Source organism: Phenylobacterium sp. (genome assembly GCF_044358365.1).
Taxonomy (GTDB): domain Bacteria; phylum Pseudomonadota; class Alphaproteobacteria; order Caulobacterales; family Caulobacteraceae; genus Phenylobacterium.
Genome location: NZ_JBIKNZ010000006.1, coordinates 1 through 57671, shown reverse-complemented (window position 1 = coordinate 57671; position 57671 = coordinate 1). Strand labels below are relative to the sequence as shown.

The 57671-nt window shown below is 65.6% G+C and carries 49 protein-coding genes and 1 pseudogene (1 of these 50 running past the window's edge); 11 read left to right on the top strand and 39 right to left on the bottom strand.

All coding sequences use genetic code 11. From position 1 onward, the window contains the following. The 3 genes from ACIQ3B_RS03295 to ACIQ3B_RS03285 all read right to left on the bottom strand — a co-directional run. Nucleotides 1-924: the beginning of a TonB-dependent receptor gene (locus tag ACIQ3B_RS03295; RefSeq protein ID WP_397399893.1), read on the bottom strand. The gene continues 1743 nt to the left of window position 1, outside the view; the window shows 924 of its 2667 coding nt (coding positions 1-924); it begins with the start codon at nucleotides 922-924; the stop codon falls past the left edge of the window. Between the two features lie 281 nt (nucleotides 925-1205). After that, nucleotides 1206-1778 carry a PEPxxWA-CTERM sorting domain-containing protein gene (locus ACIQ3B_RS03290; RefSeq protein ID WP_397399892.1) on the bottom strand — a complete coding sequence of 191 codons (573 nt, stop codon included), beginning with the start codon at nucleotides 1776-1778 and terminating at the stop codon, nucleotides 1206-1208. A gap of 314 nt (nucleotides 1779-2092) precedes the next feature. Further along, a complete protein-coding gene (locus tag ACIQ3B_RS03285; RefSeq protein ID WP_397399891.1) occupies nucleotides 2093-2467 on the bottom strand; it encodes a hypothetical protein in 375 nt (124 codons plus the stop codon). Nucleotides 2468-2615: 148 nt separating this feature from the next. Here ACIQ3B_RS03285 and ACIQ3B_RS03280 point away from each other — a divergent pair, with 148 nt between their 5' ends. Both ACIQ3B_RS03280 and ACIQ3B_RS03275 read left to right on the top strand, forming a co-directional pair. Continuing rightward, nucleotides 2616-3470 (top strand): enoyl-CoA hydratase/isomerase family protein, encoded by an 855-nt coding sequence (locus tag ACIQ3B_RS03280; RefSeq protein ID WP_397399890.1) that lies wholly within the window; start codon nucleotides 2616-2618, stop codon nucleotides 3468-3470. A 145-nt stretch (nucleotides 3471-3615) separates the two neighbouring features. Continuing rightward, nucleotides 3616-4788 (top strand): amidohydrolase family protein, encoded by a 1173-nt coding sequence (locus tag ACIQ3B_RS03275; protein WP_397399889.1) that lies wholly within the window; start codon nucleotides 3616-3618, stop codon nucleotides 4786-4788. Nucleotides 4789-4871: 83 nt separating this feature from the next. Here ACIQ3B_RS03275 and ACIQ3B_RS03270 read toward each other — a convergent pair whose 3' ends face one another. From ACIQ3B_RS03270 to ettA, 11 genes are all read right to left on the bottom strand, one after another. Further along, a complete protein-coding gene (locus ACIQ3B_RS03270) occupies nucleotides 4872-5552 on the bottom strand; it encodes an NADAR family protein (protein ID WP_397399888.1) in 681 nt (226 codons plus the stop codon). Continuing rightward, nucleotides 5519-6526, bottom strand: coding sequence for a hypothetical protein (locus tag ACIQ3B_RS03265; RefSeq protein WP_397399887.1), 1008 nt, complete (start codon nucleotides 6524-6526; stop codon nucleotides 5519-5521). The genes ACIQ3B_RS03270 and ACIQ3B_RS03265 overlap by 34 nt, the downstream gene beginning before the upstream one ends. A 461-nt stretch (nucleotides 6527-6987) precedes the next feature. Further along, nucleotides 6988-7317: a hypothetical protein gene (locus ACIQ3B_RS03260; RefSeq protein ID WP_397399886.1), complete on the bottom strand. Its 330-nt coding sequence runs from the start codon at nucleotides 7315-7317 to the stop codon at nucleotides 6988-6990. 77 nt (nucleotides 7318-7394) lie between these two features. Then, complete coding sequence (metH, locus tag ACIQ3B_RS03255; protein WP_397399885.1) at nucleotides 7395-10106, bottom strand: methionine synthase; 2712 nt, start codon at nucleotides 10104-10106, stop codon at nucleotides 7395-7397. A 120-nt stretch (nucleotides 10107-10226) separates the two neighbouring features. Then, the gene (locus ACIQ3B_RS03250) at nucleotides 10227-10784 is read right to left on the bottom strand and encodes a pyridoxamine 5'-phosphate oxidase family protein (RefSeq protein WP_397399884.1); all 558 of its coding nucleotides are present in this window, start codon (nucleotides 10782-10784) and stop codon (nucleotides 10227-10229) included. After that, on the bottom strand, nucleotides 10784-11845 hold the full coding sequence (locus ACIQ3B_RS03245; RefSeq protein ID WP_397399883.1) for a homocysteine S-methyltransferase family protein: 1062 nt from the start codon (nucleotides 11843-11845) through the stop codon (nucleotides 10784-10786). Before ACIQ3B_RS03245 ends, ACIQ3B_RS03250 begins: the two co-directional genes overlap by 1 nt. After that, nucleotides 11842-12771: a methylenetetrahydrofolate reductase [NAD(P)H] gene (gene metF / locus ACIQ3B_RS03240; protein ID WP_397399882.1), complete on the bottom strand. Its 930-nt coding sequence runs from the start codon at nucleotides 12769-12771 to the stop codon at nucleotides 11842-11844. The genes ACIQ3B_RS03245 and metF overlap by 4 nt, the downstream gene beginning before the upstream one ends. Continuing rightward, nucleotides 12768-13739: an ArsR/SmtB family transcription factor gene (locus ACIQ3B_RS03235; protein WP_397399881.1), complete on the bottom strand. Its 972-nt coding sequence runs from the start codon at nucleotides 13737-13739 to the stop codon at nucleotides 12768-12770. Before ACIQ3B_RS03235 ends, metF begins: the two co-directional genes overlap by 4 nt. Nucleotides 13740-13872: 133 nt before the next feature. After that, a complete protein-coding gene (locus ACIQ3B_RS03230; RefSeq protein WP_397399880.1) occupies nucleotides 13873-15069 on the bottom strand; it encodes a calcium-binding protein in 1197 nt (398 codons plus the stop codon). Between the two features lie 74 nt (nucleotides 15070-15143). Continuing rightward, nucleotides 15144-16541 carry a calcium-binding protein gene (locus tag ACIQ3B_RS03225; protein WP_397399879.1) on the bottom strand — a complete coding sequence of 466 codons (1398 nt, stop codon included), beginning with the start codon at nucleotides 16539-16541 and terminating at the stop codon, nucleotides 15144-15146. Nucleotides 16542-16766: 225 nt separating this feature from the next. Next, nucleotides 16767-18434 carry an energy-dependent translational throttle protein EttA gene (ettA, locus tag ACIQ3B_RS03220; RefSeq protein ID WP_397399878.1) on the bottom strand — a complete coding sequence of 556 codons (1668 nt, stop codon included), beginning with the start codon at nucleotides 18432-18434 and terminating at the stop codon, nucleotides 16767-16769. Between the two features lie 187 nt (nucleotides 18435-18621). On the opposite strand from ettA, the gene ACIQ3B_RS03215 reads away from it, so the two are divergent. Beyond that, nucleotides 18622-19176 (top strand): YcbK family protein, encoded by a 555-nt coding sequence (locus tag ACIQ3B_RS03215; protein ID WP_397399877.1) that lies wholly within the window; start codon nucleotides 18622-18624, stop codon nucleotides 19174-19176. Nucleotides 19177-19184: 8 nt separating this feature from the next. On the opposite strand, the gene ACIQ3B_RS03210 is transcribed toward ACIQ3B_RS03215, so the two are convergent. From ACIQ3B_RS03210 to epmA, 4 genes are all read right to left on the bottom strand, one after another. Beyond that, nucleotides 19185-19460 (bottom strand): hypothetical protein, encoded by a 276-nt coding sequence (locus ACIQ3B_RS03210; protein WP_397399876.1) that lies wholly within the window; start codon nucleotides 19458-19460, stop codon nucleotides 19185-19187. 9 nt (nucleotides 19461-19469) lie between these two features. Next, nucleotides 19470-20960, bottom strand: a complete 1491-nt coding sequence (locus ACIQ3B_RS03205) for a murein L,D-transpeptidase (protein WP_397399875.1) — start codon at nucleotides 20958-20960, stop codon at nucleotides 19470-19472. Between the two features lie 202 nt (nucleotides 20961-21162). Further along, nucleotides 21163-22188: a lysine-2,3-aminomutase-like protein gene (locus ACIQ3B_RS03200; RefSeq protein WP_397399874.1), complete on the bottom strand. Its 1026-nt coding sequence runs from the start codon at nucleotides 22186-22188 to the stop codon at nucleotides 21163-21165. 61 nt (nucleotides 22189-22249) lie between these two features. Beyond that, a complete protein-coding gene (epmA, locus tag ACIQ3B_RS03195; protein ID WP_397399873.1) occupies nucleotides 22250-23266 on the bottom strand; it encodes an EF-P lysine aminoacylase EpmA in 1017 nt (338 codons plus the stop codon). 121 nt (nucleotides 23267-23387) lie between these two features. On the opposite strand from epmA, the gene efp reads away from it, so the two are divergent. The 4 genes from efp (at nucleotide 23388) to ACIQ3B_RS03175 (ending at nucleotide 27766) form a co-directional block, all read left to right on the top strand. Beyond that, on the top strand, nucleotides 23388-23957 hold the full coding sequence (gene efp / locus ACIQ3B_RS03190) for an elongation factor P (protein WP_397399872.1): 570 nt from the start codon (nucleotides 23388-23390) through the stop codon (nucleotides 23955-23957). 107 nt (nucleotides 23958-24064) lie between these two features. After that, nucleotides 24065-27244 (top strand): S41 family peptidase, encoded by a 3180-nt coding sequence (locus ACIQ3B_RS03185; protein WP_397399871.1) that lies wholly within the window; start codon nucleotides 24065-24067, stop codon nucleotides 27242-27244. A gap of 88 nt (nucleotides 27245-27332) precedes the next feature. Further along, complete coding sequence (locus tag ACIQ3B_RS03180) at nucleotides 27333-27512, top strand: antitoxin (RefSeq protein ID WP_397399870.1); 180 nt, start codon at nucleotides 27333-27335, stop codon at nucleotides 27510-27512. After that, nucleotides 27500-27766 carry a type II toxin-antitoxin system RelE/ParE family toxin gene (locus ACIQ3B_RS03175; RefSeq protein WP_397399869.1) on the top strand — a complete coding sequence of 89 codons (267 nt, stop codon included), beginning with the start codon at nucleotides 27500-27502 and terminating at the stop codon, nucleotides 27764-27766. Before ACIQ3B_RS03180 ends, ACIQ3B_RS03175 begins: the two co-directional genes overlap by 13 nt. Before the next feature lie 1106 nt (nucleotides 27767-28872). On the opposite strand, the gene ACIQ3B_RS03170 is transcribed toward ACIQ3B_RS03175, so the two are convergent. Further along, nucleotides 28873-29928, bottom strand: a complete 1056-nt coding sequence (locus ACIQ3B_RS03170; RefSeq protein WP_397399868.1) for an RHS repeat-associated core domain-containing protein — start codon at nucleotides 29926-29928, stop codon at nucleotides 28873-28875. A gap of 141 nt (nucleotides 29929-30069) precedes the next feature. On the opposite strand from ACIQ3B_RS03170, the gene ACIQ3B_RS03165 reads away from it, so the two are divergent. Further along, nucleotides 30070-31659 (top strand): amidase, encoded by a 1590-nt coding sequence (locus ACIQ3B_RS03165; RefSeq protein WP_397399867.1) that lies wholly within the window; start codon nucleotides 30070-30072, stop codon nucleotides 31657-31659. Here ACIQ3B_RS03165 and ACIQ3B_RS03160 read toward each other — a convergent pair. Then, nucleotides 31656-32882 (bottom strand): acyl-CoA dehydrogenase family protein, encoded by a 1227-nt coding sequence (locus tag ACIQ3B_RS03160; RefSeq protein ID WP_397399866.1) that lies wholly within the window; start codon nucleotides 32880-32882, stop codon nucleotides 31656-31658. The genes ACIQ3B_RS03165 and ACIQ3B_RS03160 overlap by 4 nt on opposite strands. An 11-nt stretch (nucleotides 32883-32893) precedes the next feature. Next, a complete protein-coding gene (locus ACIQ3B_RS03155; RefSeq protein ID WP_397399865.1) occupies nucleotides 32894-34006 on the bottom strand; it encodes an acyl-CoA dehydrogenase family protein in 1113 nt (370 codons plus the stop codon). Nucleotides 34007-34134: 128 nt separating this feature from the next. On the opposite strand from ACIQ3B_RS03155, the gene pepN reads away from it, so the two are divergent. Beyond that, nucleotides 34135-36750 carry an aminopeptidase N gene (gene pepN, locus ACIQ3B_RS03150; protein ID WP_397399864.1) on the top strand — a complete coding sequence of 872 codons (2616 nt, stop codon included), beginning with the start codon at nucleotides 34135-34137 and terminating at the stop codon, nucleotides 36748-36750. A gap of 290 nt (nucleotides 36751-37040) precedes the next feature. Continuing rightward, nucleotides 37041-38600: pseudogene (locus tag ACIQ3B_RS03145) on the top strand (PAS domain-containing sensor histidine kinase); the annotation flags it as partial. Nucleotides 38601-38710: 110 nt separating this feature from the next. Here ACIQ3B_RS03145 and ACIQ3B_RS03140 read toward each other — a convergent pair. The 18 genes from ACIQ3B_RS03140 to ACIQ3B_RS03055 form a co-directional block, all read right to left on the bottom strand. Next, on the bottom strand, nucleotides 38711-39190 hold the full coding sequence (locus ACIQ3B_RS03140; RefSeq protein ID WP_397399863.1) for a periplasmic heavy metal sensor: 480 nt from the start codon (nucleotides 39188-39190) through the stop codon (nucleotides 38711-38713). Beyond that, nucleotides 39190-39606 carry a hypothetical protein gene (locus ACIQ3B_RS03135; protein ID WP_397399862.1) on the bottom strand — a complete coding sequence of 139 codons (417 nt, stop codon included), beginning with the start codon at nucleotides 39604-39606 and terminating at the stop codon, nucleotides 39190-39192. Before ACIQ3B_RS03135 ends, ACIQ3B_RS03140 begins: the two co-directional genes overlap by 1 nt. Nucleotides 39607-39610: 4 nt before the next feature. Continuing rightward, nucleotides 39611-40150: an RNA polymerase sigma factor gene (locus ACIQ3B_RS03130; protein ID WP_397399861.1), complete on the bottom strand. Its 540-nt coding sequence runs from the start codon at nucleotides 40148-40150 to the stop codon at nucleotides 39611-39613. A gap of 23 nt (nucleotides 40151-40173) precedes the next feature. After that, a complete protein-coding gene (locus ACIQ3B_RS03125; RefSeq protein WP_397399860.1) occupies nucleotides 40174-40608 on the bottom strand; it encodes an EF-hand domain-containing protein in 435 nt (144 codons plus the stop codon). Between the two features lie 183 nt (nucleotides 40609-40791). Continuing rightward, nucleotides 40792-43671, bottom strand: a complete 2880-nt coding sequence (locus tag ACIQ3B_RS03120) for a bifunctional [glutamine synthetase] adenylyltransferase/[glutamine synthetase]-adenylyl-L-tyrosine phosphorylase (RefSeq protein WP_397399859.1) — start codon at nucleotides 43669-43671, stop codon at nucleotides 40792-40794. Between the two features lie 11 nt (nucleotides 43672-43682). Beyond that, complete coding sequence (locus tag ACIQ3B_RS03115) at nucleotides 43683-45083, bottom strand: sensor histidine kinase (protein ID WP_397399858.1); 1401 nt, start codon at nucleotides 45081-45083, stop codon at nucleotides 43683-43685. Between the two features lie 33 nt (nucleotides 45084-45116). Continuing rightward, nucleotides 45117-45788, bottom strand: a complete 672-nt coding sequence (locus ACIQ3B_RS03110; RefSeq protein ID WP_397399857.1) for a response regulator transcription factor — start codon at nucleotides 45786-45788, stop codon at nucleotides 45117-45119. Nucleotides 45789-45817: 29 nt separating this feature from the next. Further along, a complete protein-coding gene (locus ACIQ3B_RS03105) occupies nucleotides 45818-47377 on the bottom strand; it encodes a Do family serine endopeptidase (protein ID WP_397399856.1) in 1560 nt (519 codons plus the stop codon). 141 nt (nucleotides 47378-47518) lie between these two features. Then, nucleotides 47519-47971 (bottom strand): cytochrome c-type biogenesis protein CcmH, encoded by a 453-nt coding sequence (locus ACIQ3B_RS03100; RefSeq protein ID WP_397399855.1) that lies wholly within the window; start codon nucleotides 47969-47971, stop codon nucleotides 47519-47521. After that, nucleotides 47968-49941 (bottom strand): heme lyase CcmF/NrfE family subunit, encoded by a 1974-nt coding sequence (locus ACIQ3B_RS03095; protein WP_397399854.1) that lies wholly within the window; start codon nucleotides 49939-49941, stop codon nucleotides 47968-47970. The genes ACIQ3B_RS03100 and ACIQ3B_RS03095 overlap by 4 nt, the downstream gene beginning before the upstream one ends. Then, nucleotides 49938-50456 (bottom strand): cytochrome c maturation protein CcmE, encoded by a 519-nt coding sequence (ccmE, locus tag ACIQ3B_RS03090; protein WP_397399853.1) that lies wholly within the window; start codon nucleotides 50454-50456, stop codon nucleotides 49938-49940. The genes ACIQ3B_RS03095 and ccmE overlap by 4 nt, the downstream gene beginning before the upstream one ends. Next, nucleotides 50453-51532, bottom strand: a complete 1080-nt coding sequence (ccmI, locus tag ACIQ3B_RS03085; RefSeq protein WP_397399852.1) for a c-type cytochrome biogenesis protein CcmI — start codon at nucleotides 51530-51532, stop codon at nucleotides 50453-50455. The genes ccmE and ccmI overlap by 4 nt, the downstream gene beginning before the upstream one ends. 41 nt (nucleotides 51533-51573) lie before the next feature. Continuing rightward, entirely contained in the window at nucleotides 51574-52950 is a 1377-nt protein-coding gene (locus ACIQ3B_RS03080) for a hypothetical protein (RefSeq protein WP_397399851.1), read from the bottom strand. 76 nt (nucleotides 52951-53026) lie between these two features. Next, nucleotides 53027-54409, bottom strand: coding sequence for an ATP-binding protein (locus tag ACIQ3B_RS03075; protein WP_397399926.1), 1383 nt, complete (start codon nucleotides 54407-54409; stop codon nucleotides 53027-53029). Between the two features lie 2 nt (nucleotides 54410-54411). Next, entirely contained in the window at nucleotides 54412-55104 is a 693-nt protein-coding gene (locus tag ACIQ3B_RS03070) for a response regulator transcription factor (RefSeq protein WP_397399850.1), read from the bottom strand. A gap of 33 nt (nucleotides 55105-55137) precedes the next feature. Then, nucleotides 55138-55470 (bottom strand): PepSY domain-containing protein, encoded by a 333-nt coding sequence (locus ACIQ3B_RS03065; RefSeq protein WP_397399849.1) that lies wholly within the window; start codon nucleotides 55468-55470, stop codon nucleotides 55138-55140. 71 nt (nucleotides 55471-55541) lie between these two features. Beyond that, entirely contained in the window at nucleotides 55542-56468 is a 927-nt protein-coding gene (locus ACIQ3B_RS03060) for a DnaJ C-terminal domain-containing protein (protein ID WP_397399848.1), read from the bottom strand. A 102-nt stretch (nucleotides 56469-56570) separates the two neighbouring features. Next, nucleotides 56571-57032 (bottom strand): YcgN family cysteine cluster protein, encoded by a 462-nt coding sequence (locus tag ACIQ3B_RS03055; RefSeq protein ID WP_397399847.1) that lies wholly within the window; start codon nucleotides 57030-57032, stop codon nucleotides 56571-56573. Between the two features lie 80 nt (nucleotides 57033-57112). On the opposite strand from ACIQ3B_RS03055, the gene ACIQ3B_RS03050 reads away from it, so the two are divergent. Next, nucleotides 57113-57671, top strand: a 559-nt coding sequence (locus ACIQ3B_RS03050; RefSeq protein ID WP_397399846.1) for an ATP-binding cassette domain-containing protein, incomplete at its 3' end; no start/stop codon positions are given.

The following is a 57671-nucleotide window of genomic DNA, read 5'->3' as shown; positions in this document are numbered from 1 at the left end:
GCTGATCCCCGGAAGCCCCAGCAGGCTTTCACTCCGGGTTGCCTCAACCGTCGCATTCAATGTCGCCACAACGCCGCCGACGACAGGGCGGCTATAGACAACATTGGCGGTCACCTGATCGGTAGCGGGCAACAGTGTGCGGAAACGGCCGGTATTGGTGACATTGGGCGTTCCTGCCGTCGCCACAAAGTCCGTCAGGGTCGGGGAACGCAAAGCGGCTGTGGCGGGAACCCCCGCCAGCGTCACCGTGCGCCCGGCCAGTCGGCTAAGTGCGGGGTCAATCTCTCCGCCGGCGCCTGATACATTGCCTGTCAGGTCAAAGGCCCGACCCGTGATCAACGGCGCCAGATTGCGTTCATCCTCTGTCAGCGCAGTGCTACTCTCGACCTTCAGGTCGACATTGAAGCGCCGGTCATTCTTGATATTGAAGAAGCCAAGTTCGGCTTGACCGGAAACCCGTCCGCCCGCCGTCGGCGCGCCGCCGGACAACTCTGCCGTCGTGGCGCGGAACTCCGGCTTGAGCACAAAGTTCACGACGCGTTGGCTGGCCGCAAAGCCGTATTTGAGCGCCGCCTCTTCAGGCAGAATATCCACGCGAAGGATCGCTTCAGTGGGCAGGTCGCGGATCTCGGCAAAGCCTGAGATTCGACGGCCATTCAACAGGATCACCGGGGCGCCGCCGCGCCCCCGCTCGCTGCGCGTCTGGGCCGAAAGCTGGCCCAGCAACTCGGCCATGGTGCTGACGCCATAGGCCTGGATGTCCGCCGGATCGAGCTGAAGCTCCGGGACGACGTCGCCTATCACCGCCCCGGACTGAGCGGCGGCGGCGGTGATCACCAGTTCGGCCACTGTGGTGTCGGTGTCAGGCGCAACGCGCGTGGTCAATGCCGGTTGCGCCAGGGCCGCCGGGGCGGTCGACGCCATCAGGCATGAGATCAACAGGGCGCATCGCCACGTCGCCGCTGGATTGGTCTTTCGGAAAATCGTCAGCTCCCGTTGCAAACCCGCCGCCGTCCGTATCGAGCCGGAGCGCCGCGCACCCTTTGTGGCTAGGGGCGGCCCGCGTCCGAAAGAGGGCAGGGTTTTGTCGGATCGGTCACGAAACCATGTCGGCATGTCCGTACAGACGCAACCCCGCGCGTCCGAACCTTGCGAGACCGACGCTTGATAAGGGTTTCAACGCCGGGCGGCGGGAATTCCGTCGATCAGCCCGCCCCCTTAGCCGGCGAGTCCATCCGCTGTACGAGTTCGTCGCCCCGCCAGAGTTCCAGGCGAACGCCCTCGGCCACGCTGAGCGCGCGCTCTATGGCGCACTTGTCGTCCGGGGCGTGGAAATCCTCGGTTTGGATATCGCCATTGGCGGAATGTTCGACCAGGCGATAGAGCTGACCGCGACGCAGCATCGCGCCGGCCATGCCAAATCCCGCCAACATCATGGCCCAGGTCGCTGGCGACGGCAGCGATGACATCTCGGCCCGGCCCGCGTAAGCGGGAATTTCAGCCTGTCCGGCGGTGTAAGAGGTGAGCGACAGCAGCCCTTGCTCCTCGCCGGCCACGTGGACAAAGGGCTCGAACGTCGGCAACTCGGAGGGAGTCACAAATGTGGAGGGCGAAGCGCCGAAATCCGGGAGCGCCAGGACAAAGCTCTCGGCCTGGGCGGCCGAGGCGAAAAACAGGGCGCCGACCGTAGCGAGGACCAACGGCAGGGTCTTGGCGGCTGAAAACATCAAAAGGATCCGGTTGGGCAGTCGGGCAAGGCGTCGATTTGGCAATAGCATAGCAGGCTCCCCGCAGTTCGCGACCGAATTCCCCCGTAAGGCGAGGTAAATTGCACGTCAGGGTTCAGCGGAAGCGCTGCGGGCCGCACGCGACAGCGCCGCAATCCTGGCAAACAAGATCCTGAAATGCATCGTCATCGTACCTTTGGAGCCATGAATTCCCCGCTCACATGGCGATACCCGTCGCTGACGAAGTTTCAGCCATAGGTAAGTTTGGTCGCAACGAAATTCTCCCATTGGTAGAGCTTGACCGTGACGAAAAGGGCGTCCGCACGCCGTCAGGTGGTGTTCCGGAGGCCGCCCGCTCGGGAATTCTACAGCATTGAGGCCAGGTAGATCGCGAACAGGACCACCAAGGCGCCATCGATGATCAGAGGAACGATGGCTTTCCGACGGTAGGCTGCATTTCCAAGAACCAGGCTGATGAACGCCAGCTTGCTCGCTCCCGCCACGAGCAGGATCAATGGCCGCGCCTCGGGATGGAAGGCCCCCCAGATCAGCATAGCGCCCGTAAGCGCCACCAGGACCCCCCAATTGCGGGTCAGCATGAGGCCCAGCTGCCCGTGGGGTTCTTCACCGAGCAGTCCACGCAAGGCGGCGCGCGGCGCAAAGGCGGCCTGCAGCATTGTGAGAGTGATCAGCCCTACCGCCAGCATGATCCATTTGAACTGCGCGACGACGAATTCCATGGCCATTCTTCCCCTGCACTGCGCCACTGTTCCGCATCGGGTGGCCCGGCGCCAGTCATGGTTGCCTCAAGAGCCCGCAATTCCCGTTTCCAACACCGGCCAGTCGGCATTAGCCTGCGAACAACGCGCAAAAACACGAGGAACCGCCATGACAGCCCCAGCAGACAGCGGCGCCGCCGCGCCGATCACCGCCGTCGCCGCCGTCGCCGCCGATGCCAGCCCGGAAGTGCTCTATGAAGTCTCCGATCACATCGCGATACTGACGCTGAACCGGCCCGAGCGGCTCAACACCATTTCCGGGCCGATGTTGGTGTTGCTTGGCGAGCTATTGCTGAAAGCTGACCGCGACAAGGATGTCCGCTGCATCATCCTGACGGCCAAGGGCAAGGCCTTCTGCGCGGGCCTTGATCTGCGCGGCGCATCCAGCGGCTCCACCGGCCTGCAGGGCGCTTCCACGTCGACAGACATCGACCTGCGCTCGACCCCGCCCACGGTGCTGTTCAATCTTGGCACGCCCACCATTTGCGCCCTTAACGGCTCGGCGGCGGGCTATGGCATGGACACGGCGCTCGGTTGCGACATCCGCATCATGTCGGACACCGCGAAGATGGCGGCGGCCTTCACCAAGCGCGGGATCGTGCCGGAGAGCGGCGGCACCTGGATCCTGCCGCGTCTGCTGGGTTGGTCAAAAGCCGCCGAAATAATCTTCACCGGTCGCACCCTGAGCGCGAAGGAATGCGTCGATATGGGCCTGGCGTCACGCGCCGTCCCAGAGGCTGAGGTGGCCAAGGTGGCGAGGGACCTTGCGCTGGAGATCGCTGGCAACGCGCCGCTGGCGGTGCAGGCCTCAAAGCGCCTGATGCGCATGGGCCTGTCGGAAGGCTTCGATGAGCATGTCCACCACGTGTTCCTGCAACTGCTGCCGCTGCTGCGGACCGAGGACGCCCTGGAGGGTATGAAGGCGTTCATGGAGAAGCGACCAGCGAACTATCAGGGGAAGTAGGCGCACGCATTTCGGGGCTGCGACTTTCGGCCTGAACCTCACAAACCCATGTGACTCGCTTAATCCGACGTCGCATAGTCAGCCAAACGCCACGGGCGGTCCGGACGGTCTCCGGTCCAACGCGCGGGCCATTCGGGAGAACGTCATGACCTACGCACCGGCCAACCGGGCCTATTACGACGCCGACAGTCACATCATGGAGTTGCCCAACTTCCTGAAAGACTTCGCCGACCCGGCCCTGCGCGACGAGATCCCGGAAGTCAGCTATTCCGCCTCTATCGTCACCGACGAAGAGGTGGCGGTGATCATGAACCAGGGCGGGCGCCACAGCCCCGAACATGTGGCCGCCCAGATCGCCATGGGTCCGCAACTGATCGAGAAATCCAAGGAAATCCAGGCGCTGGGCGCCTTCAACAGCGCTGATCGCACGACCGCGCTGGACCTGCTGGGCTTCAAGAAACAGCTGGTGTTCGCCACCCACAGCCTGCGCATGCCGTTCTCGCCCAGCTCGAAGCTGGAGCATCGCCTGCGTTACGGCGCAGCCCGCGCCCACAACCGGCACATGGCCGAGTTCTGCAAGAGCGACAAACGCCTGATGGGCGTGGCCGCCATCCCCCTGGACGACCCTGAGCTGGCGCTGGCCGAGCTGGAGTTTTCCCTGGCCAACGGCCTGAAGGCGGCCTGGATCCCGCACCGCCCTTGTGGCGAGCGCGCGCCGGGCCACGTGGACCTCGATCCGTTCTGGGCCCGGCTGGCCGAGACCGGCACGCCGTTTGTGCTGCACGTCGGCGGCGCGCCGCTACAGCTGGCCAAGGCCTGGATGAACAATGGCCGCCCTCCCACGAAAGACTGGCTGGGCGGCGGCGAGAACCTGCGGACCAAGGACGTGGCCCTGCTGCACGAGGGCCCGGAGCAGTTCCTGACCATGATGGTGCTGGACGGCGTACTGGAACGTCACAAGGGCCTGCGCGGCGCTGCCGTCGAACTGGGCGCTGGGTGGGTGCCGGAAATGCTACGGCGCCTGGACTGGGTGGTGAAGCACTGGAGCCGCAATGACGCCAACCTGCAGGGCCTGAGCCGCACGCCGTCGGAACAGATCACCCAGCAACTGGCCTTCACGCCCTTCGTCTTCGAGGAGGTCGGCAGCTTCATCGACCAGTCGAACCCGGACCTCTACCTGTTCTCCAGCGACTACCCGCATATCGAGGGCGGCCGAAACCCGATCGGCCGGTTCGAAGCGTCGCTGGGCGAGCGGCCGGTGGCCGTGCGCGACAAGTTCTACGCCGACAACTTCAAGCGGATCTTCGCCGACGCCTGAGGGGCGTGAGATGCCTGGAGCCTCAGGGCAGCGCGTGTAATCATAAGACTGAAGTGTAAGATACGCGAAAGGATGTTGAGCAGCTATATTAAACCGGCTTGATATGCTGGCTTACGATAATCAGTGCGATGATGCACTTGTTCGACTGACTCGCGCATCTCGATTGTGCCGATTGGTTGCGAGAGGACTACGAAATCGATGATCGGCAAAGGCCTGACTGAATGAAGGGAGGCTGGATCCACTTTGAGCTTTTCGCGCAACTCCATAAGCAATCGACCAAGAACGTTGCGGCCTTCTAGCCAGCCCTCCGCTGTCGACTTGGCACCCCAGAAATCGTCTTTGCGCGAATCTTCCACAATAGGGCGATCACCTGACTCAAGGAGAAGCTCGGAAAAGTTCCTCCAGTTGGCCGCCAACTTGGCGCGAAGGCACCATTTCATGACCGGTACGCGAACCTCGTTCCAATCGGGACGCGACTTGTCCCGATACGGCTTCGAACGCATCTTCGCCGTCATCGGACTGGTCTCATTCAGGATCATGCGCTGGACCTGAGGGAGGTGCGGGAACCGACAGGATTGATAGAGCGCTTCAGCCGTTCGAATGCGCTGGCCAAGCATGAAGATAGGAAAGCCAGGAGCCATATTCGACAGCCCGCCGAAGGCGTCACCTGTCTTTCGAAAAGCAATCACCTCGTCGCGCCGGTACCGCCGAATCTCTGCCTCGCTCATTTTCAATTCGTCCTGCGAGGAAACAATGGATACCACGGATCTCCAGCCCAAAGAACGAGCGGAGTGTTGTTCGCACAGTTCCGATACGTGACGAACATAGATCCGAAGCCAGTGGTCTTCATTAGAGTCGAACCGAGTGGGCGCATCTGCGCGGGCAAATTCTTGCAGCGCTCCCTCACCTGAACACCCGCCTTGAGGAACTCCTGTTCAACCAACGTACGAGATTCGGCTGATGAAAACAAACCAAGGGAGCCCTTGTTGCTGCCCGTGCGGAGGACCGGCTCGGCGCCCAAGGAAGCAACATAAGCTTGGGCCTCAACCGGAATCGATTCCGGGCGCAGCACATCTGACGTCGACATGTAGTACTTTCGATCTTCGATCGTCATCGAACGCCGCCATTCGACGGCGATCACTTTGTCCTTGGCTGCAGCCGCTCTTTTTATGTCGCCACCAGCAAAGTACTCGCCAAGCGAATGGATCGCCATCACGACAACTGCGACTTTCGCTTGATTAGGTGCCTCGGTCTCGATCCACCGTTGGATGTCCGACTTGACCCGGCCGCCCGAAAACACCGCATCATCAACATACACGAAGGAATGTGGGTCCGCGCCGCAATCATCAATCGATAAGTCGTAGGTTTCTTTCAAAGCAACGTCTAGAAGCGATAACATTTCGCGTTGACTATTTCCTACCTGTTGCAACTTTAAGAACTGCACTCCACGCCAAAACGACGTGGGATCGTTGCCAACGAAATCTTGGTGGGAAATGACACCTTTCAGGAATCGCTTGACCGTGCTCTTCCTGATATAGGTCTTTTCAAGGATATGGGCGACTTCAGCCAGCAGCGGTTCTCGGACCGCGCTAGGAAACTGATCAATCCAGCGCTGGACATGCGCGGCATCCGGTGCCGGTACTTCGCCTTCGCGGTAGTTCGCGATGAGGCTCGCGATGCGTTCGCTGGTTTCCTTCATAACCATAGCTTCCAGATTTGCCCGCCTGTCGAACGCCATATGGGCCTGCTGACACCACTTGTCGATATTTGACGACCGTCGAACAGAGGACAGGATTGCCCTGTACGCGGTCCGGCTGGACAGATCCTGATCTGTCCATGGCTGAGCTGAAGTTTTCCCTCTCCAACGGGCTGAAGGCCACCTGGGTTCCGCATCGCCTCTGTGGCGAGCGGGCGCCGGGCCGCGTGGACCTGGATCTGTTCTGGGCATAGAAATCCGGCTCAAGGGTGAAGTGATAGGCGCGGTCGTCAGGGCTTTGTCGACCGCATCGAGGATCCAGCAGCGCCCGGCGAAAGGGCCGCAGGGCCTCAAACGCCGCCCTTGGATCGGTGATGCCGCGATAGTTGATCTTGACCATGAGTTGCGCCGACAGGGGGTCGGAACAAAAAAAGAACATTCAGGATCTGGCGAGTCCTTCACGGTTGTGGCGCACAGAAATCTTCGGAGGTCAGCCCGGTGCGTCAGCCGCCGGTCTCGTCCACCATGATCGGCACGGTCTTGCCGCGGGAAAGGGGCTCCCATCCCGCCGAAATGGCCGACGTGATCGCCCGGGCCACCAGTTCGGGCGCGATTTGCGCGGGCTGCAGGTGCGGCGCGCCGAACTTGGGTTGTCGGCCCGGCGGAAACTCCACCACAGCCTCACGCTGGCCTTCGACATGCCGCACGGCGATCGCCATGCCGCGCCAGGTGGCCGCGTCGCTGGACCACTGGGGCTGGCGCTGGATCCGCCAGACATAGGGTTCGCCGTCGACCGTGATCGCAAACTCCGGGTTCTGTTTGTGCTTGGTCATGGGAGTGGGTTAGCGCGGCTGGCTCAGCAGGGCCAGCCGCAGCGTCGGGCGCGCGTCTGCTCGACAGTGCAATCCCTCTACACCCCGTAGCTGAGGATCGGCGCCAGCCAGCGTTCAGCCTCGGCCACCGTCCAGCCCTTCCGCCGCGCATAGTCCTCAACCTGGTCCTTCTCGATCCGGCCCACGCCGAAGTAGTGGCTGTCGGGATGGGAGAAGTAGATCCCGGAGACCGCTGCGGGCGGGGTCATGGCGAAGCTTTCGGTGAGCGCCATACCAGCGGCGACCGGGGCGTCCAGCAGGTCGAACAGCGTGGCCTTTTCCGTGTGGTCGGGCTGGGCGGGATAGCCGGGGGCAGGGCGGATGCCGCGGTATTTTTCCTCGAGCAGCCGGGTAAGGTCGAAAGGCTCGTCGGAGGCATAGCCCCACAGCTCGGTGCGCACCTTGCGGTGCAGCGCCTCGGCGAAGGCTTCGGCCAGCCGGTCGGCCAGGGCCGTGGCCAGGATGGCGGAATAGTCGTCGCCAGCGTCCTTGAAGTGTTTGGCCAGCTCCAGCTCGCCGTGACCTGCTGTGACGGCGAAGCCGCCCACATAGTCGGCAGGGCCGCCGATGATCGGGGCCACGAAGTCGGACAGCGCCACATTGGCCTGGCCCTCGCCGGTCTTGACCATCTGCTGGCGCAGGGTGTGCAGGCGCGCGCGCTCAGTCGTGCGGGTCTCGTCAGCGTAGAGCACGATGTCGTCGCCGTCGGCCTGGGCCGGCCAGAAGCCGACCACGCCGCGGGCCTCGATCAGACCCTCCTGCAGGATGCGGTCCAGCATACGCTGGGCATCGGCGAACAGGTCGGTGGCGGCGGCGCCCACCACCTCGTCCTCCAGGATTTGCGGATATCTGCCGATCAGCTCCCAGCTGGCGAAGAACGGCGTCCAGTCGATGTGGCGGCGCAGTTCCGGCAGGTCGTAAGGCGCGAAGGTGCGTGTGCCCAGGAAGCTGGGCTTCGGAGGGGTATAACCGGTCCAGTCAGGTTTGAAGGCGTTGGCGCGGGCTTCAGCCAGGGTGGCGCGCGCGCGGGTCCCTTGCCCGCGTTCGAACTGGGCGCGGACCTTCTCGTAGTCATCGGCCGTGGCCGCCAGAAATTTCGTCTTTTCGGTGGGCGACAGCAGGTTGGAGACCACGCCTACCGCGCGGCTGGCGTCCAGCACATAGGTGGTGGAGCCGGAGGGGTACTTAGGCGCGATCTTCACAGCTGTGTGGGTTTTCGAGGTCGTCGCCCCGCCGATCAGCAGCGGGATGGTCATGCCGCGCCGTTCCATCTCGGCGGCCACATAGGTCATCTCATCCAGCGACGGGGTGATCAGGCCTGACAGCCCCACAATGTCTACGTTATGCGCCTTGGCCTCGTCCAGGATGCGGTCCAACGGCACCATGACGCCGAGGTCAATGACCTCGTAGTTGTTGCACTGCAGGACCACGCCCACGATGTTCTTGCCGATGTCGTGGACGTCGCCCTTGACGGTGGCCATCAGGATGCGGCCCGCCTGTTCGCGGGGCTTGCCGGCCTTCTCGGCCTCCATAAATGGCTCCAGCCAGGCCACGGCCTGCTTCATGACCCGCGCCGACTTCACCACCTGGGGCAGGAACATCTTGCCCGCGCCGAACAGGTCGCCGACCACGTTCATGCCCGTCATCAGCGGGCCTTCGATCACGTGCAGCGGGCGTTCCGACGCCAGCCGCGATTCCTCGGTGTCGACCTCGATGAACTCGGTGATGCCATGGACCAGGGCATGCGTGATCCGTTGTCCGACGTCGCCTTCACGCCAGGCCAGATCCGGACCCTTGGCCTCGGATTTGCCGCCCTTGTACTTCGGGGCCAGTTCTACCAGCCGCTCGGTGTTGGAGAGTTTGGGGTCACGCTGCGGGCGGTTGAGGATCACATCCTCGACAGCGACCTTCAGCTCCTCGGGGATATTGTCATAGACCGGCAGGTCGCCGGCGTTGACGATGCCCATGTCCATGCCGGCGGCGATGGCGTGGTACAGGAATACGCCGTGGATCGCGCGCCGCACCGGCTCGTTACCCCGGAAACTGAAGCTGACATTGGAAACACCGCCGGAGATGCGGGCGTGCGGGCAGGACGCCTTGATCCGGCGCGTCGCTTCAATGAAATCCACGGCATAGTTGTTGTGCTCGTCGATCCCCGTGGCGACGGCGAAGATGTTGGGATCGAAAATGATGTCTTCCGGCGGGAAGCCCACCTGCCCGGTCAGAATCCTGTAGGCCCGCTCACAGATCTCGACCTTGCGATCGGCGGTATCAGCCTGTCCGACCTCGTCAAACGCCATCACCACCACGGCGGCGCCGTAGCGCAGGCAGGCCCGCGCCTGTTCAATGAACTTCGCCTCGCCCTCCTTCATGGAGATCGAGTTGACGATGGTCTTGCCCTGGACGCACTTCAGACCCGCCTCGATCACCTCCCATTTGGATGAGTCGATCATCACCGGCACCCGGGCGATATCCGGCTCGGCGGCGATCAGGTTGAGGAACGTCTTCATGGCGTGGACGGAGTCCAGCAGACCCTCGTCCATGTTCACGTCGATGATCTGGGCCCCGGCGTCGACCTGCTGACGCGCCACGCTGAGCGCCTCGGGATAGTCCCCGTCGGCGATCAGTTTCCGGAATTTGGCCGAACCGGTGACATTGGTCCGTTCGCCGACGTTTACGAAGGTGGGGCGCATTCTTTGAAGACCTGTCATCCCGGTCAAGGCGCACAGCGCCGTAGAACCGGGACCCATTTGCTCAGAGGTGAAGGGAGAGGTGAACTCGTTCGGGCGGTGCGTTTCCGGTGACGTCGGCGTTTATGGGTCCCGGTCTTCGCGTTCCGCGAAACCGGGATGACATGATGAAATACAAGGTCAATCAGCTCCCGGCCGCACGAGGGCCGGCAGACCATCGATCGAGACGGCATTGGCCTCGTACCGACGTTCGGCCCATTCGTCGAAGGGCCGATGGTCGACATGGCGGCGTAGCTGTTCGCGCTCACCCTTGTAGTCGTAGATGGGGACGCCCCAGCCGCAGCTGTCGGAAATGCGGGTGACAGTGATCACGACAATGGCCCGCGCCCGGTCGAACGTCGGGAACAGGGCCTTGAGCTCGGCAAATCCGGGGTCTCCGAACGCAACTGCCCGGCCCTGTCCGTAAAGACGAAGGATGTTTGCCGGGCCCTCAAAGGCGCAGAACATCAGGGTGATGCGCCCGTTCTCGCGTACATGCGCGAGCGTCTCCGCCCCGGACCCACCGAGATCCAGCCAGGCCACGGTTTGCTCATCGATCACCACGAGGCTGTCATAGCCCTTGGGCGAGACGTTGACCGAGCCTTCGCCAGAGAGGGGCGCTGTCGCGACGAAGAACATTTTCTGCGCGCGAATGAAGGCGACAAGCTTTTCGTCTAGGCGATCGTAGGTATTGCTCATCAGGCCAGCTCGAAAGGTTCCAGACCCGCCAGCCGCATGGCCGTCGGACGCTCCGGGACAGGCCTCGGCTTCATGCCCCGGACCTCGTCGGCCACGTGGCGGATATGGTCCGGCGTGGTGCCGCAGCAGCCGCCAAGGATATTGACGATCCCGTCCTTCGCCCAGTCGTGCAGCTGATGGCCGGTCTGGTCAGGGCTTTCGTCGTACTCGCCCATGGCGTTGGGCAGGCCCGCGTTGGGATAGGCCGAGACCAGGGTGTCGGCGATCCGCGACAGCTCGGCGATGTGCGGCCGCATCAGGTCAGCGCCCAGGGCGCAGTTCAGGCCAATGGCGAACGGTTTGGCATGACGCACCGAGTTCCAGAACGCCTCGACCGTTTGGCCCGACAGCGTACGGCCCGAGCGGTCGGTGATGGTGCCGGAAATCCAGATCGGCAGAGGCTCATAGCCCTCGTCCTCCAGATCCAGGATCGCCTTCAGCGCGGCCTTGCAGTTCAGCGTATCGGTGATGGTCTCTACCAGATAGAGGTCCACTCCCCCATCGTGCAGCGCCAGCACCTGCTCGCGATAGGCCGCATAGACCTGGTCGAAGGTCACCTTGCGCGCGCCGGGGTCGTTCACGTCGGAGCTCATCGACAGCATCACCGGCAGCGGGCCGATGGAGCCGGCGACGAAGCGCGGCTTGTCCGGTTCCTTTGCCGTCCAGCGGTCGGCGACCTCGCGCGCGATCCGGGCGGCGGCCAGGTTGATGTCGCGGACGGCTGCCTCCTGAGCGTACTCGCCCTGGCCGATCGAGGTGGAGGAAAACGTATTGGTCTCGGAGATGTCAGCGCCGGCCGCGTAGTACTGGTCGTGCAGGTCCGCCACGATATCCGGACGAGTCAGGCAGAGGATGTCGTTGTTGCCCTTCATCTGGCCCGGATGGTCCAGGAAACGGTCGCCGCGATAGTCGGCCTCGGTCAGACCGCGTTTCTGGAACATCACGCCCCAGGAGCCGTCGAGGATCAGCACGCGCTCTTTCGCGGCGGCCTTCAGAGCCTTGATACGGTCCTGGCGGTTCATGCTGCGGCTTCCTTGGGTTCGAGGGGGGTCTCGCGCACGCCCAGCACCCGGCAGATCGCATAGGTCAGGTCGGCGCGGTTCAGGGTGTAAAAATGGAAGTCCGAGAAGCCTTCCTCGGCCAGTCGCGCACACATTTCGGCGGCGACGGAAGCGGCGACCAGTTTGCGGGTCTCGGGATCCTCGTCCAGACCCTCGAACAGATTGGCCAGCCAGTCCGGCAGGCTCACCCCGATCCTTTGCGACATGTTGGCCAGACCTGAGTAACTGGAGACCGGCATGATTCCCGGCAGGATCGGGATCGTGACCCCGGCCTTGCGGATGCGCTCAATGAATCGAAGGTAGCCGTCGATATCGAAGAAGAAGTTGGAAATCGCCCGGGTCGCACCGGCATCAACCTTGGCTTTCAGCACCTCGACGTCGTGATCCACCGAAGGACTCTCCGGGTGGATCTGTGGATAGACCCCGACACTGACTTCGAAGGGCGCGATCTCGCGGATGCCGGCGGTCAGTTCCGTGGCGTTCTGATAGCCGTCTGCGCGCGGGACATAGGCGCCGCCAAGCGATCCCGGCGGGTCACCACGCAAGGCCACGATATGGCGGATGCCCGCCGCCCAGTAGTCACGCACCACCTCGTCGACCTCGGCGCGCGAGGCCTCGACACAGGTCAGGTGGGCGGCCGGACGCAGGGTGGTTTCCTTCAGCATCCGAACCACCGTGCGATGGGTGCGTTCCCGCGTCGAACCGCCAGCGCCATAGGTCACGGAGACAAACGAGGGATTGAGCGGTTCAAGCCGCCGGATCGCCTCCCAGAGCGCCTCCTCCGACTTCGGGCCCTTGGGCGGCGAGAATTCGAACGAGATGTTCGGGCGTGGTCCCCCGCCGGCCCCTGCGCGCGCGACAGGTCCCAGAGCCGTGGGAGGGGTCATGCGGCGATCCTTTGTTCCAGGGGCAAACGGGCTGCGGCCCAGATTTTGACGGTGAGGCCATCCGGCTTGTCCGGCGGCAGATCGGCAAGCGCGCGGTGTGGCAAGCCGGCCTCTGTCAGCCAACGGGCCATTTCCTCATCGGAGAACCCAAGCCTGCGGTGCTGATGCTGTTCCCGCAGGAACTCGTGAGCGTGCGGTGCAAAGTCGACGATGATCAGCCGGCCATCCGGCGCCACAAGCCGCCCGGCTTCCCGGACTGCAGCCGCAGGATCGCCCAGATAGTGCAGGACCTGATGCACGACGACCAGATCCGCGGTCGCATCCGGCAGGCGGGTATCCAGGACGTCGCCGTGGCGCAGTTCCACATTGGCCAGCCCCGCTTCCGAGGTATTGCGACGGGCGATGTTCAGCATCTGCTGCGAAAGGTCGAGGCCCAGGGACTGGGCGGCGCGAGGCCCCAGCAGCGTCAGCATCCGGCCCGTGCCGGAACCCAGATCAACCAACCGCCGGATTCGTCGTTCACCCGACGCGCAAAGAATGACATCTTCGACAGCGGAGTCAGACACGTAGAGGGATCTGATTTCATCCCAGTGCGTCGCGTGCTCGGCGAAATAGCTTTGCGCGGCGGCCGCGCGCTCGCCCTGGACAACGTCGAGCCGGCCCTGGTCTCTCGCCAGCACCGCGTCCTGCGGGTCCAGATGCAACAGAACCTGATCGATCATCGCCCGCGGGCGTCCCGAGCCCGCCAACCGATAGAACACCCACGCGCCATCCGGGAACCGCTCAACCAGCCCCGCCTCGGCCAGAAGCTTCAGGTGACGCGAGACGCGCGGCTGGCTCTGGTCCAGGACACGACAAAGCTCGAGCACCGCAAGCTCTTCCCGCGCCAGCAGCGCAAGGATGCGCAATCGGGAGGATTCACCCGCCGCCCGCAGCACCTCCACGATCTGTCCAGATGCCAGCTTCATCGTGACATAAAGATATCTTTATATGAATATTTCGTCAAGGGTTGGGCGCACGCGCCTGATCCCGTTCGACGCCCAAACCTAACGCCGACTGGCTAAGAAGCGTTGAATCCTGCGTCTGCCTGGAGCGCGCCGGTCAGCCGACGGTGATCCAGCCGTTGGGCAAGCTCGCCAATTGCACGTTCTGCAGGATCATCTGATTTCCCGCACCCATGTCGATCACGGTGTCGGCGCCAACCTGGCCGAGCGTGTAAATGGTGCCGGGATCAAGCCGCACCCGATCGCCCTCCGAGACGTTGAAGTCCGTCACCCGATCAGTCCCCGTCTCGGCAAACGAGATGAAGGTGTCGGCGCCCAGCCCGCCGCTCAGCGTGTCCGAGCCGCGATCGCCGGCGATGATGTCATTGCCGTCATCGCCGCGCACGACGTCGTCGCCCTGTCCGCCGCGCACCAGATCATTGCCGGTGCCGCCGCCGAGCGTGTCATTGCCGAGGTTACCGTAGACGATGTCGTCGCCAGCCTCGCCGAACACCGTGTCATCGTCCTTGCCGCCGACGGCCCAGTCCGTACCCGCACCGCCGAAGATGAAGTCGTTGCCCGTATTGCCGTTGATGTCGTCGAAACCGGACCCGCCGTTGATGGTGTCGGCGCCATCATCGCCGCGCAGATAGTTGCGCCCGTCGCCGCCGCTGATCGCATCATTGGCGGCGCCGCCGAAGATCTGGTCGTCGCCCTCGACCCCGGCCAGGGTATCGTTGCCTGACCCACCATTGACGGTATCATCGCCGCCGCCTGCGGAATAACTGTCCGCCCCATCGGCCAGTGTCCGCAGATCGTTCCCCGGTGACCCTAACTCCTGCAGGCCCGAGGGCGCCGACCCCAGCGTGCCCGTGGTGATGTTGAAGGACTGGATGTCGGCCCGGTTTGTATTCACCAAACGCACAGCCTGGCCGGTGCGAGGCGCGAAGACGATCACATCTGTGTTCAGTTGCACGACCACGTACTCGGCGCCCACCGAGAGATATAGGTCCTGAGCGATCGTGTAGGCCTGATCATAGTCGTCGGCTCTGGTGCTGCGAAAATTGCCGAACGCCAGGGCGTTGGCCCCGCTGAACAGTAGTCGGTCAGCCGGGCTCCAGCCCGAGATCGCATCCAGCAGTTCCGGCTTGTTGCCTAGTGCGCTCGCCGCCGAACTGTCGCTCGACCCGATCACATAGAGATCAAAACCGGCCCCGCCGGTCATGGAATCAGCTCCTAGCCCGCCCGTTATGGTGTCGGGCTCGGCCCCGCCCGTCAGCGTGTCAGCTGCACTCGTTCCATTGATGACAGGCATCGAAGCTCCTCAGCATTCAGGCAGGAGGCTGACGGCAGAGGCGCGCTGGGTCAATCCAGAGCGAAAATCCCGGCTCAGGCTCCAAAGATCCACGAACCCGTCAACGTCGTCATGGTTACGCCCACGAGGATCATCTGGCCGCCGCCCGTCATGTTGATGACCGTGTCGGCGCCCACCTGGCTGACCACGTACTGTGTGCCCGGGTCCACCTGCACGCGGTCGCCCTCCGCCAGGCTGAAGTCAGTCACCCGGTCGATGCCCGCGTCGCCAAAGGTATGGAAGATATCGGCTCCGGCTCCGCCGCTCATGGTGTCGGAGCCCTTGTCGCCCGAAACGAAATCCGCGCCCCGACCGCCGCTCACGACGTCATTGTCCTGACCGCCACGCAGAATATCGTCTCCGTCGCCGCCGTCGCAGGTGTCATTGCCGAGGTTGCCATAGACGAGATCCGCGTCGCCCAGGCCGGAGAGGCTGTCGTTGTCCTTGCCGCCAAGCACATAGTCCGCGCCATCCCCGCCGACGCAGGTGTCGTTGCCCATGTTGCCGTTGATGTCGTCGAATCCCGCCGCGCCAGTGATGGAGTCGTTACCGTCTTCGCCGCGCAGATAGGTCTGGCCTGTGCCGCCGGATGCGGTGTTGCCGGGCGCACCCAGCGCGAAGATGACATCGTCACCTGCCCCGCCGTTGATCGTGTCCCGGCCGCCAAGGCCCTGGATCGTATCGGTGTTCACCCCACCGACCAGGGCGTCGGACCCGGTGGTCCCTTGGATGTCCCGCGGCGATGTGGACGGCAGTAGCCCCGCTGGCGCGGCGATGAAGGTCAGGTGGTCGACGTCCGCCAGGCTTACGTTTTCCAGCGTGAACCGCGCACCGAGCCGGTTGTCGTTCAGGCTGTCAACAAACACAGCGATGGCGGTGTCAGAGATCTTCACCAGCACGAAATTGGCCGCGCCCGAAGTGATCCGGCTGGTCGCCAGATTGGTGGCGGTGCCGATGTCGAAGATCGTCTCCTCGATGTAGTCCAGCAGCGTCGGCGCCACACCGGCGATCGCGATCTTCTCGCCCGCCTTGAAGTCCACAATGGCGGCGCCCGTAACACCGTGGGGGATGACGAACAGATCGACGCCGTCGCCACCCGCCAACCGGTCTCCAGCGCCCGCGATCAGGGTATCATTGCCGGCGCCGGCGTAGAACGCCTCGGACCGCGAGGACGCCCCGTTGAAGGTCTCCGACGCCGCCGTGCCCGTGACGTAGGTGGAGCCGTTGACGATCGGGACCTGCCGAACCTGAGCGGTAAACCCGGCCCCCAGCGTCACCTCGCGCCCCAGGAACCCGAAGGTCAGGTTGGCGCCGCTCTGAACCACCGAGATATTGGTGAAGGTTGCGAACTGGCTGGTGAATGCAAAGGTGTCCGCGCCGGAAAAGGCCGTCGCCTGCTCAGGCGTGATCATTTCAAACGTGAAGTCCGGCATGGGCCCCTCAAGCGACAGTAACAACGGGCCGAAGGCCGACGCCATCCTGCGTCAGCCGCTCATCCTCGCCAGCCGGGCACAGCGCACACGACGCAAACCGCCCCGTACGCCGCATCGGCTTTCACGAGCAGTAGATCCGAAAACTCGGAAAACATGCTGAACGCACATGCTTAGCGAAAGCCTGACAGGTTCGGTGAGGCGCGGCCGAACCTGCCCCTTCAACCCTTACCGCGTAAACTTGTGGAACTTGATCCGGTGCGGGATCAAACTATCCGCCCCCAGCCTGCGCTTCTTGTCTTCCTCATAGGCTTCGAAGTTGCCTTCGAACCATTCCACGTGGCTGTCACCTTCGAAGGCCAGGATGTGGGTGGCCAGTCGGTCGAGGAACCAGCGGTCGTGGCTGATCACCACCGCGCAGCCTGCGAACTCCTCCAGGGCCTCCTCGAGATTCTGCAGGGTCTCGATGTCCAGATCGTTGGTGGGCTCATCGAGGAGGATGACGTTACCGCCGGTGGTCAGGGTCTTGGCCAGGTGGACGCGGTTTCGCTCACCGCCCGACAGCAGCCCAACCTTCTTCTGCTGGTCGCCGCCCCGGAAATTGAACGAACCCACGTAGGAGCGGGTGTTGATCTCGCGCTTGCCCACCGCCAGTACGTCGAGGCCCTGGGAAACCTCCTGCCAGACCGTCTTCGATGGATCCAGCGCGTCGCGGCTCTGATCGACATAGGCCAACTTCACCGTCTCGCCCACGCGGAAGGTGCCACCGTCAGGCTGTTCCTGGCCGGTGATGATCTTGAACAGGGTCGACTTGCCGGCGCCGTTCGGGCCGATCACGCCGACGATACCGTTGGGCGGCAGGGTGAAGCTCAGATCCTCGAACAGCACCTTGTCGCCATAGGACTTTGACAGCCCCTTGGCCTCCAGCACCAGGTTGCCCAGGCGCGGGCCCGGCGGGATCTGGATGGTGGCGGTGGTCTGGGCCTCGCGGCTGTTTTCCTGTTCGCGGACCATCTCGTCATAGGCCGCCAGACGCGCCTTGGACTTGGCCTGGCGCGCCTTGGCGCCCGAGCGTACCCACTCCAGTTCGCGGGTCATGGCGCGCTGGCGGGCGACGCTTTCGGACTGCTCCTGCACGACACGCTTGGTCTTCTGTTCCAGCCAGCCGGAGTAGTTGCCCTCGTAGGGGATGCCCTTTCCCCGATCGAGTTCGAGCGTCCACTTGGTCACCTGATCCAGGAAGTAGCGGTCGTGGGTGACCAGGATCACGCAGCCCGGGAAGGCTTCCAGATGGTGCTGCAGCCAGGCCACGCTTTCCGCGTCAAGGTGGTTGGTGGGCTCGTCCAGCAGCAGCATGTCGGGCTTTGACAGCAACAGGCGGGCGAGCGCGATCCGGCGCTTTTCCCCGCCGGACAGCTTGTCGACCTTCCACTCGTTGGGCGGGCACCGCAGCGCGTCGGTGGCCATCTCGATCTTGGAATCGATATCCCAGAGGTCGCCCGCGTCGATTTTCTCCTGGAGGGCAGTCATCTCCTCCATGAGTTCGTCGGTGTAATTCTCGCCCAGCTCGGCGGCGATGGCGTTGTAGCGGTCGAAGATCTTCTTCTCTTCGCACCAGCTGATGACGTTGCCCCAGACATCCAGGCTCTCGTCCAGGTGCGGCTCCTGCTCCAGGTAGCCCATCTTGACGCCGTCAGCGGCCTTGGCCTCGCCGTTAAACTCCTTGTCGATCCCGGCCATGATCTTGAGCAGGGTCGACTTGCCCGAGCCGTTAACGCCGACCACGCCGATCTTGGCGTCGGAGTAGAACGACAGCCAGATGTTCTCGAACACCTTCTTGCCGCCGGGATAGGCCTTGGTCAGGCCCTGCATCTGGAAAATGTATTGCTGCGCCATGGGGCGTCCGGCTCGCTCTCGAATGTGCTTGAGTTCGGCCGAGCAGATAGCGGCGCGAGGCCGCCGGCGCAACGCAAGGCGCGAAAAGAAGCAACAGCGGCGTGTTGCCGCACTCATGGTCTTGTGGGGTTGACGTTAAGGATTGCGACGCCATTTTGCGGGCTCCCGAAGACGGCCCGGAGGCTCAATGCCCAACCTCGTCCGCCGAAGAGACGTTCTGACCTTCGGGGCCGCGCTCGGCCTCACCGCCATCGCCGCGCCCGCCTGGGCCCGGCAACTGGACATCTGGGAACCGCGCCGCGCGATCCTGGACAACCTGCACACCGGCGAAGCCTTCAACGAAGTCTACTACGCCAACGGCAGCTATCTGCTCGACGCCCTGGCAGAGGCGACCCGGGTCATGCGCGACTGGCGTACCGGAGACGAGCGCTTCATCGACCCCACGCTGTTCGATGCCCTGCACGCCATCCGGGACAGGCTGGAAAGCCCCCGTCCCTTCCAGGTGATCTCCGGCTATCGCTCGCCAAAGACCAACGCCATGCTGAACCGCCGCAGCAACGGCGTGGCCGAAAACAGCCAGCATGTGCTGGGCAAGGCGATCGACCTGCGGATTGAAGGCGTGGAGCTGTCAAACCTGCGCAATGCCGCACTCGATCTAGCCGCCGGCGGCGTCGGCTACTATCCTCGCTCAAACTTCGTCCACGTGGACACAGGCCGGGTCCGCCAGTGGAGAGGATCTTAGCTCACTGATCAGTTTGAGGGCGGCGAAGGCTCCGGCTCTACCGTCGTCATGCCCGTGGCGGCGGCGTCTTCCTCGATCTGGACCTCTTCCGGCGTCCTGACCGGCGCAGCCTCAACCGGCGGCGGGGGTGGAGGTGCAACCACCGGCGGTGCGGCCGGTTCTTCGATGATCTGGGGCGCGGGCCTGGGCTCAGCGGGCGCATCGAACTGCAACCAGCGACTTACCGCCAGCGCCAGCAACACCGCCGCGCAGGCCGATGCGATCCAGAGTACGGTTTTCAGCATCTCGGCCTCCTACGCCTTGGCCGGGGGCGGCTTTGCCGGCGCGGACAGCACGCCTACACGCTGCAACAGGTCACGGTCCCAATTGTAGGGATCGGTCCGGAAGTGCATCTGGCCGTCGGCCCCCGCAAAGGTGGTCCAATAGAAGATAAACACCGGCACCTGCGCCGTCAGACGCGCGCGCACCGTCTTGTCGCCCAGCAACTGGGTGTCGATGGCGTCCGGCGTCCAGGTCGAGTTTCCCTCAAGCAGGGCCTCGGCCAGCGCACGGGGCTTTTCAAGCCGCACGCAACCGTGGCTGGCCTGACGCGCGAACAGGTCAAAGCCGCCCTTGGCCGGTGTGTCGTGCAGATAGACAGCGAAGGGGTTGTCGAAGTCGAACTTGAACCGTCCCAGCGCGCTCTCGTCGCCGGACGCCTGCTGCAGACGCGGCTTGCCGCCGGGAACGTCGATGATCCGGTAGCCGTTGCGCGCCAGATAGCCGGGACTGGCCTTTTCCTTGGGCCAGAGCTCCCGATCCGCGATGCTGTAGGGCACGTTCCACGGCGGATTGATCACCACGCTGTGGATCGACGAGGCCAGCATTGGCGTCTCGTCACCCGGGCGGCCCGAAACCGCCTTCATGGACATTACCGGCCTGTCGTCGCGGAACAGGGTGACCACCGCGGCGCCCGCGTTCACCTGCACCCGGGTGGCGGGCATGGTCGATGGCATCCAGCGCCAGCGTTCCATATTGGCGATGATCTGCAGCACCCGTTGGCCGACCGGCTGGTTCAGGTGAGACAGCAGGTCGCGCCCGACGACGCCATCGGGCTTCAGGCCAAACCGGCGCTGCGCCCGTTGCACAGCGTCCTGCAGGGGTTTGTCGAAGACGGCGGCGCCCACGGCCGGTGCTTGCGGGTCCTCGGTCGCCAGCCGCACCCGCAACGCGGCAACACGGGGGTCGGTGGATCCGAGCCCCATCGGCTTGCCGGCCGGCAAGGTCTGCCAGCCCCCGGAGACAGCGATGTCGCGATAGCGCGCCAGGCCACGTTTCAGCGCTGCATAGCCCGAGTAGCGCGGCGGCAGGCTGTCGAACCAGGCCTGCAGGCGATCCTCGCCCAGCGCCTGGGCCAGGTCGGCGGTGGGATCGTAGGCGGCCGGGCGGACGGCCCAGACATCCGGGAAATCTTCCGGCGCCATACGCCCGATCCGGACGTCCCGCGCATAGTCCAGCAACCCCTCGGTCAGCGCGCTTTGCTGGGCTGGCGAGAGTGCGCCGGAGACGCCGTCCGGCAAATAGGCCTTGGGCTGAAGCCCGTGGAGATCAGCCGCCTGCAGCACACGGATCGCGGTCTGCGCCTGGGCAGGCGTCAGGTCGGGAATGACAACGGGCGGCGGCGGCGGCGGCGGGACGACCGCCTGTGCAGCTGGAGCCGCTGCGGGCGGCGTTACGGGCTGCGCGACCGCAGGGCTGAGAACCACCAGATGCGCCAGTGCGGCCAGGGCAAGACCGCGCGCCACGCGTTCGCCTGCCAACCCACGCCCACCCATGATGTTTCCCGGCCCTCCTCGACAAAACCCGGCGACGCAACGCCTCGCAATATGGCTCTACGCACGCCGACGACTCGCGGATCCATATCTATCTGAGCTTACCCGCTGACAGTGTCGATATGGTCACACACCATAGACCCGGGAGCGTAGCATTCCCGCCACAGCACGCCCGTCAGGCAGGCGGATACCTGTGGGTCCGCCCCTTAGGATCTGTCACCCCTTCGGGGCCCAGGTAGCAGGGGCCGACCGGCGCCTTTCCGTGGCCTCCGGGAATGTCCAGGATATAGGTCGGCTGGCACAGGCCCGAGACCCGCCCGTTCAGATCTCGCATCAACGCCTGACCCGCCTCGAAGGTGGTCCGGAAGTGCCCGGTGCCTGGCGCGAGGTCGGGATGATGCAGGTAGTAGGGCTTGATCCTCAGCTCGACAAACCGCCGCATCAGGGCCTCGAGCGTCGCCGGATTGTCGTTCACGCCCTTGAGCAACACGGTCTGGCTGACCATGGGAATTCCCGCGTCGACAATGCGCGCGCAGGCGGCCGCCGCCGCCGGGGTCAGCTCATCCGGATGATTGGCGTGAAGCCCGACCCAGGTGGTCTTGCCCGACGACTTCAGCGCGGCGACCAGTTCGCCTGTGATGTTCTCTGGATCGACCGCCGGCACGCGGGTGTGAAACCGCACGATCCTGACGTGCGCGATCGCGGCCAACCGCTGCCCAAGGTCGCGCAGCCGCCGGGGTGAGAGGATAAGCGGGTCTCCGCCTGTGATGATCACCTCCCAGATTTCCGGGCGTCCCGCGATGTAGGCCATGGCCGCGTCCAGTTGTGCGGCGGACAAGGGTCGGATCCCGTCCGGCCCGACCATCTCCCTGCGGAAGCAGAACCGGCAATAGACCGCGCAGGCGTGGTTGGCCTTCAGCAGCACCCGGTCGGGATAGCGGTGCACGATCCCCTCGACCGGGCTGTGCGCGTCATCGCCGATGGGGTCTGCACGCTCTTCCCGCGTCTGGATGACTTCCGCCGCCGTGGGCACGAACTGGCGACGCATGGGACCGTCGTCCGGCTCGATCAGGCTGGCCATCGCCGGCGTAATCGCCACGGCGTAGCGCGCCGCGACCTGCGTCAGTTCGGGCAGGTTCGAATCGCTCACTATGCCGTGTGCGGCCAGATCCTCGACGGTCCTGAGAGTGCGCGTGGTCATGCGGCGCGCAGATATGCCGGATGGCGCACCGCGTCCATCACCCTGTGCCTGCAGCGCCGCCTCAAGCCACAGGAGTCCACAGCACCTGCTCAATCCGCTGCGCGCCGGCGGCCAGCATCACCAGCCGGTCAAAACCCATCGCCCCGCCGCTGGCCGGCGGCATGATCGCCAGCGCGGCCAGGAAGTCCTCATCGATGGGATAGCGCTCGCCGTAGAGCCGGGCCTTCTCGGCCATCTCGATCTCGAACCGGGCGCGCTGCTCGACAGCGTCCGTCAGCTCCCCGAAGCAGTTGGCCAGCTCCACCCCGCAGGCATAGAGCTCGAACCGCTCCGCCACCCGTGGGTCGCCGGGCTTGGGCCGGGCCAGCGCCGCCTCGGACAGCGGATACTCGCAAAGGATCGTCGCCCGGCCCTGGCCAAGATTCGGTTCGACCTTTTCCACCATGATCCGGCTGAACACGTCGGCCCAGGTGTCGTCCGTCGCCACCCGGATGCCCCGGATGCGCGCCTGCGCGGCCAGATCCTCACCGAACAAATTCACCCCGGCATGCCGTTCAAACGCCTGCGCCACGGTCAGCCGCTCCGGTTCGGCGAAAGGATCCGCCTCACGTTCGCGCCACCTCAACCGCCCTGTCCCCGCCGCCTCGGCCGCCACAGCCAGCAGCGTGGCGCAATCCTCCATCAGCACCTCATAGGCCGCGCCCGACCGGTACCACTCCAGCATCGTGAATTCGGGGTGATGCAGCGGCCCGCGCTCGCGGTTGCGCCACACCTTCGCCAGGGTGAAGATTTCGCGCTCACCCGAGGCCAACAGCTTCTTGCAGGCAAACTCCGGCGAGGTGTGTAGAAACATCGCCCGCCTCTCTCCCGCCGTGGTCAGCGCCTCGGTGGCGAATGCATGCAGATGGGCTTCGTTGCCCGGCGAGATCTGGAGCGCTGCGGTCTCCACCTCGGCAAAGCCCCGCCCGTCGAACCAGCCCCGCACCGCCCGGGTGATCCGGCCCCGTGCTTCCAGGAACGGCAGGCGGTCCGCGCGACGCTCCGGCGACCACCAGGGACTTTCAGCGATGTCGGACAAGGTTGCGGCTCGGCTGGGGGCTGGCGATTTCGGCTCCAGTCGCTATAGGGGCGCCACAAGAATTTCATCAGCGGAATCGCGCGGCCTTGTCCGCCGGCCCCGCCCCAGACTCTGAGGACCCATGGTCAAAGTCATCGCAAGCTCGCTGCGCAAGGGCTCCGTCGTCGACATGGAGGGCAAGCTCTACGTCGTTCTGACCGCCGAAAACATCCACCCGGGCAAGGGCACGCCCGTCACCCAGCTCAGCATGCGGCGCATCTCTGACGGCGTGAAGGTGTCGGAGCGGTGGCGGACGACCGAGCAGGTCGAGCGCGCCTTCGTCGACGACCGCAACTACAACTTTCTCTACAATGATGGCGAAGGCTATCACTTCATGAACCCGGAAAACTACGATCAGGTCGTGGTTCCGCCGGATGTGGTGGGAGACGCGGCGCCCTGGCTTCAGGACGGCATGACCGTGGTGCTCTCCACCCATGAAGGCACACCCATCGCCCTGGAACTGCCACGCCTGGTGACGGTGGAAATCGTCGAGACCGAGCCGGCGGTAAAGAACCAGACCGCCTCGTCCTCCTACAAGCCCGCGATCCTGGCCAACGGCGCCCGCATCATGGTGCCGCCCTATATCGCGGCGGGCACGCGGGTGGTGATCCTCACGGAAGACGGCTCCTACCAGGAACGCGCCAAGGACTAAGGCCGCCGCTGCTCTGGCGCTTGGCCAAGCCTGGCCCTAGTCTGGTCGGCGTGACGTCAAAGACCGCTACCAGCTTCCTTCGCTGTGGACTCCTCGTCCTGGCTGCCGTGACCCTGCTCGCCGCGCCGGCGTTCGCCGCCCCGCGCCCGACGCTGGCCGAGCCCTCGCTCTCGCCGGATGGCGCGGAGATTGCCTTCGTCTCCGGCGGCGACATCTGGACTGTGCCGGCAACTGGCGGCACGGCGGGCCTGCTGATCACCGATCCGGCCACCGAGGGCCGCCCGTTGTTCTCGCCGGACGGGCGCGGGTTGGCCTTCACGTCCAACCGCAACGGCGCGACCAACATCTATGTGATGGCCCTGGCCACGGGTCAGATCCGGCGGCTGACCACCTCTGACGCCAGTGAACGGCTCGACGCCTGGTCGCGGGACGGCAAGTGGATCTACTTCACCTCGGCCGCCAACGACATCGCCGCCCAGAGCGACATCTTCCGGGTCGCGGCCACGGGAGGCACGCCGCTGGAGATCAGCCGCGAGCGCTATCTCAACGAATTCAACGCTGCCCCCTCGCCGGATGGCGCAACCCTGGCCCTGATGGCCAAGGGCCGTTCCGGCGGCGAATGGTGGCGCAATGGTCACGCCCACATCGATGAGGCCGAGCTCTGGCTGAAGCCCGTCAGCGAGACCGGCGCCTATCGCAGGCTGCTGGGCGCATCATCCAAACGGCTCTGGCCGATGTGGAGCGCCGACGGCCAGACGCTGTTCTTCATGAGCGACGAAGGTGGCGTCGAAAATCTCTGGCGCCTCGGGCTCGAACCCGGCGCCCGCCCCCGGGCCATCACCACCTTCACGGACGGCCGCGTGCTGTTTCCGTCGATCAGCCTGGAAGGACGCGCCATCGTCTTCGAGCGCGAGTTCGAGATCTGGCGGCTGGATATGGCCACAGGCGCCGTCGCAAAAGTCCCGGTGGCGCTCCGCGGCGCCCCCGCCGCCGCCGGCGAGCGGCGCCTGAACGAGACCAGCTTCCAGGCCCTGGCCCTCTCGCCGGACGGCCGGAAAGTGGCCCTGATCACCCGCGGTGAGGTGTTTGCCGCCTCCACTCGGGACGGCGGCGCGGCCCAGCGGGTCACCGACACCCCCGGACCCGAGTCCAGCCCGGTCTGGTCGCCTGATAGCCGGCGGCTGGCCTATGTCTCGGAACGCGGCCTGGGCAGCCGGATCGTCGAGTATGACTTCGCCACTGGCACGGAGCGGTTCCTGACCGACGCCGCCGGCTATGACTGGGCGCCCGTCTATGCGCCGGATGGCAAGTCGCTGGCCTATGTGCGCGGCCGTGATGAGTTGCGCGTGATCAGCCTTGGCGGCGGCGACCCGCCACGGGCCGGGACACTGGTTTTCAAGGGCGCCCTGGGTCGACGGCAGGGATCGCGTCCCACCTGGTCTCCGGACTCAAAATGGCTGGCCTTCGCGGTGACCGACCGCAGGGCCTTCCGCAACATCTGGGTGGCGCCCGCCGGCGGCGGTGAGGCCCGACCCATCAGCTTCCTGGCCAACGGGACCACCAGCGACACCATCGCCTGGTCGCCGGACGGCCGCTTCATCCTGTTCGACACGGGCCAGCGCAATGAGGACAGCGGCATCGTCCGCATAGATCTGCTGCCCAACACGCCCAGATACCGGGAAGACACCTTCCGCGACCTGTTCAAGGGCCTTCCCACAGCGCCTGCGCCGCCGCCGACCGCCATGGTCGCCTCTCGCACCATCCTTGTCAGCCAGCCCACGCCGAAAACAGAGGGCGAAAAATCCAGAGTCGAGCCGATCCGGATCGCCTTCGAGGGTCTGAGAGAACGCGCGGGCTTCCTTCCGCTGGGCGCATCGGTCGATACGCCCGTGATCAGTCCGGATGGGAAGACCCTGGTCTACCGGTCCAACCGTAACCTGTTCGCCTACAGCCTGGACGAGCTAGCCCGCGATCCACCGGCGCCGGAGCAACTCACCGGCGGGCGGCGGTCCAAGGACGGCTACGTTTTCGATCCCGGCTCGAAGCAGATCTACTACCTCGACGGCGGGCGCCTCAGCGTCACCACGGTCGATAGCCCCAAGCCCCGGACCATCGACGTCAATGCGGAGATGACGGTCCGTTTCGACGCCGAGAAACAGGTGATCTTCGACCAGGCCTGGTCGACGCTCAACCGCGACTTCTACGACCCCGGCTTCCATGGCCGGGACTGGGCGGCGCTAAGGTCACGGTTTGAACCCTTCGCCCAGGGCGCGCGGACCCCCGACGAACTGCGGCGGGTGATCAACCTGATGGTCGGCGAACTGGACTCGTCCCATGTGGGGGTAAGCCGGCCAACCGAAGGCTTCGGTGCCGCACCAGCTTCCCGCGTGGGCGACCTCGGCCTGCGGTTCGACAGGCAGGCCCATGAAACTGGCCAGGGCCTGACGGTCCGCGAGATCGTGGCCCTGGGCCCTGCCGACATCGAGGGGTCGATCCGGGTCGGAGACCGGCTGCTGGCCGTGGATGGGCGCCCCCTCAGCGACGGCGCCAATCTGAACAGCTACCTGCTGGACCGGATCGGCAAACGCACGGCCCTGACCCTCTTGTCTGCCTCCGGAGCGCGGCGCGAAGCGGTTCTGCGCCCGGTGACCCTCGGCACGGCGTCCGGCCTCCTCTATCGCCAGTGGACGCGTGATCGCCGCGCCTATGTCGAGGCCGCCAGCGGCGGCCGGCTGGGCTATGTCCACATTGCCGGCATGAGCGCCGCCAGCGTGACCCAGCTAAACATCGACCTCGACGCGCAGAACCAGGGCCGCGAGGGTGTGGTCATCGACCTTCGCAACAATCAGGGCGGCTTTCTGAATGGCCAGATCCTGGACGTCTTCACGCGCCGGAATTTCCTGACCATGACCCCGCGCGGCCTGTTCGGCCTGCCCAGCCGCCAGAACCTGGGCCAACGCGCCCTGGACCGGCCCACGGTCGTCGTCACCAACGAATACACCCTGTCAGACGCCGAGAATTTCGTGGAGGGCTATCGCGGGCTGGGTCTCGGAAAGGTCGTCGGAACCCCCACCGCCGGCTGGCTGATCTACACCAGCGAGGTCAACCTGATCGACGGCTCGGTCTTCCGCGTCCCCTTCATCCGCGTCGACGACGCCGGCGGCAGGAACATGGAACGCAATCCCCGCCCGGTCGACATCCCCGTCGAGCGCGCCCTTGGAGACCCCCGCGACGCCCAGCTCGACGCTGCGGTAGCCGAGTTGCTGAAGGGGTTGGGACCGAGATGATGCGCCGGGTTTGCGCTCCACCAGTGGTGCTTGTCCGATCCATCAGGCCCGGTTCCGCGCTGGGCCGGGACATGATAAAAGCACCGTTGTGAAGCCCGAACCCAACCTCTTCGAAGACGTCGACCATGAGGCCGAGGCGGCAGCCGACGCCGAGGGCCTGGCCGACATCGAAGCCGGACGCGTGGTCCCCCACGATGAGGTCGCGCGCTGGCTCGACACCTGGGGTACGCCCGACGAAGCGCCGCCGCCCGCGTCGTGGTTCAGGTAGTCTGGTCCTTCCGCGCGCTGGCCGATCTGGCCGCGATCCAGGGGCACATCCACCAGTTTCGTCCGCTGGCGGCGCAACGCATGGCCCAACGGCTGAAACTCGCGGGCGATAGCCTCGCCGAGCATCCTGAGCGAGGTCGACCTGTAGGCGAGTTGCGAGAACTGGCGACAGTGTCGCCCTATCTGATCCGGTATCGGGTCAGGTTAGATGTCGTGCAAATCGTGCGGATTCGACATGGGGCGAGGCTGCGGTAGCGGATCGAACGGCGCGTCGCCCGGCAGGGCGCATGTAGGGGCAAGGTGTCGACGCAATCCCCTTTGGCCGCCTGCCTTGCCGCCACCAGATGAACGCATCACCCGTCCACCCCCAAAGCGCGTCATCCACCGGCCGCGCAGCGGACCGGGGGATGCCTGCCGACGCCGACCTGTGACGTGGCCCGCGCCCCTGTCAAACCGCAGAAAACGCAGAGCGGCGCAGAGGGCAGCGGTGAGGCGGCGCGGTGGGCGCGTTCCGGGCGGCCCTCTGCATGCCGCCAGGCGCCCTGCGGTTGTCTTCACCCGACCTCTGCCCATCCGGCCGTCGCCCGGGATGCCGTGCGGCGTCGGCGCAGCACGGGTTTGTCCACGAACCGACACGAACAGCACGAACAGGCGAGCGCGACGCCCCCGCCCCCTGCGGTCACCCCCGCGAACGCGGGGGCCCAGGTGTTTTTCCGGCGGTGGGAGCGGTCTAGAATGCGCTGATATGCCGCTCCTCCGCTTGCTTCGTGTCCCGCTTTCCTATGTCATCGATTTTCCTGCAAAACGTACCTGGATTTATTGTCTTCAGCCATTCCGTCTTCGCTAGAATATGAGCAACGACATCCGTCAATACCCGAGATTGATATACCTCCATTGCTGCACGTGGTATTGGAGACATAAATCTGACTAAAAATTATAGTCTTTCGCTTATAAAGTCTATTGTTGTCTATTGCTGATCTGATTTTTGACAACTTTACATGAAATTCTTCGCTGCACTTCATAGAATTAAATTTCATCACTGAAGATATTGTCTTGTCGTACCGATATTCTTTGTAAACAATCATATCAGTATTTGCATCCAGTTCTCTGCAATTACTTTGATTTGCGACCACAATGTCGTAGTAATTGGCAAATACGAACCAACGCATTCGATGACTCCAGCCGTCGCTTGCGCTGACACACTTTGTCCAAGCTGGCCTTTCCGGGAAATTCATTGAAAATGCCGCATCCAACGGCACGTCCGACTGGCGCGAATACACCAGTAGAATTGAAGTCGATGCTAGGATAACAATCCCTGCTCCGAAACCGATCCTGCGCGTCCTCTGATTCCCCACTTTAGATCAATCTACGAATTCAACACTGGACCCGCACTTGGCTGAGCTGGCCCCATAGTTTGGGCATGCCGCAGAAGATGTTTTGGGATCTTTGTGTTGTCTATAGCGCCCCGATAGTGGGCTCCCGGTCCATTGAGCATCTCTCCCGACTTGAGCGTTTGGACCCGGATCAATACCTTTTACAATGCGGGCACCGGCACCCAGCATCCCCTCCCGCGCGGCATCCACGCAACTGGCACCGATTAAACAATACGAACGACCATGCCAGGCATCAATGGCGGCAGCGCCGCCTGCCATGTCGTCTGCTTCTGGATGGTAAGAAGCAATGACATCGGCACGAGATTTTTCGGTGTCAGGATTAAGCTTCACGGACGCCCGAATAATCGATGACATGCTTTGAGGCGTGAGAATGCCCCTTCCATCAAATTTCGCCGTCACCGGGAGCCGGACCGCGTAAACATTGTTGGCCTTCTCCCGATCTCCTTGGCTAGATCCGTAGTCGGCATAAGTCGCGAAACCAGTTTTCTGATCCACGAAGACAACCGCTGCATGGCCAGCACCGTACGCTCCATCCGTGAAGGAAAGCCAGATTGCATCGGTTCCAGCTGGATCGATTCCATTCACTGGATCCCCCCGCACATAGGCATAGAGGTTCGGATCATCCGCCTGCCCGATCGGATCGGTCTGCAGGAACCGGCCCATGGCCGGGTCGTAGACGCGGGCCTTGTAGTGGTAGGCTTGGGCTTCGGGGAAGGCGGCCTGGCCGGTGTAGCGGAAGCGCGGGCCGGTCCAGTCGCTGGGCTCGCCCCAGGGGCCGTAGGCGTAGGGCGTGACCGCGCCCGCCCCGTTCGAGACCCCGATGATCGAGCCCTGACGATCTGCGTGCAGCCAGCGCCGGTCGGCCACGCCCGAGCCCTCGTACCAGACCAGCGGCTCATCCACCCCGGGGCCGTGGACATAGCGGCGAAGGGCCGGGGCATTCCTGCGGCGTCTCGCGCCGGTTCGCCCGCACGAATACGGCTTCATCTCCGGCTGAGGCGCGGCCCTGCCCATGAGCTGCATTGTAACTCCAGGCGGCACATTGCCAACCGGCAATCTGTGGTGGGCAACAAAGGATCGAAGCGAGCTCTCAAGCCGCCACCCGACCCACTGGCGCCCGGCCGCCTACGCGCTACAACGGCGCATCGTCCCACGGAGCGCGCCATGTTCAGACCTATCGCCCTCACCCTGGGGCTCACGCTGCTGTGCACTGGAGCCGACGCCCAGATGATCAGTCACTACGCCTCGGCGGGCGAACAGCAGGCGGCCATGACCGACGGCCAGGTCACGTCCGAGCAGCTGGCCCGCGCCTATCTGGAGCGGATCGAGCGGATCGATCGCGCGGGGCCAAAGCTGAATTCCGTGCTGGCGCTGAACAGCCGCGCTCTGGCCGACGCGCGCCGCCTCGACGCCGAACGCCGGGCGGGCAACCTTCGCGGTCCCCTTCACGGCGTCACCATCCTGCTGAAGGACAACATCGAAACCAACGACGGCACCGCCACCACTGCCGGCTCACTGGCGCTGGCGGGCAATATCACCGGCCGCGACGCGCCCATCGCCAAACGCCTCACCGAGGCGGGCGCTGTGGTGCTGGGCAAGGCCAATCTGTCGCAATGGGCCAATTTCCGCTCGACGCGGTCGATCAGCGGCTGGAGTTCGGTGGGCGGCCTGGTGCGCAACCCATACTCGCTGGACCGCACCGCCTGTGGCTCATCGGCGGGATCGGGCGCGGCGGTAGCGGCGGGGCTGGCGGCCTTCGCCATCGGTACCGAGACCGACGGCTCGGTCATCTGTCCGGCGGCGATGAACGGCATCGTCGGCCTCAAGCCCACCGTGGGCCTCGTCTCCCGCACCCACATCATCCCCATCTCCCCCGAGCAGGACACCGCCGGGCCGATGACCCGCACCGTGGCCGACGCCGCCGCCCTGCTGAACGTCATTGCCGGCAGCGACCCGGCTGACGCGGCCACGAAAGAAGCGGACGCCAGAAAGGTCGACTATCTGGCCGCCCTGAGGGGCGCCACGCTCAAGGGTGCCCGGATCGGTGTCTGGACACCCAACAAGGGCCGCTCGCCCGGGACCGACGCGGTGTTCGACGCTGCCGTGAAGGCGCTGGAAGCCCAGGGCGCCGTGCTGGTGGAGGTGAAGACCGACGCCGCCGTCATGGGCCAGATCGGCGCTCTCGAGGGCGAATGCCTGCGCACCGAGTTCAAGGCCGCGCTCGAAGCCTATCTGGCCACGACACCGCCCGCCGTCACCGCACGGACCCTGGAGGCCCTGATCGCCTTCAACAAGGCCGAGCCGCGCGAGATGCCGCTGTTCGCCCAGGAGATCTTCGAACAATCGGTCGCCAAGCCGCCGATCACCGATCCGGGCTATCTGGAAAAGCGCGCCCAGGCCCGCAGCCTCGCCCGCGGCATGCTGGACAGGATGCTGGCCGACAACAGGCTGGACGCCATCGTCTCGCCCAGCAACGGCCCGGCTTCCATCGTCGACCCGGTGAACGGCGGCGTCTCGTTCGGCTCACCCACCATGCTGCCGGCGGTGTCGGGCTATCCGCACCTTACCGTCCCGGCGGGCCAGATCACCGGCCTGCCGCTCGGGCTGTCCTTCATCGGCCCGGCCTGGTCCGAGGCCCGGCTGCTGAGCCTCGGCTTCGCCTTCGAGCAGGCCACCAGAGCCCGCCGCGAGCCCGCGTTCCTGCCAAACGTAGGCGCGAGGGCCGAGATCGGCCGGGCCTACGACCCGCGTTAGCGCCCCGTCGGCAGGTCCTTGAACGCCACGTCCTTGTCGACGCGGATGTCGCCGGGCAGGCCCAGCACGCGCTCGGCGATGATGTTGCGCAGGATCTCGTCCGTGCCGCCCGCGATCCGCAGGCCGGGCGACGACATCACCGAGGCGTGGAACGCGCCCCTGAGCGGCGCCAGCTCCGGATCGCTGATGATCCCGTACTGATCCAGCATCTCCAGCGCCTCATTGCCCAGATCCTGCATCTGGGTGGCGGCCACCACCTTGCCGATCGAGCTCTCGGGCCCGGGCGTCTGGCCCCGGCTGAGCGCGGTCATGGTGCGGTTGCGGGTGTGCTTGAGGCCCTCAGCCTGCACGTACCAGTCGGCCAGCTTTTCACGCAGCGCCTGATCCTTCAGCGCCGGTCGGCCATCCACGCCGGTGATCCCGCGCGCCGCCTCCATGAACTGCGACCAGCCCGCGCCGGACGCGCCGCCCACGGCCAGACGCTCGTTCATCAGGGTCACGAGACTGACCTTCCAGCCGTCGTTGACCGCCCCCAGCCGCTGGCTGTCCTTGACCCGCACGCCGGTGAAGAACACCTCGTTGAAGCCCGAGCCGCCCGACATCTGGTGGATCGGCCGCACCTCGATGCCCGGATCGCTCATGTCGACCCAGAACATGGTCATGCCCTTGTGCTTGGGCGCGTCCATGTCAGTGCGCGTGACCACGATGCCGAAGTTCGAGAACTGGGCCCCCGTCGTCCACACCTTCTGGCCGTCGATGATCCAGTCGCCGGAGCCGTCATCGACGCGCACCGCCTTGGTCCGCGCCGCCGCCACGTCTGAACCGCCGGAGGGTTCCGAGAACAGCTGGCACCAGATTTCCTCACCGCGCAGGGCGGGGCCGACGAACCGGGCCTTGGTCTCGGCGTCCGCAAACGTCGCGACCGTCGGCACGCACATGCCCAGCCCGATCGTGAACGGGTTGGGCGGAATCGGGTGATTGGCCTCCTCCTGATTGAAGATGACCTGCTGAAGCGGGTTGCCGCCCTGCCCGCCCCACTCCTTGGGCCAGGTGATGCAGGCATAGCCCGCCGCTGCCTTCTTCGCCTGCCAGGCCTTTGACGCGGCCATTGAGCCGCCGCCTTCGCCATCATCGACGACCGCCGATTTCGGCGCATTGGCCTCCAGCCAGGCGCGGACTTCCGCGCGGTAGGCAGCTTCTTCGGGGGTGTCGTTGAAATCCATCTGTCCGCTCCTTAGGCCGCGTTACGACGTTCGAGGTGGCTGATCAGCCGTTCCTTCCAGACCCGGGGCGCGCCGGCCACCAGGCTGAGCTGGCGCGAGCGCCGGTAAAAGAGGTGGGCGTCGATCTGCCAGGTGAAGCCGATGCCGCCGTGGGTCTGGATGTTTTCCTTGGACGCAAACCAGAAGGCCTCCGACGCCGCGATCCGCGCGGCGCTGGCCGCCACGGGCAGCTCCGGCGCATCGGTGTTGAGCGCCCAGGCGCCGTAATAGGCGTTGGATCGGGCCAGTTCGTTCTTGATGTAGATATCGGCCAGCTTGTGCTTGATCGCCTGGTACGATGCGATCACGCGGCCAAACGCATAGCGCTCCATGGCATAGGCCTTGGCCATTTCCAGACACCGGTCCGCGCCGCCGCACTGCTCAAAGGCCAGCAGCACGGCCGCCCGGTCCATGATCTGCTCCAGCAGGGCGAAGCCTTCTCCCGGGACGCCAAGACGTTCGGCGGTTGCGCCGGCGAAGGTGAGCCTTGCCGCATCACGGGTGGGATCAAGGGTCTGCAGCGCGTCGCGCGCCACGCCGGCGGACAGATCCACCAGAAACAACCCCGGCTGGCCGTTTTCCTTGGCGATCACCAGAGCATGGGTGGCAATGTCGCCGTCGGTCACCGGCAGCTTGACTGCGGTCAGCTTGCCGCCGGCGACGCTGGCCTGAAGGCCCGCGGCGTTCAGGACACCGGGGCCCTCGGAGGTGGCCACACAGCCGATCACCTCCCCCGCCGCGATCTTCGGCAGCAACGCGGCCTTCTGGGCGTCGGACCCGGCCAGCATCACCGCCTCGGCCAGGAAATAGACCGTCGACGCAAACGGGATCGGCGCCACCACGCGCCCCAGCTCCTCGGCGATGGCGCAAAGCTCCAGATGCCCCAGCCCCAGGCCGCCGTACTGCTCCGGGATCGCCGCGCCCAGCCACCCCTGCCCGGCGACCGCCGTCCAGAGGTCCGCGTCATAGGCGACCTTCTCGTTGTCCAGCACCTTGCGCACCTTGGCCGTGCCGCAGTTGGCGTCGAGGAACTTCCGCGCCTCGTTCTTGAGGAACTTCTGGTCGTCGGAGAAATCAAAATTCATCTGGGCCTCTTCGGCGGTCGGCTGTTCTTGCGTTTCCACAGACACCATCGCGCCGGACGGGGCACAAGAAAAGCGTGACCTCGCGTCAGCGCCTTGGCGCCGCCTCACTCCACCGCTTAGAATGCTCCATGCGCACAGACACAGCCAAACCGATCCAGCTCTCCGAGTATCGCCCGCCCGCATACCTGGTCGATGAGGTTCACCTCACCTTCGACCTGCAGCCCAACGCCACCCGCGTAAAGGCGCGCCTGAGCGTGCGGCGCAACGGCGACCACGCCGAGCCTCTGGCGTTCAACGGCGAGCACCTCAAGCCGATCTCCGTCACCATCGACGGGCGGGCGCTCTCCGCGGATGAGCACGCCATCGACGCGGAATTCCTCACCATCCACGCGCCCCCCGCAGCCTTCACTCTGGAAACCGAGGTCGAGATCGATCCGGAGAACAACACCGCGCTGGAAGGGCTCTACATGTCCGGCGGCCGGTTCTGCACCCAGTGCGAATCCGAGGGCTTCCGCAAGATTACCTTCTGGCCCGATCGGCCCGACGTGCTGGCGCGCTTCACCGTCCGGATCGAGGCCGACACCCGGTTCCACCACCTGCTGTGCAACGGCAATCTGATCGACAGGGGCGCCCTGCCCGGCGGTCGCCACTTCGCGGTCTGGAACGACCCCTTCCCCAAGCCCAGCTATCTGTTCGCCCTGGTCGGCGGCGAGCTGGACGTGCTGGAGGACAAGCTCGTCACCATGAGCGGGCGCACGGTGGACCTGCGCATCTATGTCGACCCGGGCATGGCGGGCCGTGCGGCCTATGCGATGGATTCCCTCAAGCGCTCGATGATCTGGGACGAGCAGGCCTATGGCCGAGAGTACGACCTGGATCTTTTCATGATCGTGGCCGTGCGCGACTTCAACTTCGGGGCCATGGAGAACAAGGGGCTGAATATCTTCAACTCCTCGCTCCTGCTGGCCGATCCCGCAACGGCGACCGACCTGGACTATGAGCGCATCGAGGCGGTCGTGGCGCACGAGTACTTCCATAACTGGACCGGCAACCGCATCACCTGTCGCGACTGGTTCCAGCTGTGCCTTAAGGAAGGACTGACCGTGTTCCGCGAGCAGGAATTCTGCATGGACATGCGCGGCGCCGCCGTGGGCCGCATCAAGGCGGTCAAGGCGCTGCGCACGCGCCAGTTCGCCGAGGATCAGGGACCGCTGGCCCACGCGGTGCGCCCCTCGGCCTATATGAAGATCGAAAACTTCTACACGGCCACAATCTACGAAAAGGGCTCCGAGGTCATCAGCATGCTCAAGACCCTGGTGGGCGACGCTGCATTCCGGGCCGGCATGGACATCTATTTCGAGCGCTGGGACGGCCACGCCACGACGGTCGAGGCGTTTATCCAGTGCTTCGTCGAGTCCTCGGGCCAGGACCTCACCGACTTCTTCCGCTGGTACGAACAGGCCGGGACACCGCGCGTGGCCCTGAGCGCGCGCTACGACGAGGCGTCGAAGTCGCTGGCCGTGACGCTCACCCAGACCAATCCACCCACGACAGGTCAGCCGGTGAAGCGCGATCTGCCGATCCCGGTGACCATCGGTCTGCTGGACACCGAAGGCCGCACCCTGGCGTTCGAGCGCGACGGCGTGGCGACGGACGAAACCGTCGTGGTGCTGAGCGGCGGCGAAACGACCGTCGCCCTGACCGGCGTCGACAGCCAGCCCGTGATCTCGGCCCTGCGCGGCTTCTCGGCGCCGGTGGTGCTGAAGACCGACGCGCCGGCCCGGGCGCGCTATCTGCAACTGGCCTCTGACCCCGACCTCTTCAACCGGTGGGAAGCCGGCCAGGATCTGGCCAGCGACCTGATCCTGTCGCGCGCCGAAGGCAAGCCCGACGAGGTGGGCGAGGAGCGCTATGCCGAGGCATTGGGCCGGGCGCTGAACGATCAGGCCTCCGACGAGGCCTTCAAGGCGCTGTTGCTGGCGCTGCCGGCCGAGAGTGACCTGGCGCTGATGCGCAGCCCGGTGGACCCGGCGGCCTTGCATGCCGCCCGCGACGCCCTGCGCCTGCGACTGGCGCTGCACCTCGACAGCGAACTGCGCCGCCTCCACACCGGCCTTCAGAACCTGGGAGAGTTCTCGCCGGATGCCGCCGGTGCCGGTCGCCGCGCCCTGCGCAATGCGGCGCTGGAGTTGATGGCCGCCAACCCGACGCGCACCGTCGCCGAGATCGCCAGCGGCCACTATCACGCCGCCGCCAACATGACCGACGCCATGGGCGGTCTGAACGCCCTGATGCACATCGGCGGGGCGGACTACGACGAGGCGCTGGGCGACTTCTACGCCAAATGGACGTCCGAGCCGCTGGTGATCGACAAGTGGTTCGCCATCCAGGGCCGCGATACGTCCGAAGAGGCGTTCGGCCGCATCCTGGCCCTGACCGCCCACCCGGCCTTCGACGCAAAGAATCCCAACCGCCTGCGCGCGCTGGTCTCAAGCTTCGCCAACTTCAATCCGGCGCGATTCCATGATCCGAGCGGCGCCGGGTATCGCTTCCTCGCCGACCAGATCATTGCAGTGGATCGGTTCAACCCCATGACGGCCGCGCGGCTGGTGGATCCGCTGGGCGGCTGGCGGCGGCTGAAGCCCGAGCTGGGCGAGTTGATGAAGGCCCAGCTGGAACGGATCCTCAAGGTCGAGGGCCTTTCGAAAAACGTCCACGAACTGGCGGCGCGGGCCCTGGCCTGAATTGTCGAGAACCCCGATGACCAAAGCCCCCGGATCAGCTTAGACTCTGCTTCGGTTCGGCGTTGCCGAACGCCGGACGCGGGGGATTGGCAGGCTTGGCCGAGGGCGGTGGACAGGGCTTGGCCGGGGTGACGCCGGAACGACGGGCGCGCCCGCGCACGTCGGCGCTCAGACGGCTGGTCCGCCCCTCCATTGCGGGCGTCCTTGTCCTTCTGGGCCTGTTCGCCGTCGCCGCACTGGTCCGGCTCCTGTCCGGCGGAGCTGGAGTCTACGAATTCGCTATCTGGTTCATGGTTCCCGTGGTCGCCGCCATCGCGCTCGGCGTCTTCTTGTTTCGCGAAACCCTCAGGGTAGACCGTATCCAGGCCGCCCGCAGTGATTCCGAGACCCGGTTCCGGATGGCCGTCGAGGCGGCGCGCTGCGGCATCTGGGAGTGGGATCTGGCGGACGACAAGATCTTCATGTCCGATGTCACCGCCTCGCTGTTCGGCTGGCGTAGCGGTGAGGTCGGCGGCCAGCAGGTGCTGGACCGGGTCGCCCCGGGTCATCGCGATGATATGCGCGAGGCGCTCTCCACGGCCGCGATCTATGGCGATTTCGATGTCTCCTTCCGGGTGCCGCCCCTGGCGGGCGCGCGGCCCGTCTGGATCGATTTCCGGGGTCGAGGCTTTGGCGAAAGCCCCGAGGGCGGGTTCGCCCGGATCATCGGGGTGGCATTGGACGTCACCGAGGAGCGCCTGGCCCAGGCTCGGGCCCAGTCCGCCGAAGGCCGTCTTCGGGACGCTATCGAGAGCACGTCCGAAGCCTTCGTGCTGTGGGACCGAAACGGCAGGTTGGTACTCTGCAACAAGAACTTCCTCGGCTTTTTCCGGCTTGACGCCGAACTGGCGAAAACCGGCGTGGGCCGCGAGACGGTGGCCCGGGCTACGCGGCGGGCCATTCGCCAGGAGTATCCAGCGGCCGGCGGCCGACGCGGCGTGCGTGAGGCCGAGCTTTCTGACGGTCGTTGGGTCCAGATCTCCGAACGCTCTACAGCCGAAGGCGGACTCGTCGTCACCGCCGCCGACATCACCGTGCTCAAAACCCAGGAAGAGGTACGGCGCATCAAGGAGGGGGAACTGCGCCGGGTCGTTGTGAACCTGGAGCAAAGCCAGGAACAACTCTCGGAACTGGCCCGCAAATATGAGGCCGAGAAAATCCGGGCTGAAGCCGCCAGCCAGGCCAAGAGCGATTTCCTGGCCAACATGAGCCACGAACTACGCACGCCGCTCAACGCGATCAACGGCTTCTCGGAGATCATGGCCGGGGAAATGTACGGCCCGGTCGGCGATGCCCGCTACCGGGACTATGCGCGCGACATCCTGAGCTCCGGCCAGCACCTTCTGGCGCTGATCAACGACATCCTCGACATGTCGAAGATTGAGGCAGGGAAGCTGCACCTGCGTTTCGAGCCTGTCTGCCTTGAGGAGTTGGCCGAGGAAGCGCTGAGGCTGGTGCGTAACCGGGCCGAAGCCGCCGGCCTGAGCCTGATCCTGGACTTCGTCGATCTACCTGAGGTGGAGGCCGACTATCGAGCCGTGAAACAGGTGCTGCTGAACCTGTTGTCGAACGCCATCAAATTCACGCCGCGCGGAGGCCGCATCAGCATTCGCGGTGAGCGGCGCGAGGATGCCCTGGGCGAACGGGTCCGGATCAGCATCCATGACACGGGCATCGGCATTCTGCCGCAGGATCTCGAGCGCCTAGCGCGACCGTTCGAGCAAGTGGAAAGCCAGCATTCCAAGACAACCCAGGGCACCGGCCTCGGCCTTGCCCTGACAAAATCCCTGGTCGAGATGCACGGCGGACTGCTGGACCTTCGCAGCACCCCGGGGCAAGGCACTGTGGCCTCATTCGCATTGCCGGTTCGGCAAAGCGAGGCCATGTCGGTTTCGACCGCCGCCGCCTGAGACAGCCAGCTCTATCGCGGCGGCCTGTCTCCTCGCGGCGCCCGCGGCCGGGCCAGGGCTTCGCCCAGACTGCTGCGATCGGCAGGCGAGAGGGTTACTGCAAACGCGATGAGCCGCCGGTCCATTTCCAGCCGGCTCTCGAATTCCAGCGCTCGTGCGCGCTCGAGATTTGCCCTTGCGACTTCCGGACTGAAAGCCGGGTCACCCAGACTGCGGAAAGCCGCCTGACTGAGGGTTCGGGCCTCCCGCATTTTCGGGGCGGCGCGCGTTGAGAATTCGAGCGACCCCGCGCGCCAGGCCGCTTGGGCCTCCGGCGACAGTTCGCGGATGGCTGCCCCCACGGGATTTCGGCTTCTGGGGTCAGGACCCTTGGCTGAGACCGGCATCCCTCGGGTCCCGTCCGACAACCTCGAGCCGACAAAGGCGCCGACGACGAAGACGTTCACTGCCAGCGAGACCGACAAGGCGACCCAGAGCGCTCGGGTACTCATCACACCTCCCCATCGAGGTCGAAATCAAAGTTCTGATCGCTCGCGGCCATCGTCACAGCCTCCGAGGGCTCAGCGGAGACTATCGCTGCAGAGAGGTGGGCGCCGACAAAAATCCCGGCGGCGCAGGCCGCCGCAAGCCCCGCGCCAAGACCCGCAGGCCAAAGAAATCCCATCCAGCGCCCACGAGCTGGCCGGGGCCCGGCAGCCACAATCCGATCCGCGAGGCCGACAGAAGCCTTGGGCGGCGCGTAGGCGTACAGCGCCGTGTCGACCTCACCGGCCACGGCCAGCACCGATTGCGCCCAGTCAGCCTGCGCGGCCATCAGCACCGCTGCCTCCTCTCGCTCAGCGACCGGCCAGCGGGCCACATCACCGCCAAAGGCTTCGGCCAGGGCTTCGAAACGTTCTGGGTTCATGGCCTCACCCCTTCATATCAGCCAGTGCGACGCGCAAAGCGCGTCGACCTCGCCCCAGCAGGCTCTCCAACGCCTCGACACTGACGCCCATCACGGCGGCGGCCTCGATGTTGCCGAGCTCCTGATAGTGACAGAGCACGATCGCCTCCCGCTGACGATCCGGCAACGACTGCAGCGCAGCCCCCACCCGCCGACCTGTATCTGCCGCCTGCAGGCCCCGGTCGGGGCCTGGTCCATCGTCCGCACGATCCGGCGGATCGGCAAAAGCAAGCTCGCGCCGCCGACGCAGTCGGTCGTAACACAGGTTCAGCGCCACCCGGTGCAGCCAGGTATCGAACCGCGCTTCGCCGGGCCGCCAGCGTGACGCCTGTTTCCAGATTCGCAGGAACACCTCCTGGGCAACGTCCTCCGCCTCGACGGCGTCGCCCAGCATGCGCCCGGCCAGCGACAGCAGGCGCGGCAGTTTGCGAGCGACCATAGCCCGCGTTGCCGCGGGATCGTCCACGGCAACGCGCGCCAGCAACTGGTCGTCGGAATCCCCCAAGCGCATTGGCTCCTGGAGTGCGCCTATCCGGGTCCGGGACCACCGCGCGCCCTCTGCCGGATCATGGCCGTCTCCTCCTTCGAGAGCCAGCCGTCCTTGTTGGCGTCGGCCATTTCGAACCGGCGCTGGGCCATGGCGCTGGCTTCAGCGGCGGTAACTGCGCCGTCCTTGTCCGCATCAAGGCGCATGATACCGCCCATCCGACGGCCGCGCCCGTTGCGTTCGCCCTGTTTGGCCACAGCGTCGAGCTCGGCCTGGGTGATCTTGTCGTCCTTGTTGGTGTCCAGTCGAGCAAACATGCGCCCCTGACGAACGGTCTCCACGGCCTTGAACTCGGACAGGGTCACCTTGCCATCATTGTCGGCATCAGGGTTCGGCGGCCCACCGCCCCGGCCCGGCTGGGCGTGGGCAGTCGCGACAGTCAGGGCCATGGCGGTTGTAAGCAGGATCAGTTTCATAGGTCCTCGGTGGTTCAGTTTCGCACCCCGAAAACTTGTACGGGCGATCATGCAGTTTCCGTCGTTCGCCAGAGCGGGTTGAGGAAAAGTGGGAACCGGTTTTCCGCCCGCAACCCACTCTAAACATATGAGGTCGATCACGTTTTTCGAGTTTGGATTGATCCAATCCAATCTCGACGTGATCTATACCTTGACCAACGCCAGGTGTGCGGCGCGCGCCGCTGAGCGCGCTCCGGTCAGGCGGCTGCGCAATGCTCTGTAGCTGCGAACGCCTCCCGCTCGTGCCAGTAACGCCTGAAAGGCCTTTGGCTCATCGTCCGGCTGCGGATCGTCACCCAGCGCCACCTTGAGCAATTGGATCAGGTCCTGCTGCAGCCGCCAGGCTGTCGAGAGCGCGTCCAGAGCCTGCGGATCGGCCAGTCCTGCGGCGCCAAGTGCGTCCAGTGCGGCTGAAGTATTTGGCGACAGCGGGCCGCCGCGATCAGCGTGGACCAGCTGCAGAAACTGAGCCGTGAACTCGATATCCACCAGCCCGCCGGGTGACAGCTTGAGATCCCAATCGCCCTTTGGGGGCCGTTCGGCCTCAAGCAAATCGCGCATCTCCCGCACATCGGCCGCTGTTCGGGAGGGGTCATGGTGTCTGCGCAAGGCGGCTTCGATGGCGCCTGCAGCCGCGTCGGCAAAGGCGTCGCTGCTCGCCCACACCACCCGCGCTCGGGTCAGTGCCAGCAACTCCCAGGTCTCGGCCTCACCCTGATAGTAGTCGGCAAAGGCCGCAAAACTCACCGCCACGGGTCCCTTGGTGCCTGACGGGCGAAGCTGCATGTCCACGTCATATAGCTGGCCCTCGGTGGTCGGGCTGGACAGGGCGGCGATCAACCTCTGGGTAAAGCGACTGTAGAAGCTTGATCCGTCCCAGCCCTTGAACGACGACGTCGCCGTCGGATCAGCCGCCCGATAGAGTGTCATTAGATCCAGGTCTGACGTTGCGCTCATCTCGCGCGAGCCGCACTTGCCCAGGGCGACCACAGCGACTTCTCCGGGAAAGTCGCCGCCGAGCCGCACGGCTTCGGCGAGGGCCACCGGCGCCAAGGCCTCGATGCACAGGTCAGCCAGTTCGGCGAAGGCCCGCCCGGCGGCCCCGGCGCTGGACGACCCGCTCATCACCTGCACGCCAATCCGGAAGGCCTGTTCGCGGTGGAGGCGACGCACCACGTCCATCGCCCCCTCAAAACTCCCGGTCGCCCGGACTTCGCGGGCCATGTGTTCGCGCTCGGGCGCGATGTCGACCTGATCAAAGAATTCGGGATCCAGCATGGCGTCGATCGCTGCGGGTCGTCGGGCGAGGGTGCTGGCCAGTCGTGGTGCGAAAGCCAGCACTTGCACCACCAGTTCGAACAGCCTGGGCTGCGCCAGAAACAGGGACTGGAGTTGAACGCCTGACGCCAGCCCCTCGAAGAAATCGCCGAACCGCCGGAAGGCGATCTCCGGCGCCCCCGTGGCATGGGCGGCTTCGAGCAGCCGCGGCGCCAGCCGCGTGAACAGCTCCCGGCCCCGTTCCGTCCGGGTCGCGGAGACGCGGCCGTGATGCCAGGCCCGGATGGTTTGCGAGACCCGCATCGGATCGGGAAACCCCATACGCGACAGGGTGGCCAGGGTCTCCGGATCATCGTCCACGCCAGTGAACACCAGACTGCCGAACCGGGACGACAGTTGCTCTGCCTCGGCGAACAACTCCCCGTAGCGGGCATTGACCGTTCTCAGGGTGCGCGTCACCGCCTGATCAAACCCGCGAAGCTGATCGTAACCCGCCAGGGCGGCGACCCGGCGTCGGTCTGTCGCAGACTCCGGCAGTCGATGGGTCTGCTCATCGGCGATCATCTGGATACGGTGCTCAACGGCGCGCAGCCAGATGTAGGCCTCGGACATCTGGCCCGCAGCGGCCGCGCTGACATGCCCTGCCGCCGCCAGGGCCCCCAGCGCGTCCAGCGTACGGTTGCTGCGCAGTTCCAGGTGGCGACCGCCCAGGATCAGTTGCTGGGTCTGGACGTAGAACTCGATCTCGCGAATCCCGCCGCGGCCCAGCTTGACGTCTACCCCGGCGGCCGAGACCCGTTCGTCCACCTTGTGGGCATGGATCTGGCGCTTGATCGCGTGAATGTCGGCGATGGCGGCGAAATCGAGGTTGCGCCGCCAGATGTAGGGGATCAGTTCGTCGAGGAACGCCTGGCCGGCGGCCAGGTCCCCGCCGCAGGCGCGGGCCTTGATGAAGGCGGCGCGCTCCCAGTTCTGGCCGACGGATTCATAGTATTCCAGCGCCGCCGGAACCGGGACGGCCAGGGGCGTGGAGGACGGGTCGGGCCGTAGCCGAAGGTCCACGCGAAACACATAGCCGTCGGCGGTCCGGGCCTGCATCAGGTCCGACACTCTTTGGGTCAGGCGAAGCGCCATCGTCAGCGGCTCCACGCCGGGCGCCGTCACACCCTGAAGCGCCTCGGGATCGAAGAAGATCGAAACATCGATGTCGCTGGAATAGTTCAGCTCATGGGCGCCCTGCTTGCCCATCGCGATGCAGAACCAGCCCGGGACGGGATTGTCGGGGTCCGCAATCCGGATGAGGCGACCCTCCGCCAGCTCTTGCCGGGCGACGACGGCCAGAGACGCCCCCAATGCGGCGTCGGCGAACCGGGTCAGGGCGCCGGTCACCTGATCCAGATCCCAGACCCCGCCCAGATCGGCCAGAGCAGTCAGCAGGTGCAGTTCCTGTTTGAGGCGGCGCAGGCCGCCTTCGGCCTCGCCGGGCAGTCCCCGGGAGACCGTCAGCGTGCGGGCCAGTAGATCCTCCAGCCGGGCGGTCGGATCGTCCGCCAGCAGGCTGCCCAGTCTGGCTGGATTGCGCCGGGCCAGCGAGGTCAGATAGGGCGAGGCGGCGAACACCGGATCCAGCGCGGCCCAGGTCGCCTCCGTGAGCCCCAGCCCCTCGCCGATCGCGACGCGCGCACGCGCCGCCGCCTTGGCGTCGATCACGGGGCCGCAGGGCTTGATGGCGTCGCCGAGTCTCATGGGCACAGGCTCTACGCCCTCGGCAGAATGAACGCCACGCGCAGGCCCGGACCCATTTCGCCGACCTTGCCGGGGCCTTCCGACAGCTCGAGCCGTCCGCCATGCGCCTCGGCCACGGCGGCGACGAGGGAAAGGCCAAGCCCGGCGCCGGCTTCCTTCCGGCTGTTCTCCAGTCGCACGAAGCGCTGGATCACCCGTTCACGGTCTTCGTCAGGAACGCCGGGGCCTGTGTCGGTGACGGAGAACTCCACCTCCCCAGACGACCTGCGTCGCACCCGCAGCATGATGGCGCCGCCGGCGGGCGTGTACTTCACGGCGTTGTCGAGCAGGTTGGCCAGGGCCTGCGCCAGGAATTCGCGATTCCCGCGCACCGTGAGACCGGCAGTGATCTCCGCGGCGTACTCCAGGCCCTTGTCCTCGCAGGAAGGTTCGTAGAGCTCGGAGATGTCAGCGGCGAGCTCCGCCGGATCGAAGATCACCGGGTTCGGCGCCTGACCGGCCGCCTGCAAGCGAGCAATCGACAGCACCGCGCCGAAGGTCTTGAGCACGCCGTCCGTGTCTTCCAGCGCCTGGGCCAGCGCCTCCTCGGCATTGCCCTTGCCGGCTTCCACGTCGATGTAGGCCGCCTCCAGACGCGCACGCAGCCGGGTCAGGGGCGAGCGCAGGTCGTGGGCGATCGCGTCGCCCGCATGGCGGTGCCCGGCCATGGAGCGCTCCAGCCGGTCCAGCATGTCATTGACGCCCTGGGCCAACTCGTCGAACTCGTCGCGTGCCCCGCGGACATGCGCCCGGACCCCGGTCTCGCCATTGCGCACCCGCTCGACCACGTCGATCAGGCTGACCATGCTGCGCGAGACATTGCGACTGACCAGCACGCCCACGCCCAGGCCCAGCACCAGCACCAGGAATCCCGCAGCCTGCAAGGCGCCGACAATGCTGGCGAGATAGGCCTCATCCTCGCCCGCATCGGCGCCGACAAACAGCACCTCGCCGCCCTTCAACCGTTCCTGCAGGCCACGGGCGGGATGTTTCACCGCGCGACCCTGGGCATTGATGTCGGTCACCTGGAAACTGGCCCAGGCGGGTTGGCCGGTGAAGTTTTCCACCGGCGACTGTTCGATCGACCCGGAGATGCGCCGGCCATCCTTGGTCAGCAGCAGATAGAGGAACGGCTTCTCGCTCGACGCCCGCTCTATCAGGGCCTGGTTGACCGCGTCCGGGCCGGCGCGGTCATAGACTCCGATCAGTGAGGTCATCTCGCGGCGGATATCGCGGTCCGTACGGCGCGTCGCCTCGCCTGCGGTGGCGATATAGATATAGGCCAGGAAGGCCGAGGCCGCGCTAGCGAACAGCGCCAGGATTAGTACCGTCAGGCGAAATGGCGTGGTCCGGAACAGGCGGGGCATCTTCATGCCGGACACACCAGAGGCGATGCTGCGGTCGAGCTAGGCATCCAGCCGGTAGCCGGCGCCCCGGACCGTCTGCAGCATGGCCCGATCAAACCCCTTGTCGATCTTGGAGCGCAGCCGGGAGATGTGCACATCGATGACGTTGGTCTGGGGGTCGAAGTGATAGTGCCAGACCTTCTCCAGCAGCATTGTGCGCGTCACCGACTGGCCGGCGTGGCGCATCATGAATTCCAGGAGCTGGAACTCACGGGGCTGAAGATCAATCGCCTTGCCCGCTCTGTGAACGGCGCGCGCGATCAGGTCCATCTCCAGTTCGCCCACCTTGAGCATCGTATGGACGGACCCAGTGTCGCGGCGGCGCGCCAGGGCTTCGATGCGGGCGATCAGTTCAGGGAAGGCATAGGGTTTGACCAGATAGTCATCGGCGCCGGCCTGAAGCCCGTCAACCCGGTCGCCCACCTCGCCCAACGCAGACAGGAACAGCACCGGCGTGCGGTCCCCTTCGCGGCGGAGGGTTTCCACCAGCTGGATGCCATCCATCTTCGGCATCATGCGGTCCACGACCATCACATCGAACGCCGCGCCCTGCGCCGCGGCCAAGCCTTCCTGACCGTCAGCGCCCCGGACACACTCGTGACCCGCCTCGGTCAGACCACGCGCCATGGCCTCGGCCGCCTCAAGGTCGTCCTCGACAATCAAGATCCGCATGTGATTCCCGCCCTTGTCAGGCCAGGAGACTACCCCGAAATCTTGATCGGCAGAAACGCGGTGCGACCGCTGCGCAGGACACCCACCAGGACACTGGTGCGCCCTGCCTTTTTGGCGGCGTCGACGGCGGCGGTCAGGTCGGCGGGAGTCACCACAGCGCGGTCATTGACCCGTGTGATCACGTCGCCCCGCCGAAGGCCCTTGGTTCCCGCGTCGGAACTCTGATCGACCGTTTCGACCAGCGCGCCGCGAACCTCCACAGGCAGGTTGAGCCGATTGCGTGCCGCGTCGTCCAGCGGACCAACTGTCATCCCGAGCACCGAGGCCTTGCCCGGCGCGCCCGGTACAACGCCACCGCCACCGGGACTGCCTGGCTCGTTGCTGTTGGCGTCTAGTTCGCGCTCGGACGGACGGACGCCGGAGCGGATGTCCACCATACGGCGCTTGCCTTCGCGGATGACTTCCAGACGCAGGAGATCGCCGGCGCGGACACGCGCCACCTGACGGGTAAGCTCCGACGAACTCTTGACCGCGGCGCCGTTCACCGAGACGACCACATCACCCACCTGAAGCCCGGCCTTCATGGACGGACCGCCCGGCGAGAGATCGGTGACGATCGCACCCTTCTGGTCGCCGAGGCCCAGGGCTTCGGCAGACTCCGGCGTGAAGTTCTGGATCGTGGCGCCGATGTAGCCGCGCTGGATCTTGCCGCCATTGATCAGTTGTTTGGTGACTGAGTCCGCAACGTCCGCCGGAATGGCGAACCCGATGCCGACCGAACCGCCCGACGGCGAGAAGATCGCCGTGTTGACCCCGATCACCCGACCGAAGACGTCAAAGGTTGGACCGCCCGAGTTACCCCGATTGATCGGGGCGTCGATCTGGATGAAGTCAACGAACGTCTCGCCGATGTCGCGGCCGTAGGCGGAGATGATGCCCGCCGTCGCGGTGCCACCCAGGCCAAAGGGATTGCCGACCGTGATCACCCAGTCGCCGACGCGCGGCTTGGCGGCATTCTCGAAATTCACAAACGGGAACGGGCCCCGACCGCCCTTGACCCGCAGCACCGCCAGATCAGTCGCCTCGTCGCGGCCGACAACTTCGGCTTCAAGCTCGCGTTCGTCCTTCAGGACCACCTTTATAGTCTCGGCATTCTCGATCACGTGATTGTTGGTGACGATGTAGCCATCTGCCGAGATGAAGAAGCCGGATCCCGCCGATTGCTGGGTCGGCCGGCGCGATGGGCCGGGTTGGCCATCACCGTCCTCGCCCTGTGGGCCCCCGCGCGGTGCGCCGCCGAAGGGCAGGCCAGGTAGGCCGGGGATCTGTCGTAGCGAGGGGGCTTCAGCCCGGCTGGTCACGTTGATCGACACCACCGCCGGCGATACGCGGTCGAAGATGTCGGCAAAGGTCATCGGCGCGCCGGGAGGCGGCGCGAAAATCGGTACAGTCGAGGCCTTGATCAGCCCTCCTGCGGGCATTTGCGCGTGCGCGGAGGGCAACTGGATGCCGGCGCCGGCCACCGCTGCGGCCATCACGCCAACACCTGCAACTGCGCCCAGGAGGTAACCCGTCTTCTTGGTCGTCATTCGTCTGATTTTCCCTCGACGCATCACATGAAGTCCGATGCGTTCCAACAACCTAGGCAGCTTGCGCCGAAGTGCAACGCCCGCGCCATGCTTTCGCAGACCCTGAACACCGCATCACGTCCAATATTGGGCGCAAACGTGTCAGCGTGTTTCATCCCGCTGCAGTTTCTTCAGTTGCGCGGCCTCTGCAGGGGTCAGCTCGGCCTCGGCAGGCCGGACCCTGAGTCGGACCAGTAGCAGCGCAGCCCCGGCCAGAACGACGAAGAAGGGCGCAAGCCAGAGCATCAGATTTCCAGACGAAAACTGCGGCGTGAGCAGGACGAACTCACCATATCGGTCGATCAGAAACGTCTTGACCTCGCTGTCGGTCTTGCCCGTCGCGACCTGCTCGCGGACGATCTTGCGCAGGTCCTTGGCCAGCTCGGCCTCGCTGTCATCAATGGACTCGTTCTGGCAGACGAGACAGCGCACGTCGCGGAAAATGGCGCGGGCCTGGGCCTCCTGGGCGGGGTCGGGGAGACGCTCGGCGGGATCGGACGCCGCAGCCAGGCACAGCAGGCCCGCAAACGCGGCGACGAGCGCGCGGCGCTTCATGCCACCCGCTCCCGACGTCGGCCCACGCCCAGGCGAAGACGGCGATCCGTCAGCGACACGAATCCGCCGAGCGCCATGATCACCGGCCCGATGAAGATCAGCGACGCCCAGGGGTTCCAGTAGGCCCGAACCAGCCACTTGGGCTTACCCTCGCCGTCGCGCCGCTCGCCCAGCACCAGATAGATGTGCGAGGCGCCGCGATAGCATAGTCCGACCTCGGAGGTGGTTTGGCCGCCGGTGGTGAACAGGCGCTGTTCTGGATGGGCCGTACAGACCGGCTGCCCGGCCCGCGTAACCGTCAGCGTTGCCCGGTCAGCGTCGAAGTTCGGCCCCTCGACCGGTCGAACATCATCCAGGGTCACGTGATAGGCGCCGATGTTGAGGTCGCCGCCAATCGGCAGGGCTTCGGCGGTCTCCAGTTTCCATGTGGTCTCGAACACGGCGCCGAGCACGAAAATGCCAAGCCCCATGTGCGCCAGCGTCATGCCCCAGGCGCCGCGTGGCAGACCCACAAACCGGCGCAGACTCTCGCGGGCTGTGGCCCGGAACAACCGGGTCCGCTCTGCGATTTCGACGAGCGCGCCAGCAACAAGCCACGCGCCGAGCGCGACACCCATGGCCCCGAGGGCCTTTTTCGGGCTGACGAGAGCGATGGCCAGCACGCCGGCGCCGCCCGCGATCAGGACGGCCAGCCACAGGCGCTGGATGACGCCCCGCGCATCGCCCCGCTTCCAGGCCAGCAACGGCCCCGCCGGCAGCAGGATCAGCAGCGCGGCCATCAAGGGCGTGAAGGTCAGGTTGAAGTAGGGCGGGCCGACCGAGATCGCCTCGCCGGTCATCGCGTCCCGGATCAACGGATAGAGCGTGCCCAGCAAAACCGTCACGGTCGCCGCCGCCAGCAGGATGTTGTTCAGGACCAGCGCGCTTTCCCGGCTGATGGGGGCGAAGAGGCCGCCGGGCCCCAGCTTTGGCGCGCGCCAGGCGAAGAGGGCGAAAGCCAGGCCCGAGGTCACACCCAGGATCATCAACAGGAGAACACCGCGCGTCGGATCCACCGCGAACGCATGAACCGAAGTCAGGACGCCGGAGCGCACCAGGAAGGCGCCCAGCATCGAGAACGTGAAGGCCGCCAGGGCCAGGAACAGGGTCCAGCCGGCCAGCGCGCCGCGTTTTTCCGTAACGATGGCGGAATGCAGGAGGGCGGTGGCCACCAGCCAGGGCATGAAGCTGGCGTTCTCCACAGGATCCCAGAACCACCATCCGCCCCAGCCCAGCTCATAGTAGGCCCAGAAGGATCCCAGCGTGATCCCGATGGTCAGAAAGCTCCAGGCCGCCAGCGTCCAGGGGCGGACCCATTTTGCCCATGCGGCGTCAATCTTGCCCTCGATCAGCGCGCCGACGGCCAGCGAGAAGACCACCGACATGCCCACATAGCCGAAGTACAGAAAAGGCGGATGGACCGCGAGCGCCGGGTCCTGAAGCAGGGGATTGAGCGATCGCCCCTCGGCCGGCGGCTGGGCCAGCCGCGTCAGCGGATTGGACGCAAAGACCGTATAGGCCAGGAACACCGTTCCCAGCACGCCCTGCGCCGCGACCGTCGAGGCGCGCAGGCCACGCGGCAGGCTCTGGCCCAGGCCCGCGGCCGCCGCGCCGAAGCCCGTAAGCGCCAGGCACCAGAGCAGCATAGAGCCCTCGTGGCTGCCCCAGGTCCCGGCCACACGGTACAGAAGCGGCTTCTGGGTGTGGGAATTGGCCGCGACGTTGGACACCGAGAAATCCGAGATCACAAAGGCATGCATCAGGGCGGCAAAGGCGATCGCCACAGCGACGAAGGCCGCCAGCGCCGCACCCTCGCCCGCACCGGCCAGCGCCGGAGACCGGCGCATCCGCCCTGCCGCCGACAGCACGACCTGCAGGATCGACAACGCCAGCGCCAGGATCAGCGCGAACGATCCGGCTTCTGCAATCACGTGGGGCCGCCCGTCGACTTCGCCGGTGCGTTGACCGTGGCCTCGTAGGCTGGCGGGGGAGCCCCTTTGCCGCGCCACTCACCCTGTTCCTTCAGCGCCTCGGCGATTTCCTTGGGCATGTACTTCTCATCGTGCTTGGCCAGCACCCGGGTCGCCTTGAAGACGCCATCAGACTGATAGGCGCCCTCGGCCACAATACCCTGACCCTCGCGGAACAGGTCCGGAAGATCGCCCTGATAGACCACCCGGTCAGCCGCCAGCTTGTCCTGAACGGTGAATTCCACGTGCCCATCGGTGTGCTTGACCACCGATCCCATGGCCACGAGGCCGCCAAGCTGGATCGCCTGACCAGGCTCGGGCTTGGCTTCGGCCGCCTGCGAGGGCGTGTAGAAGAACGAGATCGAGTCCCGCATGCCCCAGAGCGCCAGTCCGGCGGCCAGCGTCACCACAGGCGCGATGATCGATAGCAACAGGAGGCGCATCCGCGCCTTGCGGGATTTCGGAAGCAGGGTCATCGCATGGGCTCCGCGCGGACGGCCGCGTCCAGTTGTTGCAGTACGGCAGGCGTCTGCACGTATCGCGCTCGAGCGCTGGCATAGGCGGCGTCCCGCTGTGCGATGTCACCCAGCACGGCATAGGCCCGCACCAGACGCACCCACCCATCAGGGTCCTCCGGATTGGCTTTCAGCTTCGACGCCAGGCTGGACACCATGCCCTTGATCATCGCCAGTTCCTGCGGGTCGCCGGTCACCGGCGCAGGCTTGCCTTCAAGACTGGCGATCCGGGCCTGGACGGCCTCGCGGCCCTCGCTCCCCTGGGGCAGGTCGGCAAGCAGCGCGCGCATATACGCCAGGGCTTCGGTCGTTTTCCCGGCCTCCGCCTTGGCCTGCGCAAGATAAAACCGCGCCGCGGGATCGCCAGGCTCCAGCGCCAGAACGCGGGTAAAGGCCATGACAGCCTCGCCCTCCATCTTGCCGCCCGCCGCAGTGAAAGCTGCCTGCCCCAGCATCCGCCAGATATCCGCCCGCTCCGGCGCGAGCTCCGACGCCCGACGTAGCGCCTGCAACGCGGCGACAGGATTCTGCGAGGCATCTTCGGCCAGGCCGAGCAGGCGGTAGCCCTCGGCCTCTGAAGGACGCTCTTTCACAGCCTGCCGCAGAACGGCGGCGATTTCCGGCGGTGTCAGGGTATTGAGATCGGACTTGCGCCAGGCCTCAAGTCGGCCGGCATACGGCTGATCGCGCATGCCCGGCGCACCAAGCGCAAGATAAAGCCCGAGAGCCAGGGCCGGGGCAGCAGCAGCGGCCAGCAGCACCAGACTCCGTGCCCGAGGGCCCTCTGCCCAGGTCTCGGCCGGAGTCTCGGCGGCGGCCAGCAGTCGGCGGCCGGCCTCGGCGTGGGCGCCCTTGCGCTCGCCCTCGCCCATCAGGCCGCGATCAACCAGGTCATCGATCTCGGAAAGCTGTCGCCTGTAGAGGACCTGCGCCGGATCAGTAGTACTGGCCGGCGCCGCTGAATGCGCCGCGCGCAAAAGCATCAACCCCGCCGCTGCGGCGGCGAGGAACCCTGCCACGACCCAGAAAAGGAACATGACTGGCCGTGTAGCCGAAAGGCACGGCCGGTGCGAGGGGGCTAATCGGCGTTGACGGCGATTTGGGGCTCGTGGTGCCGGGCGGCCTGGGCGCGGCGGCGTACCAGTTCGCCCGCCTTCTGCCCTGCAACCAGATGACTGAACCGGGCCGCGACATCAAGGAATGCCTCTGAGCAGGCCGTCTCACCCGTCTGATCCAGACGGATTTGCCGGACAGTCTCGTCTACATAGAGGTCGAGAACAGTGCTGAGCTTTTCCACCAGCGCTCCCCAGGCGGCCAGGAAACCACCATGGTTCACAGCCGAACGCAGGCCCGCACTGAAGGATAACAGGGTCTCGGCGCGGCGAACGCAGGCGGCGTCGGGCTCGCAGGAGAGACGCGGCGCCGTGCGACGGATACCGTGCTGGTTGATCTCATGCATGGGCAACGCGGCCATGACGGCGAGATCTGCCTCACGAAGACGCGCTTCAACCGCGCTCGCCAGTTTCCGACGCTGTTTCTGTATCCGCCGACCCCAGCCGCGATCACGGTTTAGCGCGACATTGGTTTCCATTTCCATGATCTGCCGAACCGCCAGCTCCGCACGAACTGCGGCTGCATTTCCCGCCCCGGGACCAGCCTCCGGATCAAAGGTGGCGATCAGGGTCAGGGCCTCATCGACCTCTTCCATCAAGGCCTCGGCAAAACCCGCCAATTCGGCAACGTCCAGATAGCGTTCGGTGGGCTTTTCTATGACCGCCGAGATGATCCTGAGCACCATCCAACACTGCTCCAGCTGGGCGGAGATCATTTGAAAATAGTAAGGTCCGGCACTTTCACTGACAGCCAAAGCATCATTGTAGGCCGGACGTGCGGACAGTCTGCTCTCGCTGCCCGGGTGCGTTATCCACGTCGGCAGCACGAGGGCTGCGCGGCGAACCACGCCGGCTATGTGCATGCAGGCCAACAGTTCCGTCGCACCATCGGGGCGAGCCTGGTCACAAAGGTCGGCCGCGGCTGCAAACTCAGGGTTGATGCGTGCTCGCAATTCCGAAGCGGCGGTTTCGACCAGACGATCGTACCGTGCCGACAAACCGGGGTGCGGCGGGTCTGCATCCGCAATCCGCCGGATATCGTCCAGTTCGACTCCAGCGACACTTCGCAGTCCGCGCCAGATCAGTGGAAGAGCCGCCAGGGGAAACGTCAGCTTGCGACTGTCATTCCCTACGCCGACGAACATCGGCGTCAGTGGCTCCATCACGGCGTTGCGAAACTGGCGCTCGACGACTTCGGCCTCGACCAGCTTGCGGACGTCGCCCAGGGCGCTGTTATCGACCGTCTCGGCCAGCGCGCGGCTCAGATTCGACAGGACGCTGTCAGGCGATGTTTCGACAAGCCGTCCGACAATCGCAATCTTCTGCGCCGCGAGCGCTTGCATGGCGATCAAGACTCCCGGCGGCGCGCCACAATCAGGATGGCGCTCGCAGAGTTAAGATTGTGCGAAAACAAAGCGCTCAGGCTTGCGCGCGCGGCAGCTCGATCGCGACGGACAGACCGCCCAGCGCCGAAGCGCCCAGCGTCAATGATCCACGATAGGCGCGGGCCAGTTCGTCGATGATCGAAAGGCCTAGACCGGAGCCCGGCGCACTCTCATCCAGCCGCGCACCACGCTGGATGACTTCCTCGCGTTGATCAGGCGACAATCCCGGACCGTCATCCTCGATCACCAGCCGCAGTAATCCGACGCCAGCCCCATCGGCGCGGACCCGGACCCGGCGGCGTCCAAACTTGCCGGCGTTCTCCATGGCGTTTCCAGCGATCTCCAGTAGATCCTGCCGTTCGCCGGCAAACCAGAGGTCATCAGGCGCGTCCCAGTCGATGGTCACACCCTTGACCTGGAAGATGCGCTCCAGCGTGCGCGAGAGTTCATCCAGCACTTCGGCCACCGAGGTGCGTTCGCCTGGGCCCTGGGCGCGGGCGGCGGCGCGGGCGCGGCGAAGGTGATGGTCGACCTGCTGTCGCATGACTTCAGCCTGACGGGTCACCATCTCGGCCAGAGGGCCGGGCCGCTGGCCAGCCTCGGTCATCATTACGGAGATCGGGGTCTTCAGGGCATGGGCGAGGTTGCCGACGTGGGTGCGTTGTCGCTCCACCGTCTCCTGATTGTGCAGCACCAGCGCGTTCAGTTCCTGGGCCAGTGGCTGCAGCTCGGTTGGATAGGCTTCCTGCACGCGATCGGCCTTGCCACCCCGAACTGCCGCCACCTCGCCCTGCAGCCGGAAAAGAGGGCGAAGGCCGATCCGCACCTGGGCGAAGACAGCCAGGATCAATCCTCCGCCCAGAACCACGAACGACAGCGCAGTCGCCGCAACGAAGTTGCGCACGTCCCGGTCAATCGGCGCGCGATCCTCCGCCGCCAGAAACACAGACTCGTGGCCGTCGATCGTGGCGATCCGCGCAACCCCGCGCAGGCGCTCGCCCGGCTGTGGTCCGGCGGCATCGAAAGCCACCAGTCGTCCTGGATTGGCCCGTACCCGCTGAAGCAGATCCTCCGGCGGGCGAAGCTCGGCATCCCAGAGCGAGCGCGAGCGGGCGGGTGTCGCGGTCAGCAGACGACCTTCCTTCGTGGGTTCGGCGATGGTCCAGTAGAGCCCGGAATAGGCCCGGAGCGCCCGCGCGTCCGTGAACGCCGGCGCAACCAGTGCGCCACCTTCATAAATGGACCCCGCGATCAGATTGTCCACCAGAACGCCAAGCGTCTGTTCAAAGCGGCGCAGGGCCGCTTGCTGGAACAGCAGCGCCAGCACCACAGCCGTGACCACCAGGGCTGCAAAGCTCCAGCCGACCGCCAGCAACACCAGCCGCCGCGCAAGAGAAGGTCGGCCAAGGCCCCCCATCGTCACGTGCCGGCCGTCTCCGCGTCCGCCTCGCCGGCGGGACAGGTCAGGCGGTATCCCAGGCCCCGGACCGTCTCGATCCGGTCCGCGCCGATCTTCTTGCGGACCCGGCCGATGAACACCTCTATGGTATTGGAATCCCGGTCGAAATCCTGATCGTAGAGATGCTCCACCAACTCCGTCCGGCTGATCACCCGACCCTGATGCATCATCAGGTAGTGCAGTAACCGATACTCCAGTGACGTCAGCCGCAAGGGCTCACCATTGACACTGGCGCGTGCCGCGCGCGGGTCGAGCCGCAGGCCGCCGATCGAGAGGCTGGGCGTGGCGTGCCCGGCCGAGCGCCGCAGCAGGGCGCGCAGGCGGGCCAGCAGTTCCTCGGTGTGAAACGGCTTGGTCAGATAGTCGTCGGCGCCGGCGTCGAAGCCCGCCACCTTCTCGCTCCACGCGGCGCGGGCCGTCAGGATCAGTACGGGGCTCGTCATGTTCTCTCGCCGCCAGCGCTCCAGCACCGAGACGCCGTCCACCTTGGGCAGGCCCAGGTCCAGGATCACCGCATCATAGGGTTCAGTCTCGCCCAGAAACTGAGCTTCCTCGCCGTCGGGGGCGTGGTCGACCGCATAGCCGGCATCGCCCAGCGCCAGCTTCAGCTGGCGCGACAGGTCCGGATCGTCTTCGACTAGCAGGATGCGCAAGCAAGCGTCCCTTCCTTGGGTTGAACCGGGGTCTCAGCCGCCCTGGCGGCCGATGATCTGTCCGGACTCGGCGTCCACGACGAACACCACCACCCGGCCGTTCTCCATCTGCCACTGAACGTAGTAGGCGGGCCGGCCGCCGGCATCGCCCATCGAGGTGTTCAAATGACGACCAGGATAGCGCGCGCCGATCATCTGCAACACGCGCGACAGCGGCGCCTGGCGGCCTGAGCGGACCCCGTCGCGCGCTTGATCCTGTTCGCCTCGCCCGCCACCAAACGGCGGGCGGCCGTCCTGCGCCGCCACGGCCGGCGCGGCCGCAGCGATGGCGGCAAGCATCATGGCGATGGCGAAAACTGGCTTCATGACGGACCCGACCTACGCCGCCCGGACTGAACCCCGGCTGAACGCGACCTTAAGCAAGCCTTGGACTTAGCCTAAGTTCGGCGTCTGGGCGAATAGGGACGATCCCGGCGCTGCTGCTCGGCAAACGCCTCTAGCGCCGGGTCAGGGGCATCGGGCAGCATGACTACCAGACGGGCGAACAGGTCGCCGCGTTTACCCAGGGCGTCGACCAGGCCCCGTCCCTTCAATCGCAGGCGCGTTCCGGTGTTCGCCGATCGGGGGACCGTCAACGTCACGGCGCCGTCCGGCGTCGGGGCCTCGACCTTGCCGCCCAGTACCGCGTCATAGAAGGCGACCGGCAGGTCCATGACCAGATCGGCGCCCTCGCGTCGATAGATCGCATGCGGCTGGATCGTGATCTCGATGAACGCGTCGCCGGCGCCGCCGCGCCCCGGTCCGCCCTGCCCCTTGAGCCGCAGTGTCTGGCCGTCCTGGGCGCCCTTGGGAATGGTCACGTCGATGGTGCGGCCATCCGAGAACGCGATACGGCGCTTGCCGCCCCGGATCGCATCGACGAGATCGATCTCGATCTTCGCCCGGACATCCGCGCCCTTCTGGGCAAAGCCTCCAAACCCGCCGCCGGCGCCGGGGCGGCCGCCGCGCGCGCCGCCGAACATCTCGCCCAGAATGTCGCTGAGGTCTGCGCCTTCGAAGGTCTCGGCCCGCGATCCGCCGCCCCGCGCGCCCGGACGTCCGCCCCACGGGCTCTCGGCGCCGAACCCGCCCATACTTTCGCGGCCGTCAGCGTCGATCAGGCCGGCGTCAAACTTCTTGCGCTTCTCCACATCGCCAATGATGTCGAACGCGGCGCTGACCTTCTTGAAACGCTCCTCGGCCGCTGCATTGCCGGGATTGGTGTCAGGATGGTTCGCCTTCGCAAGCTTGTGGAAGGCCTTGCGGATTTCCGCGGCCGTCGCCGTCCGGGATACGCCCAGCTCCAGATAGGGGTCGCGCGCCAAACTGGTCAGAATCCTTCAATGATCATGATGTAGGGTGGCTTCTAGATTGGGTGAGCGGCGACGTCACGCAAGCCGCACTGTGGCGATTTTGCAACATCACTCTCACCCCTCCCGCTCGGCCATCAGATCCCAGGCGGCGAAGTCGAGCGCATCTTCCGCTTCGGCCAGCACCTCTTCGCTGATGGTCTGCCCGCGCACCGAGATACCCGCGCGATGGGGGCTCTCCGGATCGCCGGAGACCAGCGGATGCCAGTCCGCCAGATCACGACCCTCATGCAGGCGGCGATAGGCGCAACTGCCGGGCATCCATTCCAGCGCCTCGATGTTGTGCGGGGTCAGCTTGATGCAATCGGGAACGTGCCTGTGACGATCCGCATAGTTCGAGCACCGACAGGCCGCGGCATCAAACAGCTTGCAGTGGACCCGGGTCGGGATCACCTCGCCCGTCGTCTCATCCTCGAAACGGACAAGACAGCACAGACCACAGCCGTCGCAGAGGCTTTCCCACTCCGCCACCGTCATCTGCGCAAGGGTCTTTCGACGCCAGAAAGGTTCGCCAGCCATCTCCCCGGTTTAGTCCGACCGTAGCGCGCGATGAAGGGGGAACTTGCTTCGCCGCCCGGACCCTGTAGGACAGCGCGCCGATGAGAGCCCCCATCCTCGCCTTGAAAGCGGTTCGTCTCGCCGACGGACCGATGATGCTGTTCGACGGCGTGGACCTCGCCCTGGACGCGCGCAACCGCGCCTGTCTGGTGGGGCGCAATGGCGCCGGCAAGTCCACCTTGCTGCGGATTCTGGCCGGACAGATCGAGGCCGACGACGGCGACCGCACCATTACGCCCGGCACAACCGTCGCCTTCGTGCCGCAGGAGCCCGAGATCACCGGCGACACGGTGCTCGACCACGCCACGTCCGGCGGCGCGGCGTCCTATCTGGCGGAGGCGGCGCTGGACGCGTTCGGCATCAACCCCGGGAAGTCCACTCAAGGTCTCTCCGGCGGCGAGACCCGGCGGGCGGCGCTGGCCAGGGCCTTTGCCGAAGACCCCGACGTGATCCTGCTGGACGAGCCCACCAACCACCTGGACATCCTGGCCATCGAGACGCTGGAAGCCCAGATCGGCGCCAGCCGGGCTGCAGCCCTGATCGTCAGCCACGACCGCGCCTTCCTGGAACGGGTGACCCAACGGTGCTTCTGGTTGGAAC

Bases quoted from the DNA above. Each gene is read 5' to 3' on its own strand.
- ACIQ3B_RS03055 (WP_397399847.1), bottom strand. From the start codon at position 57,032: ATGGCTGGCGAACCTTTCTGGCGTCGAAAGACCCTTGCGCAGATGACG.
- ACIQ3B_RS03275 (WP_397399889.1), top strand. From the start codon at position 3,616: ATGACCTACGCACCGGCCAACCGGGCCTATTACGACGCCGACAGTCAC.
- ACIQ3B_RS03155 (WP_397399865.1), bottom strand. From the start codon at position 34,006: ATGAATTTTGATTTCTCCGACGACCAGAAGTTCCTCAAGAACGAGGCG.
- ettA (WP_397399878.1), bottom strand. From the start codon at position 18,434: ATGGCGCAGCAATACATTTTCCAGATGCAGGGCCTGACCAAGGCCTAT.
- ACIQ3B_RS03290 (WP_397399892.1), bottom strand. From the start codon at position 1,778: ATGCTATTGCCAAATCGACGCCTTGCCCGACTGCCCAACCGGATCCTT.
- ACIQ3B_RS03215 (WP_397399877.1), top strand. From the start codon at position 18,622: ATGCCCAACCTCGTCCGCCGAAGAGACGTTCTGACCTTCGGGGCCGCG.
- metH (WP_397399885.1), bottom strand. From the start codon at position 10,106: ATGGGTCCCGGTTCTACGGCGCTGTGCGCCTTGACCGGGATGACAGGT.
- ACIQ3B_RS03245 (WP_397399883.1), bottom strand. From the start codon at position 11,845: ATGAACCGCCAGGACCGTATCAAGGCTCTGAAGGCCGCCGCGAAAGAG.
- ACIQ3B_RS03285 (WP_397399891.1), bottom strand. From the start codon at position 2,467: ATGGAATTCGTCGTCGCGCAGTTCAAATGGATCATGCTGGCGGTAGGG.
- ACIQ3B_RS03110 (WP_397399857.1), bottom strand. From the start codon at position 45,788: ATGCGGATCTTGATTGTCGAGGACGACCTTGAGGCGGCCGAGGCCATG.
- ACIQ3B_RS03170 (WP_397399868.1), bottom strand. From the start codon at position 29,928: ATGCAGCTCATGGGCAGGGCCGCGCCTCAGCCGGAGATGAAGCCGTAT.
- ACIQ3B_RS03230 (WP_397399880.1), bottom strand. From the start codon at position 15,069: ATGCCTGTCATCAATGGAACGAGTGCAGCTGACACGCTGACGGGCGGG.
- ACIQ3B_RS03280 (WP_397399890.1), top strand. From the start codon at position 2,616: ATGACAGCCCCAGCAGACAGCGGCGCCGCCGCGCCGATCACCGCCGTC.
- pepN (WP_397399864.1), top strand. From the start codon at position 34,135: ATGCGCACAGACACAGCCAAACCGATCCAGCTCTCCGAGTATCGCCCG.
- ccmE (WP_397399853.1), bottom strand. From the start codon at position 50,456: ATGACCCTGCTTCCGAAATCCCGCAAGGCGCGGATGCGCCTCCTGTTG.
- ACIQ3B_RS03115 (WP_397399858.1), bottom strand. From the start codon at position 45,083: ATGAAGATGCCCCGCCTGTTCCGGACCACGCCATTTCGCCTGACGGTA.
- ACIQ3B_RS03080 (WP_397399851.1), bottom strand. From the start codon at position 52,950: ATGCAAGCGCTCGCGGCGCAGAAGATTGCGATTGTCGGACGGCTTGTC.
- ACIQ3B_RS03065 (WP_397399849.1), bottom strand. From the start codon at position 55,470: ATGAAGCCAGTTTTCGCCATCGCCATGATGCTTGCCGCCATCGCTGCG.
- ACIQ3B_RS03105 (WP_397399856.1), bottom strand. From the start codon at position 47,377: ATGACGACCAAGAAGACGGGTTACCTCCTGGGCGCAGTTGCAGGTGTT.
- ACIQ3B_RS03235 (WP_397399881.1), bottom strand. From the start codon at position 13,739: ATGAAGCTGGCATCTGGACAGATCGTGGAGGTGCTGCGGGCGGCGGGT.
- ACIQ3B_RS03075 (WP_397399926.1), bottom strand. From the start codon at position 54,409: ATGGGGGGCCTTGGCCGACCTTCTCTTGCGCGGCGGCTGGTGTTGCTG.
- ACIQ3B_RS03160 (WP_397399866.1), bottom strand. From the start codon at position 32,882: ATGGATTTCAACGACACCCCCGAAGAAGCTGCCTACCGCGCGGAAGTC.
- ACIQ3B_RS03200 (WP_397399874.1), bottom strand. From the start codon at position 22,188: ATGACCACGCGCACTCTCAGGACCGTCGAGGATCTGGCCGCACACGGC.
- ACIQ3B_RS03125 (WP_397399860.1), bottom strand. From the start codon at position 40,608: ATGAAACTGATCCTGCTTACAACCGCCATGGCCCTGACTGTCGCGACT.
- ACIQ3B_RS03120 (WP_397399859.1), bottom strand. From the start codon at position 43,671: ATGAGACTCGGCGACGCCATCAAGCCCTGCGGCCCCGTGATCGACGCC.
- ACIQ3B_RS03250 (WP_397399884.1), bottom strand. From the start codon at position 10,784: ATGAGCAATACCTACGATCGCCTAGACGAAAAGCTTGTCGCCTTCATT.
- ACIQ3B_RS03210 (WP_397399876.1), bottom strand. From the start codon at position 19,460: ATGCTGAAAACCGTACTCTGGATCGCATCGGCCTGCGCGGCGGTGTTG.
- ACIQ3B_RS03165 (WP_397399867.1), top strand. From the start codon at position 30,070: ATGTTCAGACCTATCGCCCTCACCCTGGGGCTCACGCTGCTGTGCACT.
- efp (WP_397399872.1), top strand. From the start codon at position 23,388: ATGGTCAAAGTCATCGCAAGCTCGCTGCGCAAGGGCTCCGTCGTCGAC.
- ACIQ3B_RS03265 (WP_397399887.1), bottom strand. From the start codon at position 6,526: ATGGCGTTCGACAGGCGGGCAAATCTGGAAGCTATGGTTATGAAGGAA.
- metF (WP_397399882.1), bottom strand. From the start codon at position 12,771: ATGACCCCTCCCACGGCTCTGGGACCTGTCGCGCGCGCAGGGGCCGGC.
- ACIQ3B_RS03140 (WP_397399863.1), bottom strand. From the start codon at position 39,190: ATGAGTACCCGAGCGCTCTGGGTCGCCTTGTCGGTCTCGCTGGCAGTG.
- ACIQ3B_RS03260 (WP_397399886.1), bottom strand. From the start codon at position 7,317: ATGACCAAGCACAAACAGAACCCGGAGTTTGCGATCACGGTCGACGGC.
- ACIQ3B_RS03225 (WP_397399879.1), bottom strand. From the start codon at position 16,541: ATGCCGGACTTCACGTTTGAAATGATCACGCCTGAGCAGGCGACGGCC.
- ACIQ3B_RS03100 (WP_397399855.1), bottom strand. From the start codon at position 47,971: ATGAAGCGCCGCGCGCTCGTCGCCGCGTTTGCGGGCCTGCTGTGCCTG.
- ACIQ3B_RS03135 (WP_397399862.1), bottom strand. From the start codon at position 39,606: ATGAACCCAGAACGTTTCGAAGCCCTGGCCGAAGCCTTTGGCGGTGAT.
- ccmI (WP_397399852.1), bottom strand. From the start codon at position 51,532: ATGTTCCTTTTCTGGGTCGTGGCAGGGTTCCTCGCCGCCGCAGCGGCG.